Below are 57,671 nucleotides of genomic sequence, written 5' to 3'. Positions count from 1 at the left end.
CTGCGCGAAGCTCGCATCAACGTCGATGGCATCTCGCTGAAACATGCGATCGAAGGTAAGCCATCACCTCTGCCGGACTTTTTCGATCCGAAATCCGTGTTGGATCCTGCTCGACCCAAATCAATCTCGGGGTCCGGTTCTTAATAACCCCACCGTCATCGGTTATCCACAGCTGAACCATCGCGGCTACGACGAGCCTCAACAACGGCTAAACTGATGTAGCAAGCTCGCGGAGCGTCTTGGTACTTCGTGTCCGACGTGAGACGGCACCGGTGCCCGCGCGCCCAATTACACCAACCGCGTACCCAACCCGCGTACAGGAGCGACGGATGCCCCGGATCATTGTTGACGTCATGCCCAAGCCAGAAATTCTCGACCCGCAGGGCAAGGCCATCGCCCGCGAACTGCCGCATATCGACATCAGCGGATTCACGGAAGTCAGGCAGGGGAAAAGGTTCGAGCTGACGGTCGAAGGCGACGTGACACAGCGTCATCTCGACGAAGCCCGCAAGGCCGGCGAGGAAATCCTCTCGAACCCCGTCATCGAAGACGTCGTCAACGTCTCCGTCGCGGAGGACTAATCATGACTCAGTCCCTCTCCGCCACCGAAGTTCCCCTGATCGCGGATTTCTCCGCAAACAACCCCGACGAGCGCCTCGCGGATGTTCGGGTCGGCGTCGTCACTTTCCCGGGCACCCTGGATGACCGCGACGCCGCCCGCGCTGTGCGACTCGCCGGGGGAACTCCCGTTCCGCTCTGGTACAAAGACACCGATCTCCTCAACGTCGACGCCGTCGTCGTCCCCGGCGGGTTTTCGTATGGCGACTACCTGCGCGCCGGCGCCATCGCTGCCAAGGCCCCGCTCATGGCCAAGGTTTACGACGCCGCTACGGCTTCGGGCACGTCGGGGTCCTCGCCGCTTCCCGTACTCGGCATCTGCAACGGTTTCCAGATCCTCACAGAAATGCACCTCTTGCCGGGTTCCATGATCAAGAACGATCACCTGACCTTCATTTGCCGAGATCAGCGGCTGCGGGTCGAGACCACCCAGACACCCTGGACGGCCGACTTGGAGCGGGGCGGAGAGATCGTCGTGCCGCTGAAGAACCAGGACGGTCAGTACGTCGCCGATGATGCGACCCTTCGGGCCTTGGAGGAAGAGAACCGCGTGGCTTTCCGGTACGTCGGGGGCAACCCGAACGGTTCCCGCCAAGACATTGCCGGTGTCACCAACGAGCGCGGCAACGTCGTCGGGCTCATGCCTCACCCGGAACACGCTGTCGAACCCGGGTTCGGCCCCTCCGCTTCGGGATCGGGCGACGTCGCCATGAGATACGGCACCGACGGCCTCAGCATCTTCACGTCCCTGATCCGCCAGATCGCCGCCGCCTGATCTTTCGATCCGACCCCAAGGATTTTCACGCATCATGAATGACCAGCAGTTCAATCTGGACACCGTCGAGCACGCCGCCTCCACACCGGACACGGACCTCCCCTGGGCCGAGCTCGGCCTCAAAGACAACGAATTTGAAGACATCAAGAAGATCCTCGGGCGCCGCCCCACGGCCGCCGAGTTGGCGATGTACTCGGTGATGTGGTCCGAGCACTGTTCCTACAAATCTTCCAAGGTTCATCTGAAACAGTTCGGCGCCAAAGTCACCGAGGAGATGAAGAAAGACCTGATGGTGGGCATCGGCGAAAACGCCGGTGTGACGGATATCGGCAACGGTTGGGCCGTGACCTTCAAAATCGAGTCCCACAACCATCCCTCGTATGTGGAGCCATATCAGGGTGCTGCAACCGGCGTCGGCGGCATCGTTCGCGACATCATCTCGATGGGCGCCCGCCCGGTGGCCGTGATGGACCCGCTGCGTTTTGGTGCCATCGATCACCCGGACACGCAGCGCGTCGTCCACGGTGTCGTTGCGGGCGTGGGCGGATACGGCAATTCTCTGGGCCTGCCGAATATTGGCGGTGAGGTGGAGTTTGACCCCTGCTACCAAGCAAATCCGTTGGTCAATGCCTTGGCCGTGGGCGTCATGCGACACGAGGACATCCGCCTCGCCAACGCGTCCGGCGTTGGCAATCAGGTCATTCTCTTCGGCGCGCGCACCGGCGGAGACGGCATCGGCGGGGCCTCGGTGTTGGCCTCCGAATCCTTCGATGACGCCAAGCCCTCCAAGCGTCCAGCGGTTCAGGTGGGTGACCCCTTCGCCGAAAAAGTGCTCATCGAATGCTGCCTCGAACTCTTCAAGGGGTCGGTCGTCGAAGGGATCCAGGACCTCGGCGCCGCTGGCATTTCGTGTGCCACCTCGGAGCTGGCTTCCAATGGTGAGGGCGGGATGCACGTTGACCTCACCAAGGTTCTGTTGCGGGATAGCACCCTGACCCCGGGCGAAATCCTGATGTCCGAGTCTCAGGAACGCATGATGGCCGTGGTGACCCCGGAAAACATGGCCCGATTCGAAGAAATCATGGCCAAGTGGGACGTCGAATATTCCGTCCTCGGCGAGGTCACCGACTCCGGTCGGCTCGTCATCGAATGGAACGGCGAGGTGATCGTTGACGTTGATCCACGCACCGTCGCCCATGAAGGCCCCACCTACGAACGCCCCTACGAGCGCCCTTCGTGGCAGGACACCACGCAGGCGGACCGGTTCACCGGGTCGGCCGCGGATGTGGACCGTCCGGCCGGCGCGGAGCTCGGGCAGGCGGTGCTCGATCTCATGTCCACGCCGAACTTGTGCTCCAAGGAATGGGTTACGAATCAATACGACCGTTACGTCCAAGGCAATACCGCGCTTTCCCAGCCCGACGACGCCGGTGTGATCCGTGTCGATGAGGAATCCGGCCTCGGTGTCGCCCTCTCGACGGATGCCAACCCCCGGTACGCCTATCTTGATCCGTACGAAGGTGCCCGAGCCTCCCTCGCGGAGTCTTACCGGAACGTTTCGACCTCCGGTGCGCGCCCGGTTGCGGTTTCCGACTGCCTCAACTTCGGTTCCCCAGAGGACCCCGAGGTCATGTGGCAGTTTGCGGAGGCCGTGCGCGGCTTGGCCGACGGCTGTATGGAACTCGGCGTACCGGTCACGGGCGGCAACGTGTCCCTGTACAACCAAACGGGTGGTCGCGCCATCAATCCCACCCCGGTGGTGGCGATGATGGGCGTTCTCGACGACGTCGGCCGGCGGACTCCCTCGGGATGGGCTTCCACCGAGGACGGCAACGCCATCTACCTGTTGGGAACCACCGCGGATGAGCTCGACGGATCCGAATGGGCGCGAATGAAGGGCCACTTGGGTGGCCTCCCTCCCAAGGTAGATTTGGCTCAAGAGAAGCTCCTGGGCGACATCCTCGTGAACATGTCGCGCGACGGCATGATCGATGCCGCACATGACCTTTCCCAAGGTGGCCTCGCGGCGGCCCTCGCAGACTCTTGCCTCCGCTTCGGCGTCGGCGCCCGCATCGGACTGGGCGAGGTCGCCGAGCGTGACGGCGTCGACGAATTCACCCTGCTGTTCTCCGAATCGCAGGGCCGGGCCATTTGTTCGGTGCCTCGGACGGAAGAGGTGCGGTTCAAGGACATGTGCACCGCCCGTGGTTACGCCTTCGCTCGGATCGGCGTCGTGGACGCCGTCAACGACGCCTTGGATCTCCAGGGCATCGCGAGCATCGGCCTCGAGGAGCTACGCGAGGCCTGGTCCGGTACCTTGCCTCGGCACTTCGGCTAGAGCATCAATCCGCCTGACCCTTGCGGTGGCCGTCCACGTCGCGACGGCCACCGCAAGGGCAGCACCCCGTGTCCTCTCCGGGCATGTCTTCTCACAGATTCCGACGACGCCGGAGATCCGCCCACGTCATGGGCCATTCACCATGTGTCGCACGGCACTGTTGGTCTCCAAATACTCCACCCCTCTCTACCCCGTCTGCCGGGCCGGCCCCCGTAAGCTGGAAGCTGTAAGCCGCAACCCCCGAGGAGAACGATGCCCGCTGCCCGGCCCCAGGATGCGACGCTCGAGCTTTCGCGAGATGACGCCCAACTAGCTCGCACAGGTCTCACCTCGGATGAGGTCGCGTCGAGAACGGCACGCGGGCTGACGAACCACCAGCCGAACACCACCTCACGCAGCGTTTGGGCCATCGTCAGAACCCACCTCTTTACACTCTTCAACCTCACGCTGGGGGCTTGTGCCGCGGTCATCATCGTCCTCGGCCGCTGGCTCGACCTCCTCTTCTCCCTCGCGGCTTTGGCCAACATCGTGATCGGCTTCGTCCAGGAATTTTCCGCAAAACGTCAACTGGACAAGATCGCCCTGCTGCGTCAAGACCCCGCACGGGTCCTCCGCGACGGCGAGATTGTTCAGGTCACGCTCGAACAGATCGTCTTGGACGACGTCCTCCTACTCTCTCGTGGCGATCAGGTCCCCGCGGATGCCGTGGTCTTGACCGCGGACGGGCTCGACCTCGACGAATCCCTTCTGACCGGGGAAAACGACCCCGTCGTCAAGCAGCCCGGTGACAAGGTCTTCTCCGCGGCGTCCGTGGTGGGGGGATCCGGGCGCGTGCGCGTGACTGCCGTCGGCGAGCGCTCCCACGCCTCCCGATTGGCCAAGGAAGCTCGGCAATTCGCCCCCATCAATTCAGAATTACGGGCCGCGACCGAGCGGGTGGTCACATGGATTTCTATCGGGCTGATCCCCATCATCGCGATCGTCCTGAATGGTCAGATGCAAGCAGTCGGTGGTTGGCATCATGCCTTCGAAACCGGAGAGTGGCGCGATGCTCTCGTGGTCGCCGTCTCCTCGGTGGCGTCCATGGTGCCCCAGGGGCTCGCGCTCATGACGACGATTTCCTTCGCGGTGGCCGCTGTGAAGTTGGCCCGAGCCGAGGTTCTGATCCAGGAGCAGCCGGCCGTGGAAGTCCTGGCTCGGGTGGATACCGTCTGCTTCGACAAAACGGGAACCCTCACTGAAGGCGGCGTGACCTTTGATCAGGTTCATCCGCTGGCTGGTGGCAACGAACTCACCGAGTCCGCACGGGAGGCCCTCGCTCACTTCGGGCACGATCCTCACGCCAACCCCACCGCAGCGGCTCTCGCCCCCGCGTTTGAGACCACGTCAGGCGTCGAGCCCAGCGGGCGCCTCGCCTTTTCGTCAGCGAACCGTTTTTCTGGCCTCGAATTCGCCTCGTCTGGGGCTTGGCTCCTCGGAGCTCCTGAAGTCCTACTCGATCAGGGCCCCGCTTTGGACCGGGCGTTAGAGCTCGCGAGCCAGGGTATGCGCACCATGGTGTTGGCTTCCGCGGATGCCTTGATCCGCGACGACGACGAACGGCCCGTCCAGAAACTCCCCGACCGGTGGGAAGCCGTCGCCCTCTTGACCTTCCGCGAGCAGGTCCGTTCTGATGCCGCGGAGACGCTGGCCTATTTCACCGAACAAGGCATCGACCTCAAAGTGTTCTCTGGGGATAACCCGGCCACGGTGGCGGCTGCGGCGCGTTTGGCCGGCATGGACCTTCAGAACGACGCCGTCGACGCCTCCGCACTCCCCGAAGACGGCGATGAACTCACCGAAGCCGCCCTCAACCACCACGTCTTTGGCCGGGTCTCTCCACACCAAAAAAAGAACATGGTCACCGGCTTGCAGGAGCGGGGACGCGTCGTCGCCATGACGGGCGACGGCATCAATGACGCTTTGGCCCTCAAGCACGCCGACCTCGGCATCGCGATGGGCAACGCTGCCCCTGCCACCAAGGCCGTATCCCGTTTGGTGCTCCTCGACGGCAAGTTTTCGCGCCTCCCGTCGGTACTCGCCGAGGGCCGAAAGATTATTGCCAATATCGAGCGAGTCACCAACCTCTTCCTGACGAAAACGACCTTCGCAATCATGATGGGGCTGGCCCTGGGCCTGTTGGCGTGGACGTTCCCCTTCCTGCCCCGCCAGTACTCGACCGCCGACCTGCTGATGATCGGTGGCCCCTCGTTCGTGCTCACCATGTTGCCCAACAATCGGCGCTACGTCGGCGGGTTCCTGCGGCGGTCGTTGCACTTTGCGGTGCCCAGCGCCGTCGTCGTGACCCTCTGCGTCGTGGGGATCAATTACTACGCCAAGTTCTTGGCTCCAGATGGCATGCCGCCGACCCGAGACGTTCAGACCGCCAACTTCATCGTGTTGGTCCTGGTAGGCCTCTGGATTCTCTGCGTCGGGTCGCGCCCGCTCTCGGCGGCCCGCTGGACGCTCCTGCTGGGAATGTACATGGCCTTGGTGCTGGTCCTACTGATCCCCATCTCCCTGACGTATCACCAGTTCACGCTCCCCGGCCCTCAGCTACTTGCGGCGGCGCTCATCATCGCCGCCGTTGGGAGCGTACTCATCGAGATCAATTTCTGGGTCCACCGCCGGTGGATGCGTCAGCACCAGCCCGTGGCCTTCCGAGCTGGAGTGGCCTCTGGGGAGGTCTAATCCGAACCGCACGTTATAACAAAGCCGGCTCCCTTCAAACCTGGTCTGATAAGTACCGTTGCGCAGGTTATAACGTGCGAGTAGTATCTTCAGCGGTTCGGCAATCAGCGCCGGACCTTCAGGGTTGTTACTGACACAGCAGGCAAGACCTGAGTCGCGCCATCGGCATCGGCCGATGGTTTCATCGCGCACCTGGAGCGGCACGTTCGCCCGGAACCCGCGTAGGTAGGCACCGTCTTCGAGCGTCCTCCCGATGAAACCTCGCGACTCGGGTCTTTTTTTGTGTCCAATTCCGGCTCGCGGGCCGGAGGATTCAACGAGGAGTCATCGTGGATTATCAAAAGACGGCACGGTCCGTCTTGGCGGGCCTGGGTGGGGCGGACAACGTCGCCTACTTCACGCACTGCGCAACGCGCCTTCGGGTCACGCTCAACGACAAGAGCAAGGTCGAGAAGTCTGCCATCGAAAAAACGGACGGCGTCTTGTCCGTGATTGAGCAGTCGGGCCAAACCCAGGTGGTCATTGGCAACGAGGTCGCTAACGTCTATGACGAAATGGCCGCGCTGCCCGGAATGGCCAAAGACGAAGGACAGGGTGGCTCGAGCGCCGCGCAAAGCACCAAAGGCTCCAAGGGCGGCGTCATCACGCGCATGTTCGACGTCCTCTCCGACTCGTTCCGCCCGGTCCTGTGGGCCCTCCTCGGCTCCTCGATGATCCTCACCTTGATCGTGCTGCTGCAGCAGCTCGGAGTCTTCGGCCAATACACAAACTTCGCTGGCCAGGTGGTCAACGTCGACCTCGTCAACGGGCCCAAACTGGGTGACGACGCCGCCAATTCCGCGATGCTCAACGATTGGCGCGCCCAATTCCCGTTCTGGTTCATCCTTCTCGGAGCGGCCCTGTCCGTTCTGAACTTCATGCCCATTTTCATCGGTGCAACCGCGGCCAAACGCCTCGGCGCGAACATGTGGGTTGGTGCGGCCATTCCGGCGGCCCTCATGACGGATGCTTTCCGAGGCTTGGCCACCATGGCCGACGGCGCCGACCACATCACGCTGTTCCACATCGGCGAATGGGGCGTACCGCTCTATCTGTTCAATTACACGGGTCAGGTATTCCCGCCGCTCTTCGCCGTGGCCGTGTTGGCTCCGCTCGAGCGACTCCTCAAGAAGATCATCCCGAACATGCTCCACATGGTCTTCGTCCCGATGATCTCGATCTTGATCATGGTTCCCCTGACCGCTCTGGTCATCGGACCGATCGGCGTCAACCTCGGTTTGGGCATCTCCAACGTCTTCCAATGGCTCAACGGCATTAACCCCGCAATCGTGGGCGTCGTCGTCGCCGGCGCGTACCTCTTCATGGTCCCGCTGGGCCTGCACTGGCCGTTGAACGCGGTCATGATCTCCAACCTCTCGACCCTCGGATACGACTTCATCCAGTCCCCGATGGCCGCCTACAACTTCGCCGTCTTCGGCGTGGTCACCGGCGTGGCGATCCGCGCGGCCAAGGATAAGGAACTCCGCCAGGTGGCAACCGGTGCCGCCATTTCAGGCCTCCTGGGCGGCATTTCTGAGCCCTCGCTCTACGGTGTGGTTCTGCGGTTTAAGCGAGTCTTCCCGCTGATCCTCGTGCCCGCGATGATCGCCGGTGGGCTGATTTCCTCCCTCGGCGTGAAGTCCTACGCATTCGCGTTCACCTCTCTCCTGTCCATCCCCGCGATGCAGCCCGTGCCGCTCTTCGCAATTGGTCTGGCCGTCGCGTACTTCGGCGGCATGGCCGGCGTCATCATCTTTGGGTTCCGGTCCAAGGCTCAGCGCGAGGAAGATCTGGCCAAGCAGACCGTCCCCGCGGACGAGGTTCCCACCGAGGAGAAGACCCAGGCCGGACTCGCACAGTCCGAACCGGCAAGAACTCCCCAACACTCGGCCGCACACGGAGCGGCCCCCGCTGGGGCAGCCGCGGCGACGGCCACGTTAACCAACGAGGTGACCGTGGGATTGCCGTTGGAAGGAACCGTCGTTCCGCTCAACGAGGTCCCCGACCCGATCTTCGCCGGCGGCAAGCTCGGTCAGGGCGTCGCGGTACGCCCCACGGCCGAAACCGTCGTCGCCCCAGAAGGTGGAACGGTCATCGCAACGCCGTCCTCCGGGCATGCCTTGGGTCTGCGCCTCGATTCCGGCGTCGAGTTGCTCATTCACGTGGGAATCGACACCGTGAACCTGCAAGGCCGCGGCTTCACCGCGGAGGTCTCCAAAGGTGACGTGGTCCAGGCCGGCCAGAAGCTGCTGACCTTTGATCGTTCCGTGATCGACGAGGCGGGCTACGACGCCATCACGCCCGTACTCGTGACCAACACGTCGAAGTATCAGAGCGTCACCGCCACCGGATCCGGCCCGCTGTCCCTCGGCGATCCCGTGATCACCGTCGTGCCCCGGTAGGCTCAGCGCACGACGACGGCCCGGCACTTCCCGCGTGGAGGTGCCGGGCCGTCGTCATTGCCTGAAGATCCGGGAGCGGGCTATGCTTCCCCGGTCGCCTCATCGAGCAAACGCCGTTGACTGGCGGAGACACGGACGATGCGCCCCTCGGGCGCATTGTAAAAAGCCAGCACCGTGGAGGCGTCCACGCATCGCTGACCGGTTTCCCCGTCGAAGATTCGATACTGAACCGAAATGCTCGCGGCGGTAATCTTATCCACCCATACCTCGACCCGCGCAGGAGTCCTGCAGTACGGAAGTGGCGCCCGATACTTGACGTGGTTCTCGGCGATCAGGGCCTGAGTGCCCTCTGGTAGATGGTTAAACAGCGGGATGGGGGCATCGACTCCCTCGGTCCCGGGTGCCGCCGGCGGCGGCCCAAAAACGGCGATGCGCGCCTCTTCCATGATGCGTACGACGTGAACGTTATTGACGTGGTGGTACGCGTCCATGTCTCCCCAACGCAGGGGAATTTCCACGGTGACTTTGCGAGAACTCATACATCAAGACTAGTCAGGCCTCTACGAATGCGGGACGCCCACCGTCACAACGTTGGGCGTCCCGCGGGATGGAAAGGCGAGGGGCTAGCTCGCCTTCGTCAAGGTTTTCCCGTTGGAGAAGGTTTGCGTGTACTGCCCGCCCACGGCCTTACGGTCCGTCGTGGGATAGCCGTAGCCCCGCTCGTAGCCGGCGCTCATCCATTCCTTGCCGATCTCGCCCCAGGTATAAACGGCGTGCGTCCCGGTGCCGATGGGAGTCCAATACACCGTGTACCCGTTGGAATAGGTTTGAAAGCAACCGCCGTTCACGAGCCCACACACTTCCTCGGTCAGAGGGTACCCGTAGGTCCGTTCAAAACCGGCGTTCATCCATTTCTCTCCAATGGCACCACGGGTGTTCACGGTATGAGCCCCATTGCTATTCGGCGTCCAATACACCGTCTGACCATTCGAAAACGCCTGGAAACAACCGCCACCGATCAAACCACACTGCTCATCATTCACCGGATACCCATAACCCCGCTCATAACCAGCCTGAATCCACTTCTGACCAATCGCACCACGAGTCTTCACCGTATGAGCCCCATTGCTATTCGGCGTCCAATACACCGTCTGACCATTCGAAAACGCCTGGAAACAACCGCCACCGATCAAACCACACTGCTCATCATTCACCGGATACCCATAACCCCGCTCATAACCAGCCTGAATCCACTTCTGACCAATCGCACCCCAGGTGAAGACCGCGTGTGCGCCACGACCGTTGGGTGCCCAGTAGATGGTGTACCCGTTGGAAAAGGTCTGATAACAACCCCCGCCGACCAAGCCGCAGGTTTCGTTATTGACGGGCTCCCCGTATTTGGATCTATTACCATTCCAGAGTCCGCCAATCGCCACATTCAGTTTGACGAATCTTCCGTTGGCGGCCGTGTAGGTATCCGATGCTGATCCGCCTCCACGGTTACCTTGCGGCCGGTAATTGGCATTGGTCACGTAATCCCTCAAGCCGGCTGAATCACCGTTGAAGACGTTGGAGTCGCCCGAGTAAGGGCCCGTCGATGAATACTGCCAAATGTCATACGTGCTCCATCCGGCCGGCATGGGCCCCGGAGTGGAGGAATAGTACGCGATGTGCAAAGGCATCGAATTGAAGAGGGTCGTATTTCCCGTGCACATGGACCACCACGAGGAGTTGGTGTAAATCGTGGGATAACGGCCCGTACGGTTTTTATATTGTGTGGTGAACGATGAAATCCACGCATTCATCTGGGCCGTCGACATGTTAAAGCAAGAATCGCCCAAGGATTGATACGGGTTGAACTCGACGTCGAGCAGGCCTGGCAGCGTACGGCCGTCTGGGGTCCAACCGCCACCATTATTGACGAAGAAATCGGCCTGTGCGGCTCCGGATGAAACGGAGGGCAACGCGAAGTGGTAGCCGCCGCGGTACATCCCCGCACTGGTCGCGCCACTGTACTGGGAAGAAAACTGCGGCGAAACATACTCCATGCCCTCGGTCGCTTTGATCGAGGCAAATCGAGCACCATTGGCGTATTCGGAATTCCAGTTGACGTTGTCCTGCCAACCGGAGACATCCATGCCTTGAACGCCAGTGCCGGCGGCCGCAGCCCCCGTCACCGATTCCTTCTCAGTGCCGGCGACGGCGGCCGAGTGATTCGGGTCCACGGCCTGCCCCGTCTTAGCCTTTTCCAGATCCTGCGCCGCCGATTTCAGGGAGGCCGAGGAAAGATGGCTGGTCGATTCCAGAGGTTTGCTCCCCTGCCCCAACGTGGCGCCCGGATTCGAACCGCCACTGCTGGGCGGCGTCGTGCCCAATGCCGGTTGCGTCAACACGTCAGTTTCGGGAACCAGCTTCTTGACGTGGTCGTTTTCACGACCGTTCGTGATGGCAGCGAGAGACGATGTCGAAGTGCCCGTCACCGTGGCGTCCGCTGCAGAAGACGGCTGTGTGGGCGAGGCGCTGGGTTGAGGCGCGGCAAGCGACGGCGCTTGAGCGGCCAAGAGACCAAAGCACGCGAGCGTGACGACGGCGATTTTCCGCGCAGTGGTGCGGCCGGAGGAAACCGGGCGGGTAAAACTCATACTGAAGGATTCCCTACAATTCAGGATTCACTCAGCAGCACACAATGGGCTGAAGGCAGCGACATGTGTACGCGTGAATGATTGCGAGTGAGTGCGGGGAAGGATTCCCCGCACTCACAGTAGCCCGGTTTGTTTAATTCAGCTATGAATTTTAGGCATAATGAAAGTGCTAGCTATCCTTCGGCACGAGCAATTTCAGCTTCATCAAAGGCATCCTGCTCGTTTCCGACGTGACGACGAACCACGACGAAATACACCACGGTCAAGAAGGCGTAGCAACACAACGCGACGACTCCAGGCAAGCGCATGTCCTCGCTGGAGAATACCGCCAATACAATCGCCAGCAATCCCAAGATTCCGACGACGGCCATAGGAATTCCGCCCAAAAGCCGGAATTCGGAGGTGGCACCAGCTTCTCGGCGATACCTGATGTACGAGACCAAGATCAGCATCCACACCACGAGGATGAAGGTCGTAATCACGGACATCATGATCATGAAAACGTCCTCCGTGACCAGTGCGAGGACGACCACCACCAGAATTCCAAGGCAGGAAACCGCCAGAGAACCCAGGGGAATACCTCGCGACGTTGTCCGCTCCAACGCGCGAGGCGCCATACCCTGGTGAGAGAGCGAGTGCATCAGGCGAGTACCCGCGTACACGTTTGCGTTCGCCGCAGAAAGTGCGGCAACCAGAACAATGAAGTTGATGACAGCGGCCGCGGCGGGAATACCAACGTCCGAGAAGACCATCACAAAGGGACTCGAGGAAAGATCTCCGGTAGCCGACGCCGCTGACCACGGCATGATCGCCATGACCACGAACAATGCCAGAACGTAAAACGATGCCAGGCGCCAGATCGTCGCCTTGCCCGCGCTGCGAACCGAACGGATGGGGTCCTTGGCCTCGGCAGCCGAAATCGAAATCAGCTCGACGCCGCCGAAGGAGAACATCACCGCCGCCATACCGAGCCAGATGGAGCTGGGCCCGTTGGGAAAGAATCCATGTTCCGTGAGATGCCCCAACCCTTCGGCCGGATGATTCGGCAGACCGAAGAACACGATCAGCAAGCCGATCAAAATAAACGCGATCACCGCGATGACCTTGATTCCCGACAGGAAAAATTCGACGAGGCCAAAGGACTTCACGCTCGAAGCATTCAGGCCGACGACGATCACCGCGAACACCACGATGCCAACCCACAACGGAAGCTGCGGCCACCAGAACTTCAGGTACGTCGCCACAGCCACGAGTTCGGCACCGGCCACGCAGACCGTGGTGGCCCAGTAGGCCCAGCGGGTCACAAAACCGCCGAAGGCACCGAGGTACCGACCGGCCATCGTGCCGAACCCTCCGCGAACCGGATACTTAACGGCCATTTCACCGGCCGCGCACGCAATGATGGCCGCGATGACGGACCCAATGGCGTAACACACGATGACGCCCGGTCCTGCAATGCCAATGGCAGCGCCGGATCCGAGAAACAGCCCCGTTCCGAGCGCCGAGCCAAGCGCAATCATGGTCATCTGCTCGTGCGATAGCGAACGAGTCAGCGACCCTTGTGTGGAATTTTTTCCCATAGAACCTTCTAGCCCCTCAGGCAGAATACGAGTGAATTGACCACAATTATCACCCAATGTTCAGCCGTTACGCACACTGCCCAGTATGCGGACGCACGGGGGTCATCGAGATCTTCGCTGGCCTACAAACCCCGGGTATGTGGTGAACTAGTTCCATGAGCGCATCGTCGAACTTTGAAGCCGCACCGCACAGCGAGGTTTCCCACACGTGGGTTCGCACCAGTCAGCACACCGCGTATCTCACGGTCGACAATCCCAGTTCCATGACTCTCGAGGGCACCAACACGTACGTCGTCGGTGTTCTCGGCGAAAACTTCCCCCCGCTCGGCGACGAGGAAAAACCACGGGTCGTGGTCTTGGATCCTGGACCAGATTCCGCCGAGCACGCTCAAAGAATCGTCGACGCCGTGGACGTCGACCTCATCGTCGTTTCCCACCGGCACAAAGATCACACCGGAAACGTGGACCGTCTCCACGAGCTCACCGGCGCACACGTTCGGGCGTGGGATAAAGACCAATGCCGAGACGCGCTCCCTCTCCAAGACGAGGAAGTGCTCAACGGTACCGGCGTGGAGATCAGCGTGTGGCACGCCCCCGGTCACACCTCCGATTCCATCGCCCTCAGCATTTTCGACGACGGCGTCATCATGACCGGAGACACCATCCTCGGCCGCGGCACGACGATGCTCGACTATCCCGACGGCGACCTCGAGGATTACCTCGACACCCTCCGAGTCTTCAAAGAGGAACCGGGGTTCACCGTGCTTCCAGCTCACGGTCCCCACGGCGAGTTCCTGGAGGAAGCGTGCGACCGGCTGCTGGAACACCGGCTGACCCGAATCCACGACTTGCGGCTCCGCCTCAAGGCGGCCAACGACGATCTCGGCCCCTCCGCGACTGCGCTGACCGACGACATCTACGCTCACGTGCCCGACCAGGTCCGCGGACCGGCCTTGAAAACCCTCAAGGCTCAGCTCGCATACCTCATGGACATCGGCGAGATCGCCGGCTTCACCGACTAGCGGGCTGTGTGACTCGGCACCACGGGACCTGCCGGGAATGTTGGCTCATGGCGCTTGAACCACCCGATCACCGGGTACGTGATCGGTAGCAGGACGACCTCGATCAAACACTTGTAGAAGTAGCCGACGAACAGGTAATTCACGAAGTCGCCGAACTCTTGAATCCCCAGGATGGGAGCGGCGATGGTGCAGAAGATCAAGGTGTCGAAGAACTCTCCCACCAGGGTCGACGCGATGAGGCGGATCCACATGTACCGCTCACCGGTCCACTTTTTCAGCAGAGCCATGACCCAGGCGTTGAACAGCTGGCCCACGAGGAATCCGAGCAACGAGCCACCGATGATTCTCGGGACCGGCCCCAGCACTGCTTCGAAGGCCGACTGATTTTCGTAGAAGTCCGCGGCCGGCAGGATCATCGTCAGCCAGAAGCTCAGCGAAGCCAAGGCCCCGGCGACGAAACTCGCGATGATCGCCCGCCGCGCGGCCTTGAATCCGTACACCTCGGTCACGACGTCGCCCAGAACATAGGCGAGAGGGAACAGGAAGAACCCGCCGTCGGTCAAGATCGGTCCAAAAGCCACGCCCTTGGTGGCTCCGATATTCGACAGGATGAGGAGCACGCAATACAGCGCCAGCAGAAGGTCGAAATACGTTCGGGGGCGCTGAGCATACCGGGGTGCGTGCGGGAGCGTTGTCGGAGCATCGGCCGGCATATCCGGCGTCGTTGGCGCAGGCTCACGGCGGGATGGGGTGGAATTCATGAAGGTCACCAATCTGTATTAACGCGGCCTTTGCGAGGGGCCGTGGTTCGACTGTTTGAAGGGCGAGATCGACTCGCCGGGCCCGTCTGCCACCCGAGCCGTGAAAATCTTACCTGGCGGTTGAATAATAGGGGGATGACTACGACCAATGAACATCCCGTCGCGATGACTATCGCAGGTTCGGAGGCCACCGGCGGCGCCGGAGCCCTCGCGGACATCAAGACCTTCCAGGCGCTCGGCGTCTCGGGTTGCCTCTCGCTCACGTGCATCGTCGCGTTCGATCCGCAGAACGATTGGGGCCACCGCGTCACGCCGATCGATCAGCAGACTCTTCAGAATCAGCTCGAAGTTAACACCACCGTCTACGAGCTGGATGCCGTGAAGATCGGCATGCTCGGCTCCCCCGAGACCATTCGTACCGTCGCGGAAACTCTCCGCACGGCTCGACCGAAGAACATCGTGCTGGATCCGGTGTTGATCTGCAAAGGCCAGGAACCGGGAGCCGCCCTGGACACCGACCGCGCACTCAAGTCCGAAATCCTCCCGTTGGCGGACTTCGTGACCCCGAACCACTTCGAATCCCTGTCACTCTCCGGGATGGATGACATCTCGACGGTCGAGGACCTCAAAGAGGCGGCCCGCCGCATTCACGATGCATCCGGGGCGGTCGTTCTCGCCAAGGGCGGCGTTCGGCTGGACGGCGCTGACGCGATCGACGTCTTTTACGATGGCACGACCCTCGAGGTTCTCTCGGCACCCAAAATTGGGGATGTTGCCGTCGCGGGCGCCGGTTGCTCTCTGGCCGCCGCCGTCACCGCGGAACTCGCAAAGGGCCGCACGCCCCTCGATGCGGCGCGCCAGGCCAAGCAGTTTGTGAGCCAAGGTATCGAGGAACGGATCACCTCTCACGCTCCGTTCGATTCCCTGCGGCAGATCAACCAGGCCTCCTAGGGCTCCCAGCCTTCGGCTGCCTCCTCTGACGCCCGGATTAACGACGTCGCCCCACCACACGCCGTGGTGGGGCGACGTCGTTAATTTCAGCCTAGGAGGCCACCGGTCGAAGCACCGGCTCCTTCAGCTCGTCCCGGTATGCGGCCACGGGTCGGCCCTCGGCGTCGAATTGGGCTCCGAGGCCCAATTGAATGAATTTCGTGGTCTGACGAATCCGCTGATCGCGCTCGGCTTCATCCTCGTTCTTACCGCGGTCTGCGGCCGAGCTCAACGAGCCGTGCACTAATTGTGCCAGCTCGGTGATGTCCGATGGGGCGAGGTAGCCCTGGTCGATACATGCCCTGAGAATGCGCGCCAAAACCGCCTGGAGCTCACCGACGTGGTGGCCCAACTTTTCGAAAGACTCCGGTGAGAGCACCGACCTCATGGCAGGTCCGGGAGGAAGATGCCGGCGGGACATGTCTTCGATCTGCATGCGCACGTAGACCGCCAGTTGGTCGATGGGGTTGATGACGCTCGTCAGCTCGTGACGTAGATCGTTGATGAACCGCTCGGTCTCATCGAGGGCATAAGCAACCAGGAGTTCGCCCATGTCGGCAAAATAGTTGTACACGGCGGTCCGGCCGATTCCCGCGTTCTTAGCAACGTGGGTCATGGTCAGACCGGTGAGGCCGCGGGTGTAGAGGAGTTCCCCAAAGGATTTCAGAATCGCGTTTTGAGTGTTCTCCCGCTGAGCGGCGTTAGAGGCGGCGGAAATACGAGGCATGCTGACAGTATACGCACGGGTGTCACCAAATACGGTGCTCACCTGCAAGATCTCAGGCATCTGCCAGGGGACGCTCAGCTCTCCTGACCAGGGCTTTGATCCCCATCAGTCTCATTTTCAGCACACCTCAGGCGCGCATCCAAGTCCAGAATCCGCGCGTACATGATGGGCCTGTGTTGCAATGCTGTTCTCAGCGCTCGGTGGACCCCCTCCTCCAGATACAGTTGCCCATTCCACTGAACAACGTGGGGAAATAAGTCGCCGTAAAAGGTGCTGTCCTCCCCGAAGAGGGTGGAGAGGTCGAGCATGCGCTGAGTCGTGATGAGGCGGTCGAGACGCACCTGGGTCGGCGCAATAGTTCCCCATTCGCGCTGGCTCGTGAACGAATGATCGGGATATGGCCGAGACTCACCAACCGCCTTAAAGATCATGTCGTCAATCCTAAACCCCCACCCGCCCGAAACGAGCGATGCATCACATCATTCGCGCAGGTCATCCCCCGATTCGCGGACGGGCAGGACCATAAGCCTCCCACTCACGGGGTGGTGCATCACGTCGATCGGCCAGCCATAAACACGGCTCAGCCGCTCCGAGGTCATGACCTCGGCGGGAGACCCTGAAGCCACCAATCGCCCTTGGGAAAAGAGCACCACTCGGTCGGCATAGGCTGCGGCGAGGTCGAGATCGTGCACGACGGCCACGACGCCTGAACCGGCATCCGCCAACTTCCGGCAGGTGCGCAACGTACGTTCCTGATGCCTGATATCTAGAGCCGCGGTCGGTTCATCGAGGAGCACGAGAGGCGTCCTTTGAGCGAGGACCCGCGCGAACTGTGCCCGACCGGTCTCACCTCCCGAGAGGGTGGTGATGTCGCGGTCCGCCAACGAGATCGTCTCCGTCTCTTGAAGAGACTCATGAATCACGACGTCGTCGTCACCCTGATGTGTGGTGTTTTTCCACGGGGTACGTCCCATGGCCACCACCTCACGCACGCGATACCCAAAACTGACGTACGTGGTCTGCGGCAAAACGCTTCGGCGCCTCGCGAGTTCGCGCGGTGATCCACCATGAACCTCTCGCCCCTCGAGCCGGACCGAGCCTGAGTCCGGGCGCAGATCCCCAGCGATCACGGAGAGGATCGTGGATTTTCCGGCACCGTTGGGTCCAATGAGGGCCATCACCTCTCCAGACCGGACCTCAAAGGAGACATCGCGCAGGATGGCACGGCCTCCCACGGTGAGACCAACCCCGTCAATCTCCACTAGCTCCATGCGGCTTCCCCCTGTCGCAGGGAACGTCGTAGCAGCACGAAGAAAGTGGGGCCGCCGACGAGTGCCGTAAAGATGCCGATCGGTAGATCGGCGAAGGGCACCACTGTTCTGGCAGCCACATCAGATGCCGCAATCAACAAGGCCCCACCCACCGCCGATGCCGGGATCAGAATCCGATTCGATGGCCCCAGGGCAAGTCTCAACACGTGGGGGACGATCAGTCCAACGAATGCGATGATCCCCGAATGAGCGACCGCGGTTCCGGTGAGGATTGCCGTGCACGCGATGGCGATCCCGCGGAGGCGCTCTACATGAATACCTGAGTGCTGAGCAGCCCTCTCCCCCAAAGCGAGGAGGTCCAGCGAACCGGCGATGCTGAGGGCTCCGACCAAGCCGATGGCCACCGCTGGAAGCGATGAGGCGACGGCGGTCCAGGTAGCACCGTTCAAGGAACCCATTTGCCAGAAGACGATCTGGTCTCGCCCTGAGCTATCGGCCATGAACACGAGCATCGCGATCACGGCATTGGCGACCGCGGTGACGGCGATCCCCGTGAGAATCATGGCGATGACCCCGGCCCGGCCATCGGTTCGAGACAACCAATACACCACCGCGGTGACCCCCAATGCCGCAACGAAAGCGAAGAGGGGAACCGTGAAGATTCCCGCGATGGTCGTACCGAGAACGATGGCAACACAGGCCCCGACAGCCGCACCCGCCGAGATGCCGACCACTCCCGGCTCCGCCAATGGGTTACCGAAGACGGCTTGCATCATCGCGCCTGAGGCACCCAGAGCCATCCCGACGACGAGGCCCAATACGATCCGCGGAAAGCGGACGTTCCACAGGACGGAATCGCTCAAGAGATCGCCGCCCTCAGGAGCTCCCCCACTGAATTTCCTGGCGACGGCTCGAATGACGTCCGAAGCCGGAATCTCGAACTGCCCAACCATCGATGAAAAGACAGAGACACCGAGGACGCCGAACATCATGAGACAGACCACCGCGGCCACTCGTACTCGCCGAGAAGGCCCACTCCCTGTCCCCCGAGACCCGGGGGATTGTCGTCCACGAATCACGGGTTCGGCCGAGCTGACGTGGTCGTATCGGGAGCGTAGATGGCCCGGGCCAGTGAGAGCAGTACCGCCGGCGCATTCGGCCCAAAGGAAAGGATCTGACCGTCGGCCATGTCCACGATGCGCCGATTCTTTCCGGCCGTCGTCTCACCCATCCCGGGACGTGACGCCAGCCCGTCAACGCCACCGGCTGATTCGACACCCTTACTCATGGCCAGAATAAGGTCGGGGTTGAGTGTCGCCAGAGCCTCGCTCGTCGCAGGTTTGATGTCTTTCACGCCGGCCTCACCTGCGGCATCGACGCCTGACAGGGCCTTAATCAGGCCGTCGGCTCCGGATCCTTGGCCCAGAATAAAGAACACTCCCGCAGTACCGCGGACATACAGGAACGCGATCGAGAGCCGTCGGTCGGCCTCCTGAGGCGCGACCGAGGCAATGGCCCGCTGAACCGAATCGAGTTCCTTCTGAACGCGCTCTCCCAGACGCTTACCGGATTCGGGAACGCCGAGGGCCTGGGCAACCTGCTGTATCTGTGGAACCACAGTATCGATGGAGCGATCCGGGCTGAAGTGAACCACGGTCACTCCGGCCGAACGCAGTTGCTCGGTGACTTCCCGCGGTCCGTTGGTGGTGTCCATGAGCACCAACGTCGGACGCAGGGACAGAATCTTTTCGACGTTGAGGTCGTGCCCGCCCTCGGTGACCACGGGAAGGGACGACAGAGAACTCGCGGTCGATGAGGTCACCCGGCCCACCAAGCGATCTCCCAGGCCGAGCCCTATCACGGTATCGGCCAAGGTCCCGTAGATGTCGAGGGCCAGTATGCGTGAAGCGTCGGCAACTTTAACCTGAGTTCCCTGCTCATCCGTGACGGTCACCGGTAGCTGCGGTTTTTGAGGGTCCTCAAGGGGTTGCACTTCTGGGACGCTCGCCGCCGTCGTCGGACCTTTGACGGTGTGAGGGTCCGACACAGCATGGTCGGTGAGCTCTTTCTCGAGCTTCGTCAGTGGGGTGGTTGTCACGGAGGCCTGAGCGGAGGGCTGGGCCTGTGAGGGGGCTCCGTTGCCCTGCCCGCAAGCGGTCAGCATCATCGTCGCGGTCAGGACGGCGGCCGTCAGGCTCGCGAAAGCACCACGGCGTCTGGTGTGCGACAACGTGGACCGCCCCGTCAGACGAGCGAAGCGATGAGGGTGATGTCGCACATGTGGGGAAAGTCGTTTCATGGGGTTCTTTACGGGGTGAAGGGCTACGGTGAGGCACCCGGATCTGTGCCTCGTGGGAAGAATGCCGTTGCCCGGACCGACGCAAAACCGCAGGTCCGGGCAACGAACGGGGTTAGGAATTCACACGACGCCGGGCGAACAGCACTGCGCCGGAGCCCAGAGCGAGAATCGCCATTCCGAGGCCGGCAAAGGCCAACGGCGAAGTGGCACCCGTCTCAGCGAGATGTCCCTGAGCCTGCTGCTGGGAGTCGTCACATCCGGAGTCGGAGTGAGCAGCGGTCTGGACGGGGGCGGCCGCCTGGGTTGCCACCGCCTCAGCGGGAGCGGCGGCTTGCTCACCGGCCTTCGGCGCCCCACCCTGGTCGCCGGCAAACTCACCCGTGAAGGTCAACGGATCGAGTTCCTGACCCTCGGAGTAGAATCCGCCGAAGAAATCGGCGCCTTCCTTGGTGAGCGAGGTCTTTGCGGCGTGGAGCGAGATCTTGCCTCCATCAACTTTCAGGCTGGAGAGGTCGACACGAGCCAAGGCGATCTGAAGGTCGTTGTGCTGCTTGCCCTGCATGTCCTTGTACGACACCTGGGCAATGATCCGGCCTTCCCCTTGGGCGAATTCGAGCTTCACGTTGGAGATCATCTGATCGAGAAGTCCGTGATGACCCGTGAAGTGAACCGATCCGGGGAAGCTCACACTGCCCGAGCCGTTCTCATAAGATCCGGAGCCGTTGCTCCAAGTGAACGCTCCATTGGAGTACTGGGTATCGGTAAGATCCCACTTCCCTTGAGCGATGCCACCCGAAATGTAATTGCGGTACGACGACTTGACGCCCCAGTTAAGGCTCGCCGCAGAAACCGTTCCCTGAGCGGAAGGTGTAACAGCCTGGCCATCCGCAACGACGGGCGCTGAAGACTTGGCCGGCTGGGGAACGCTCACCGGGAGGCACTGAAGGTTCGCGTGTCCGGGATCGGTGGACGCGTTCTGAGATGGAACAACCTCGTGGTGAGGTGCCGGTGCTTCAGCCGAGGCTTGGTCCGTCTGAGCGGGCTCATTCGTCTCGGAGGAGCTCTCGGCCTGCTGGACCTCTTGATCGGTCTTGGCGTCGACGGTGTTATCCGCTGGTGCATCGACCTGAGCCTGGGATGGATTCTCCATGCGGGCATCAACCTGAGCATCAGATTCTGCCTCGGCATGGGTATGGGCATGAGTATCGGAATGAGTTTCTGCTGGGGCATCAGAAGATGCGGAATCCGCCGGCGTATCCGTTGTAGGCGGCGTGGTGGCTTCACCCAGCTGGGCCTGGAAGTTCAGGGGATCAAGCTGGGCTCCCGCTTTGTAGAATCCACCGAACGCCGAGGCACCCTCCGCCGTCAACGTCGCGGGAGCATCGGTCACGGCCAATTCGTTTCCGGTCACGGTCAATCCGGCCAGATCCACCGAAGCCAGTGCAATCCCAGGGGTATCGTGAACCTTCCCGGAGGTGTCTTTGGAGACGACGTCAGCCTTCAGGGTTCCTTGGCCACCGGCAATCTGAAGAGTCAGATTGCTGATCTTGAGGTCCAGAGTTCCATGGTGACCCGTGAAGTGCAGTTGACCGGAGTACTTCACCTCACCCGACTGAGTGGCAGAGTCGTACTGACCCGAAGACTTGCCCCAGGTGAAGTTTCCACCGTTCTCTTCAACATCGGTGAGTGTCCATGCACCTCCGGCCAACGGGCTCTTGAGGTACTTGCGGAACGATTCCTTGACGCCCCACGACAGCTTGCTGGACACGACATTGCGCAGTGTGGACTCCGCCTGTTCCGTGGTCGTCGCGGACGGCTGCTGAGCATCGGGGGCCGAGACCAGATCGGTGTTTTCGACCTTTTCCGCGGTGGACTTCGAGGTCTCTGCGGACTCCTCGGCCTTGGCCTGAGGCTGTTCCGACTCCACGGGCTTCTTCTGCGATGCCTCCGACTCGGAGGTCGACGTCGAGGATTCGTCGCTCTTCGGGGCGACGGTTTCCTTCGTCTCCGGCTTCGCAGCTTCAGGCTTCGCGACCTCCGACTTCGGGGCACTCACCAATGTGGCGCTGAGGTTAATCGGGTCGAATTCCTGCCCGGCCGTGTAGTACGCCAAGAGTTCAGCACCCTTGGTGGTGAGCTTCGTCGTCCCTTGAGTCAGACGCAGCTCGCCGTTATCAGCGCTCACCTGCAACTGACTCACGTCAAAGAGCTTCACTCGCCCCTGACTCGTCAACTTCCCCGTGTCCTCGTGCGGCACGTAGATCTTCGCCGTAAGTTCGCCGGTATCACCATCAAAGGTGACCTTCGGATCGATGATCTTCACATTGAACATGCCGCCGAATGCATAGAACTGCATGGACCCTTTGAGAGAGATCTCCCCGCGCCCGTTCTCGTACCATCCAGAGCCCTTGGTCCAGGTGAAGGTCTGCCCTTGACGCTGGACCACCTTAGTTTTAACTTTCTCCGGGCCTCCTACGTACCTCACCAAGGAAGCCTTGACGCCCCAAGTCATCACGACATCTCGAATGTCCTGCCTCGAGGACGTCGCAGCATCGCTTCCAGACCCGGCCGTAACGAGACGATCCGCTGGAGCCCCTTCGAGGGCATGGGCGACTGGCAGGTTTGCCACACCCGAGAAGCCAATGACGGCGGCCGCCAAAACAGCTTGCGATCGACGCGACGTGGATGGACTGCTCATGTTTTCTCTACTCTCGTGCGAAGTGATAGATGCGTGGATTACTTAGGGTCGCCATGTTGTCTACCCAGTCTCCACATCTAACAAGTTAAGGTTACCCTTCCTTATAATCAAGACTAACCTATTGAACCTCGCCAAATTTGGTGACATCATGTCACCAACGACGTCGTGACACCGAGTCACCGTCATGACCTACTGGAGCTTCACCATGAGTGCATCACCCCATGTTTCCGGGGAAATCACGGACGAGACCCTCTCAACGCCCTTCTCTCAAACGGTTCGCACCGCAACGGCGGAACGACACTCCAAGGCGGAAAACTCCTCATTTATGACGAGATTGATGAAGGGAGAACTCGACGCGGCGGCATACACACGACTCTTGGCCCAGTACGAATACATCTATGAAGCCCTTGAGCAGATCGCAGCCACATATCGCCGCACCGGAGAGAGGCTCACCGAACCGTTTAACCGCCCTGGCCTGGACCGCCTCGCTTCGATTCGTTCGGATCTTCACACGTTGGCGGGAGAGAACAGCACCCCATGCCTCCCGGCGACGCAGCGGTATGTCGAACGAATTCAGAGAACCGCCGAACAGCCCGAGCGTTTCCTGGCACATCACTATCTGAGGTATTTGGGCGATCTATCCGGAGGGCAAGCCGTTGCCGCACTCATGGCCCGCCACTACGACATTCCGGCCGAGGGCCTGAGCATGTACCGATTTACAGAGCTCCCCAAGCCCAAAGTCTTCAAGGACGAATACCGGAGTCTCCTCGACGAGGCCCCCTTGACGGACCTTCAGCGCCAAGCCTTCCTGGACGAGGCCATCGTCGGGTTTGACTTGAACGCAGCAGTTTTCGCGGAACTCGATGCTTCAGTCGAGCCGAGCCCGGTGAGCGCCTGAGCCACCCGCCTGCGACGGATTAACGAACGACGCCGCCTGCTCACCCTCCATGAGGCGGTGAGCAGACGGCGTCGTGTCGTCGCGCTATATGTCGGGGCTTTTGGCCCCGGCATCCGATAGTTAGTGCTTCTTCCGGACGTTCATGAGTGAACCTGTTTCCGGCAAGGGAATTTCCCCGGTTCGCGGACGAACTTCGGCTTCGGCAGATTCATCCTCGGCGGTCTCAGCGCGGTGCCTACCACCAGCTCCGGAGGCCGTGTGCGAATCACTGGAATCCACATCCGTAGAGCTCGACGCATGGCCGTGGCCCTCAGCAGGGGTCGCCTTCGCCGAGGTTCCCTCCGCCTTTACATCGCCGGTCTTGCCCGAACCAGCAACGCTGGTCGCAAGTGCCTTCTCACGAATGCACAGCAGGGCCACGGCGGCCAACACACCCAACGGGGCGATCCACAGGAAGATCGGCACGAGGGCGTCGTTATACGAGCCCACGATGATCCCCTTGATCGGCTCCGGCAATCCATTGACCAACGCGGGAGTCAAGGAATTCGACCCACCACCGGTGGCCTTCATGGCCTGAGGAGGCATGCGGTCGGCGAGGTAATCCTTCAAGCGCGTGGTAAATAGGCCACCAACCAGGGCGGAGCCCATGGTCGCGCCCACCTGGCGGAAGAAGTTATTGGCCGCGGTTGCGGTGCCCACCATGCTGATGGGGAAGGCGTTCTGCACGATCAGGGTCAACAGCTGCATCGACATTCCCAAGCCGAGACCGATCACGGCCAGGTCCAGGCAGATGATGTAGGTATCGGTGTCCACCTCAAGATGCGAGAGGAGGAAGAGCCCCAGAGCCAACAAGAGCGAACCGACCACCGTAAACACTTTGTAGCGCCCGACCTTCGACACGATGAATCCCACCGAGATGGAGGTAACGAGCAACATGCCCATCATCGGAATCATGAGCAGGCCGGCCTGCGTCGCATCCACACCGAGCACCATCTGCATGTACGTCGGCATATAGCCCACCGCACCAAACATGCCAATGCCCAGGCAGAGGTTGGCGACCGTCGCCAAATTGAAGTTCCGATCCTTGAAGAGCGCGAGCGGCATAACCGGCTCGGAGACCTTAGCTTCGATGGGAATGAAGATCGCCACGCAGACCACGACGGCGATCAACAGACCGATGATGGTCGGCGAACCCCAGTCGTACTGGTTGCCACCCCATGTCATCGCCAGCACCAAGCACGCCGTCGCGGCGCCGAGGAACATCATGCCCCAAACATCCACTTTTCGTCGGTGCTCTTGAGCAGACTTATTGGTGTGCGGGATGAGGAAGATCGTCGCGGCGAGAGCCAAAATACCCAAGGGGAGGTTCATCCAAAAGGCCCAGCGCCAGCCGGGTCCCTCGGTCAGCCAGCCACCAAGCAGCGGGCCCGCCACCGACGAGAAGGCGAACACACCCATGAGGGCGCCCATGTATTTTCCGCGTTCGCGAGCGGGAATCACGTCCGCAATCACGGACTGCGAGAGGATCATGAGGCCACCGCCGCCCAGGCCCTGGAGGCCGCGGGCGATGATCAGCGTATTCATGTCTTGTGCGACGGCACCTGTAATGGACCCCGCCATAAAGGCCAGGATCGCAAAAACCAGTAAGGGCTTGCGACCCCAGAGGTCACCCAGCTTGCCGTAGGCCGGCATCATGATCGTCGAGACCATGATGAAGGCGGTAATGACCCAGCTCATATGCTCGACGCCGTTGAGCTCGCCCACGATGGTGGGCAATGACGGCGACAGCACGGTCTGATTCAGCGACGACATCAACATGATGATCATCAGGCCGATGAACAACAGAGGAATATTCGTGTGGGGGGTCGGCTGGCCGTAGCCACCCTGAGCCGCAGAGTGCGCCGAGCTCGGCGTAGCACTCTCAGACGACGCAGGTTTTGAGCTCGCACCCCCGACGTCGTTCGAACCATGCCCGACGGCATGGCGCGGTGAATATGAAGTACTCAACGAGGCTCCTTGACGATAGTGGAAAACAAAGTAACGGTGCTCTTGATCGACGCGGAATACTCTTCGGGCGTGGACCGCGCCCCAAATTCGAGGTACCGAAGGACGGCCGTGGCCATCAAGACGACCGCGCGAATGCGCTCCTCTTGCTCCGGGTCCGGCTCCGACTCCGCAGGTTCGCGAGGGACAAATTCACCCGTGGACCGATACGTAGGCCAGTCGAGGCCCATCAGGTAGTCCGTGAGCTTCTGCTCGCAACGCAACATGTGAATTTTCAGGCGTTGCCGAAGCTCCTCGTGATCCTTCACCAGCTCCTTGGCGACTTCCACGATGTCGTCCCCGAAGGAGCCGTACACGACCTTGGCGAGCAATTGGGAGGCCTGTGCGAGAAGACCTTCCGAGCTATCCGCCTCAACCGACGCGAGAATTTCTTCTGTCATCTCCGGAGGACGCAGCCCAATGACGGCGTCTTCCTTCGTTGCGAAGTAGTTGAAGAACGTGCGCGGGGAAACCCCCGCTTCTTCCGCGATGACCTCCGCGGTCGTTTGCTTGAGCCCGCGTTCGGTCGCAAGACGTCGTGCGGCCGAGTGGATGGCATTCCACGTCCGCTCGCGACGTCGTTCCCTGAGAGATGGTTCGGTTGAAGGCACCCATGCAGTTTATGCAGTACTGCAAAATATGCACAACTGCACCGAGTGTGGAATTCCTCTCATTTACTTCGCGCCCCTATGTATTGACATGAACCCCAGACGACGACAACGGCCGGCGTTCCTCCTCATCAGGAAAGGAACGCCGGCCGCGGGGTACCGAATCTTCGACTCCTAGGAGCCCGTTACTGCTTTCTCCGCCGGACGCAACGACTGCCCGTCGGCGGGGGCTTCAGCTTGTCCGCTGAGGTCGCGGGCGGCGGTATCGGCGGTTGATGGCATGCCCTCATATGCGCCTCGGTAGGTTGCCGCTGGGTGATCGCCCGAAATGCTCGTGCGACCCGCGCCATACAAGTTCTCGCGGAATGTCGAACCCTCGTATTCCGTCCTGTAGCGGCCGCGCTTCTGCAACTCGGGTACCACGAATTCCACGAAGTCCTCAAAGGATCCCGGCGTCACGTGGTACGCGAGGTTGATGCCGTCGAGCCCTCCCTCGTCGATCCACCGCTCCAACTCGTCGGCAACCTTTTCCGGGCCACCAACGATCACGTCACCCATGCCACCAATCGCGCAATGCTTGGCGATCTCCTCACGGGTCCATTCCTTGTCCTTGGACTGCAACGTAAACGGGGTCAGGAAGGACTGGATCGAGTCTGTCTTGACGTAGTTAAGTACCTCGTCTTCGCCGAATTCGGAGAGATCCACTCCGGACCAACCGCCGATGATGGCCTGCGAGCTTTCCGTGGAAACGTACTGAAGGTAATCCTCGTACTTGGCCTGGGCCTTCTCGTCGCTTTCATCCACGATCACGGAGAGCATTGCAAAGATTTTGACGTCGTCCCTATTGCGTCCGGCCGCCTCGGCCTCGTCCCTGATCTTGTCTGTCATGTACCGCGTCAGGTCTGGGCGCAAGCCACCCACGAACACGGCTTCGGCGTGCCGCCCGGCGAAAGCTTGACCACGTGAGGAAGCCCCAGCCTGGAAGATGACGGGCGTGCGCTGCGGGGACGGCGCCGTAAGGGATGCTCCCGGCACGGAAAAATACTCACCGCGGTGCTGGATGGGGTGGACCTTCGCGGGATCGGCATACACGCCGGCCTCACGGTCGGCCACGACGGCGTCGTCCTCCCACGATCCTTCCCACAGCTTGTAGCAGACGTCGAGGAACTCCTCGGCGATCTCGTAGCGAGTATCGTGCTCGATCTGCCGCGGAAGCCCCTGGTTTTCCGCCGCAGACGGCAGATACGAGGTCACGACGTTGAAGCCGACGCGCCCCTTGGTCAGATGATCCAGCGTGGCGTATTTCCGGGCCAGCGTGTACGGCTGCTCATAGGTGACCGCGCTCGTGATGCCGAAACCCAGATGCTCGGTGACCGCCGCCATCGCGGAGATTTGCATGAATGGATCGTTGACCGGGACCTGTGCGCCGCCACGGATCGAGGGAGCCGCAGAATTGCGGTAGATGTCGTAAATGCCCACGACGTCGGCGAGGAAGACGCCGTCGAAAAGGCCCTTTTCCAGGGTCTTGGCCAGGTCGGTCCAATACTCCAGCGTGTTGTATTCGGTGGCCCGCGAGCGCGGGTGACGCCAGAGGTCGAAGCTCTGGTGACCCACGCAGGTCATATCGAAGGCGTTGATCGCGATTCGCTTTTTGTCCGACATCGGAGTCCTTTCGGTGCCTGGATGCTCTCCTGGTCTCCGCATGCCCGAAGCGTTGCGGCCGAATCCCGATGGTGTGGATAACCGGCACAATCTTTCACGCGGTGGCGCCGAATGACTGTGCGCCGTACTTGCTGTGCCGCCTGCGGTGAGGCCGGCGGAGCCCGATCATCATCTGGGGCACCCCGCTACGGGAGAGGGTTGCCGCCCAACTAGCCAGAGCTTCTCGTTGGGTCTCTTGATCTCTGTGGTCCAGCCTATGGAAGTGCTAGCCCTCGAACCACACCGTGCAGGAGTATTACCGATTTTTCGCCGTGTTACATGTCAGGACGGCGTGCGCTACTTCCCCCGAAACGTGGGGGTCCGTTTCTGCTGGAAGGCGGCGAACCCTTCCGCATAGTCTTCCGTCGAGCACAACCTCGCTTGCTCCCCTGATTCCGCCTCCATGGACTCCCATAGGCCAACCCGACGGTCGCGCAACTGTGCCACGAGCCCCTTCGACGCGAGATAGGCATGTGTCGCCCCCTGCGCCACCCGGTTCACGCGGGACATGGTGAATTCGAGGAGCTCGTCCGCGGGGACGGCGCGAGAGAAGAGCCCCGCTGCGACGGCCTCCGCACCGCTCATCATGTCGCCCGTATAGATGAGGTCCAAGGCCCGGTGCGCGCCTAGCCGCTCGTAAAACAAGGCGTGTCCACCTGAGTCGAGGGTCGCCCCGAGGTTCGCGAATGGTGAGCCGATCTTGGCGTCCTCCGCCACGTAAACGACGTCGGTCGAGATCGCCAACCCCAAACCCACTCCCAGGCAGGCGCCGTGAACGGCCGCGAAGGTCGGTGCCGGAAAACCCGCCATCTGGCGGAAGAGGGATTCGGCACGCTGTCCGAGGTAGGCCTCGACGTCGTCGTGCGCGGGGTCCACCTCCGAGATGTCACGGCCCGCGCAGAAGGCCCGACCTTCTCCTCGCACGACGAGGGCGCGAACCTCGGCCCGTTCGGCTTCCAGGTAGACCCGGGACAGTTCTTCGAGGTCGTCCATGTTGAGCGCGTTGAGTTTGCGGGGTGCGTTGAGAACGATGGTGGCGACGTCGTCGGCGATGGTCAGCTCGATCACTGGGGGGTCCTTCCGATGGGTGGTTATGCGTCGTAGTCGACCTCGAGGCCGTCGGCCGTGGGTCTGGTTTGGCAGGTCAGCACATATCCGGCCTCGACCTCGTCCGGCTCCAAAGCGAAGTTTTCCTCCATCGTGAAATTCCCGCGCACCACCTTGGCCCGGCATGTGCCGCAGACGCCGCCGGCGCACGCGAAAGGAACATCGGGGCGAACACGCAAGGCGGCGTTCAGCACGGTCTCTTGGGCGTCCACGGGTGTGTCCACAGTTCCCGAATTACCGTCCAGCGTGAAGGTGATCTGGAAATTTTGTCCCTTCGGGTCGGCTCGAACCTCACGGCCTTGTTGTCCGGAGGGCTTCTCCGGCTTGCCGGTGGTGAACAGTTCAAAACGGACCGATTCCTCCGAGACGCTCCGTTGCCCCAGCGCGTCACGACACAGCTGGACCAGGTCAAACGGTCCGCAGAGGAACCACTCGTCCACGCTCTCGACCTGAATCACACGATCCAGCAGTTCCTCCAATTTCTCTGGATCGATTCGGCCCGACAGCAAGGGAGAAATGCGCTGTTCGCGAGACAACACGTGATGCACCGCGAAGCGAGACGGGTATTTGTCCTTCAGGTCGCCCAATTCCTCGGCGAACATCACGTCCATCGCCGAACGATTCGCGTAGATGAGGTCAAAGGTGGTGTGATCCGAGGCCGCCAGCAATGATCGCGCGATCGCCATAATCGGCGTGATACCGGAACCGGCGGCCACGGCGACGACGTGAGCCCGTGGCGATTTGCGCACCTCTTCCTGCGCCAACTCCTGAGGGTGATTCATCGAGGTGAGCTTCGTGGATTTTGAAGTGAAGGCACCCTGCGGGTTCATGACCTCCACCTCGTCGCCGACCGCTAGCTCGTCATTGGCCCACGTAGAAAAGGTGCCGCCCATATCTTTCTTGATCGCGACGCGAAGTTCGCCCGGCTTGGGTTCCGCACAGATCGAGTAGGACCGACGCACCTCTCGCCCGTCGATCTCGGCGCGCAATGCCACGTACTGCCCGGGGAGGTAGTCGTAGTCATCGACGAGTTCCTCGGGCACACCAAAGGTCACCTCGACGGATTCTTGGGTCAGCTTTCGCAGACCCGTCACGGGGAGGCTGTTGAAGGTGGCCCGACGTCGGGCGGCCGGGGAGGCGGCATCTTTCGTGGGGGCCGGGGTCTGTTCCGAGGGGGAAATGCTCATGTTAGTGAACCTTGAAGTAGTCGAAGGGCTCGAGGCATTCGGAGCACACCCAAAGGGCCTTGCACGACGTCGAGCCGAAGCGGGTCATCTCGCGGGTCTTGAGGGAGCCGCAGTGGGGGCATTTGACGGAGAGGCTCAATCGGACCGGGCCGCTGTGGTGTCCCGGTGCGGAATCTCCGCTGGGCGGAGCGATGCCGTATTCCGTGAGCTTGTCGCGACCTTCGGGACTCATCCAGTCGGTGGTCCAGGCGGGCCGCAAAACCTTCTCAACACGGATCTGCTCATACCCCGCGTGGGAAAGTACGGCCACGATGTCCTCGGCCATCGTGTCCATGGCCGGGCACCCCGAATAGGTTGGCGTGATGACGACGATGGCTCCGCGCCCGTCCACGTAGGCATCCCTCAAGACCCCTAAGTCGGCGAGAGTCAGGACGGGAATCTCGGGGTCGCAGACGGTCGCGGCCAAGTCCCACAGCGCGGCATCGGCGGGACCATCTGGTCGCTTCGAGGGCCCGAGCGGTAGCGGGCGGTCAAGATGGGCCGCCCGCTGGTCGGGTGCGGTGTTAATGGTCGTGGGCATTCAGCTCACCACGTCGCGCCGGGGTGTTGCCGGGCCAGCGATTGCATCTCGGCCAGGATGTACCCCCGGAATTCGGAGTACGCCCCGTCGCGCAGCTCGGTCGATAGCCGCGCCTGGGCGACGTCGGGGATGGGCATGTCGGCCTCCGCCAGAAGGGATTCGATGGAGCGCAGGGTCGGTTCCTTCAGGGTCGAGGGACGCACCGCGACGCCGTCGAGCTCGTCGATCAGGGCATCATCCGTGAACAATTCCTCGACGTACGGCCACATGGACAGCAGTCCCGCGCCGAGGCGCCGCTTGGACTCTTCGGTTCCCAAGCCCAAACGAAGAACCCACTGACAGGCGTGGTCCACGTGGTACTCGACCTCTTTGACCGCTTTATCCGCGATGGCGGCCAGGGTCGAGTCGGCCGAACCCTGCAAAGCGGTGTAGAGGTGGTACTGGTACATCGAGAAAATGAGCTGGCGGGCCATGGTCTGACCGAAGTCCCCGTTCTCCTGCTCGACGAGGCGGCACGAGCGGAATTCCTCCTCAGTGCGGAAGTAGGCCAGGTCGTCTTCGCTTTTCCCCCAGGCCGAGCCGGCGTAGGTGAGCAGAAAGCGAGCGTGCCCGATCAAGTCCAAGGCGATATTCGACATCGCGATGTCTTCCTCCAGCTCCGGGGCACGCGTGATCCACCAACCCAGCCGCTGAGACAGGATCAGGGCGTCGTCGCCCAAACGGAGGGCATAGCGTGCGACGGCGTCGGAGGCCCGGGCGTCTGAGGCCGCAATCTCCTCGGCGCTGATGGATTCACCGGCGCTGATTTTGGTGGCGGATTCGTGCGAGGCGAAGGTGCTCACAGGTGCTTCACCCCTTCAGACCTGGTGTAATACGTGGCATGGCGGTAGGCCTTTCCCTGCGCGGACTCGAAATATCCACCCTTGGAGTCCGGGTCCGACGCCGTGATGGCCTCCGCTTCGACGACCCATACGCTGGTTCCCTCGTTGCGCCGGGTGTAGAGATCCCGCGCATTGCGAATGGCCATGGTCGCATCGGGTGCGTGCAAGGAACCCGCGTGGACGTGGGACAATCCGCGAGAAGATCGGACAAAGACCTCCCACAAGGGCCAGGCGTGGCCGGCCTGCTGTTCGGAATTCTCGGTCATGCGGAAGCTCCCATCAGTGGTGACGCCGGACGTGCTGCGGCATGGTCCTGGCGGTCGTCGGAGGATTGTGTGGCTACCTGGGCTTGACGTTCGGCGTAGACCGCCGCGGCTTCGCGCACCCAGGCACCGTTTTCGTGAGCCTCACGGCGCCGCTTCATGCGCTGAACGCTGCACGGACCACGGCCCTTGATCACGGACATGAACTCATCCCAGTCGAGGTCGCCGTAGTCGTAGTGACCACGCTCTTCGTTCCACACGAGATCGGGGTCCGGGAGGCTCAAGCCCAGGGCTTCGGCCTGCGGAACGATCATGTCGACGAAGCGCTGTCGCAATTCGTCGTTGGAAAATCGCTTGATATTCCAGGCCATGGACTGCTGAGAGTTCGGGGAATCTTCGTCTGGCGGCCCGAACATCTGCAGGGCCGGACCGTAGAACCGGTTGACGGCGTCCTGCGCCATTTTGTGTTGAGCCTCGGTTCCGTGGGAGAGCTCGTACAAGATTTCCCAGCCCTGGCGCTGATGGAAGGATTCCTCTTTGCAGATGCGCACCATCGCGCGGCCGTAAGGGCCGTACGAAGCGCGGCACAGCGGAACCTGATTACAGATCGCGGCACCGTCCACGAGCCACCCGATGGCTCCCATATCCGCCCAAGTCCGAGCCGGATAATTGAAAATCGAGGAATATTTGGCGCGACCGCTGAGCAATTGCTCGTTCAGTTCAACGCGGGGCGTCCCCAGGGTCTCGGCCGCCGAGTAAAGGTACAGGCCGTGTCCGGCTTCGTCCTGCACCTTGGCCATGAGGATCGACTTCCGCTTGAGGCTCGGGGCCCGAGTGATCCAGTTGGCCTCCGGCTGCATGCCGATGATCTCGGAGTGGGCGTGCTGGGAGACCTGACGTGTGAGGGTCTTGCGGTAGGCCTCGGGCATCCAGTCGCGAGGCTCGATGCGCGAGTCCTCCTCGATCAGGGCGTCGAAGTGCTCCTGGCCGGGGGCGACGGCGTCGTCTGTGGTGGTCATGACGTCCCTCCAAAAGGAATAATTACCGAACGTTCGTTCAGAATATCGGGAGGATGGGTGACCGTCAACACAGGGGCGCTCTTGACAGGCCGACGTCATTAACGATTCCCTACTGACCATTCGGTCATATATTGTGAGGAGCACAACATGCCACACCATCCGGTGCTGACCAACGATCGCACCGCCCAATGGCTAGGGATCCGGGTTCACCGAGCCGACGCCGGGCACGCGGTCATCAGCATGACGTTGCGAGAGGAGATGCTGAACGGTTTTGGCATTGCCCACGGTGGCATGGTGTTTTCCCTGGCCGACACCTGTTTTGCCATGGCTTGCAATGATCCCGACGGCGACGGAAGCACAATCACCGTTGCCCAAGGGGTCGACATCAACTTCATCAGTTCAGGGTCTCTCGGCCAGGAACTGACCGCCGAAGCACGAGAGGTTGCCCGCACGGGAAGGAGCGGGGTCTACGACATCACCGTCACCGCCGACGACGGTGCCGTACTGGCCCTATTCCGCGGACGCAGCCGAACCATCCCCCATCGTCAGAAAGCGTGAATCCCATGACCACCTGTTCCATCGCCAACCCATACTCCCCCGTGGCTTCGGAGGATCCCTCACGGCCGGACCCCGAAGAGCTCATGAGCCGCGACGAGATCGAAGCCCTTCAGTTCGCCCGCCTGCGGTGGACCATCCACAACGCTTACGAAAACGTCCCGGCCTACCGTGAGCTCTACGACGAGCACGGTGTGCACCCCCGCGATTTTCAGGCCCTGGAAGACCTCCAGAAATTTCCGTACACCGACAAGGAATTCCTCCGGAAGGCCTACCCCTTCCAATCCTTCGCCGTACCGATGACCGATATTCGACGCATCCACGCGTCGTCGGGGACCACGGGGCTACCCACGGTCGTGGGGTACACCGAACAGGACCTCAACACATGGGGGCGTTTGGTCGCGCGGTGCCTTCGGTTCTCCGGTGTACAACCCGGCGAGAAAATTCATAACGCCTACGGTTATGGCCTGTTTACCGGCGGACTCGGCGCGCATTACGGCGGCGAGAAGCTTGGTTGCGCCGTGATTCCCATGTCCGGCGGGCAAACCGAGAAGCAGGTTCAGCTGATTCGCGACTTTGAACCCGACGCGATTCTGGCCACCCCCACGTACCTCTTGGCGATTGCGGACGGATTTCACGCGGCCGGGATGGACCCCCGGGAGACGTCGCTCAAACACGCCGTTCTCGGTGCCGAACCGTGGACGGAGGAAATGCGTCGCGAAATCGAGCGGACCTTCAACATCACGGCCTGCGACATTTACGGACTCTCAGAGGTCATGGGCCCCGGCGTCGCCGGAGAGTCTGCCGAGTCACGGGACGGCTCACATATTTGGGAGGACCACTTCCGCCCGGAGATTATCGACCCGTTCGACGACCGCGTCTGCGATTTGGGCGAACCCGGCGAGCTGGTGTTCACCTCGCTGACCAAGGAAGCCCTGCCGATCATTCGCTACCGGACGCACGACCTCACCCGCCTCTTGCCGGGCACCACGCGACCGGGTCACCGACGCATGGGTCGCATCACCGGACGTTCTGACGACATGATCATTCTTCGCGGCGTCAATCTCTTCCCCTCGCAGATCGAAGAGCTTGCCTTGCAGCTACCCTCCTTGGCACCGCACTTCACCCTGGAAATCTCGCGCCCCCACCGGATGGACCAAATGACCATCCACATCGAGCGGCGTGAGGAGGCGAGCCGGGAGGAGGCGGTCGCTGATGGAACCGCCCTGCTCAAGGAGATCAAGACCAAGATCGGCTCGACCGCCATCATTGATATCGCGGAACCCGGAACCCTCGCACGGTCCTCAGGGAAAATCCGTCGCGTGTACGATCACCGGACCAAGAAATAGCACTGTGACTCTCACGACGATGCCCCGGCCCGGACTGCATGTCGGGTCGGGGCATCGTCGTGAATTCGGTCGGGGCGTCGGCATGTGTGATCGGCGCAATCTCGTGCCATTCGTGGCCTCGGGTAACCTCAAAAGGACCCTTTAGACGAAAGCCGAGCATTCATGACCACCTCACCCGCACGCGCCGATACGGACCGTCCCACGGATTCCTCCACCGGCGGCGCCCGCCGTGGACGCCCGGGATATGACCGGGACAAGCTGATCGCGGTGTGCGTCCAGGTCTTCAATAAGCACGGCTACGACACCACGTCGATGGGCACACTCTCGAGTCACCTGGGAATCTCCAAATCGGCGATCTACCACCACGTGAATTCGAAGGAAGAGATCCTCGAAGAGGCCTTGCTGCGCGCGTTGGACTCGCTGGAAAGCGCCATCGACGACGTCCTGGCCGCCGACGCCCCAGCCATCGAAACCCTCGAGGGCGTGATCCGCAGGACGGTGCGCGTGCTCGTGGACCAGATGCCGTACGTAACCCTCTTGCTACGCCTGCGCGGCAATTCCGAGGTGGAGCTCGCGGCCCTCGAACGACGTCGTCGCATCACCCGCGCGGTGGAAGGCCTGGTCCGCGCGGCGCAGGATGAAGGCAGCTTGCGCACGGATATTTCCGGCAAGTCCGCGCCGCGATTGATGCTCGGGATGATCAACTCGATCGTGGACTGGTACCACCCCGAGGGGCAGGGAACCGTCGAACAGGTGGCGGATACGGCCGTCAAAATGGTTCTGGACGGTTTGCGAGTCTGAGAACGGCGGGGGCTTCGAGGCGGGCCGTGGGGGCGCCCGGCGTCGTGTTCGGCGGAGGCGTGCGCGGTTGCGTGGCGATAACCCACTTGAGAGGCCTTAACCACGGACTGACGACGCCGCCCGATTCACACGGCGTCCCCCGTTGCGAGGCCTTACCCACTTGTGGGGCGGTTACCCAGTTGTGAGTCGGCTGCCGCCCTCCAACGACGTCGCCCGGGCCATCCGACGCACCCCCTAGAGTGGCGGTTTCCCGGTTGTGGGGCGCCTACCCAAGTTAGGTGGTGAACTAGCTGCCACCTAACTGCGGTAGGCCCCACCAGATGGGGGAACCGCCACCCAACACCATCGATCGCACGGCCAAAACCGGGCGAAATCGGCCGGAAAACGCCACCGAACCCGGCAACCTGCACCGGATCGAGTAACCACCACCCAACACCCCCGCCCCACCAACCACCCACGGGACCAACGCCAACCATGCCGAGGGCGATACCCACAAGGAACGACGGCGCAGGGTCCACACCGGACTCCACCCCGTCCACCCCACCGGACGCCCCTCCGCCGTCGCCTTACTCCTTCGCGACCAGCGTCAAGACGTCGTACGTCGCCACGACGTCGTCATTCTGGTTGGTCAGGCGGGCGTCCCATGCGACCTCGCCGTAGTCATCGGTCACGCGCGGGGTGATGCGCATCGCCGTCAAGGTCACGCGGAAGGCGTCGTCGTACGTGACCGGCGTAATGAACCGCAAGTTCTCCAGGCCGTAGTTCGCCAGAACGGGCCCCGGCGCGGGTTCGACGAACAGTCCCGCAGCCCACGAAACCAGCAGGTACCCGTGGGCGACGCGGCGCGGAAAGAACGGGTTCGCACTTGCCGCTTCTTCGTTGGTGTGCGCGTAAAACGTGTCGCCGGTCGACTCCGCGAACTCGGTGATGTCGTCCAATGAAACCGTCCTCAGGTCGGAACGGAACTGGTCGCCGATCTTCAACTCGGCCAGCGACTTCCGGAACGGGTGCACCCCCTTGCCAGACTCGACATCCTCCCGAGTCACGGTCTGCGCCGTCGCGCCCCAATGCCAGACGCCGGTCACCCCGGTCAGCAGGTCGGGCGACCCTTGAATTGCGGTGCGCTGCATGTAGTGCTTGATGCCGCGGACGCCACCCAGTTCCTCGCCACCGCCGGCGCGACCCGGGCCACCGTGCACCAAATGCGGCATCGGCGAGCCATGGCCGGTCGAGGTTTTGGCGTCGTCGCGGTCCAAGAACAGCACGCGCCCGTGGTGAGCGCCAATTCCGGTCGCAAAGCGAGCGGCGACGTCAGGCTCGTGGGTGCACACCGTCGCCACCAGAGAGCCGCCTCCCAGGGCCGCGATCTCGACGGCGTCTTCCACCTCACCCGAGTAGCCCATCACCGATGTGACCGGGCCAAAGGCTTCCACCTCGTGAATGGCCGTGGTCCGCGGGTCGTCGAAATCGAGAACAGTCACGGGGAAAAACGAACCTTCGTCTGGCACGGTGTCCAAAGCATCCGGACCGCCAACGCGCACCTGCCCACCGGCTTGAATCAGCCGACGCACCGAAGCGAGCACCTCATCGCGCTGTTCCGGGGACGCGAGCGCGCCCACCGTGGTGGTCTTCTCCCGAGGCGGGCCGACGACGCCGCGCTCGGCAATCCGTTCCGCGAGCGCTCGAATCACCAGAGCGCGCATCGTGTCTGGCACGATCACCCGACGAATCGCCGTGCACTTTTGTCCCGCCTTGGCCGTGATCTCGAGAACCACGGATTTAATAAAGGCCTCGAACTCCGCGGACTCCTCGGTCACGTCTGGGCCCATGATCGCGGCATTGAGGGAGTCCGTCTCGGCGGTAAAACGAACTCCGCCTTCCAGAACATTGCGATGCTGCCGCAGGGCGTTGGCGGTGGCCGCCGACCCCGTGAAGGCCACGTGATCCCGCATGTCCAAGTGATCCAACAGGTCACGGGCGGAACCGCTGATCAGCTGCAACGAACCTTCCGGCAATAGGCCGGATTCCTGCATGAGCCGTACGCATTTTTCGGTGACGTAGGCGGTCGGCGTCGCGGGCTTGACCACGCTTGGAACCCCGGCGATGAAAGCGGGGGCAAACTTCTCGAGCATCCCCCACACGGGAAAGTTAAAGGCGTTGATCTGCACAGCGACGCCGGGCAGCCGGGTGTAAATGTGCTCGCCCAGAAAGCTCCCATCCCCGGAAAGTTGCTCGACGGCGCCGTCGAGCACGACGTTGGAATTCGGCAGTTCGCGGCGGGCCTTGGACGAGATGGTGAAGAGGGTTCCGATGCCGCCGTCGGTGTCGATCAGGTGGTCTCGAGCGGTCGCGCCCGTTCGGAACGAAACCTCATATAGCTCCTGTTTGTGCTCGTTGAGGTACATCGCGAGGTGCTTGATGATGAGCGCTCGGTCGTGAATCGTCAGCGCATCGAGGCTCCGGTGGCCAACCTCCCGGCCGTACCGGATGACGTCCTGCGTCGGCAGGCCCTCGGTGCTCACGCGAGCCACGGCTTCCCCGGTTCCCGCATCCACCACGCCGACGGCGCTCTCGGGGGCATCCGGTGACCACCATTGGCCCCTCACATAACTCGGCAAAATCGGGGCGGCGTCGAGCGTCTGGGGTTCATACTGGATTGAGGTGGTCACGAGCGGGTCCCTCCTGGACATATCTAGCCGAACGTTCGGTCAGTATTTGTGTCAGGATAGCCCACAAGAATGTGGCGCGCCACACGAAGAGCGCACCCAATGTCATGAGGAGAGATGCATGCAGAACGATTCCGAGAAGTCGCAGCAGGAAGGCCGCGCCCCCACCGAGGGTTGGATCGGGCGGATCGACCCAGGCGAACTCGATCACCGCATGCACATGACCTACCTCGAACAGACGGTCGAGCGGGTGGTGGCCGAGATGCCCGTGGAAGGCAATCGCCAGGGCCACGGAATCCTTCACGGCGGCGCGTCGATTGCGCTGGCCGAATCCGCCGGTTCGTGGGCCGCCGTGCTTCACGCGGCGCAGTTCGGCAAGATCGCGGTGGGCACCGAGGTCAACGCGACGCACCACTCGTCCGCCACGGAGGGTACCGTCCGCGCCGTCGCCACTCCCATCAAGCTCGGACGCACCATGACCAGCCACGAAGTGGTGATCACGCACCTCGAAACCAATCGTCGGCTCTGCACGGTAAGAATCAGCAATTACTTGAAAGATGCCCCCGAAGGCTTCTTCGACCAATAGACGCCGGTGCTACTTTTGGGGTCAGACCCCGTGGCGGGGACCGACGACGCAGGAAAGGCGCATGGCATGGAGCGAAAGGGCTCGGGCCCTCGTGGAACCGACCTGACTCATCGAGTGTCGGTCATGGCCGTCGTGAACCGCACGCCGGATTCTTTCCACGACCGTGGGAGCACCTTCGCGCTCGACAGCGCCGTCTCGAGCGCGGTGAACGCCATCGATCTCGGAGCCGATTGGGTCGACATCGGCGGCGTTCCCTTCGGACGCGGCCCTGCGGTCTCGACCGCGGAAGAGATCGAACGGGTGATTCCCGTGGTCCAGGCGGTTCTAGCGGAACGCCCGGAAGCGATCATTTCGGTGGACACGTACCGCGCCGAGGTTGCACATGAAGCCATGGCGGCGGGCGCTGGAGTCATCAACGACACCAGCGGTTTGCACGATGCCGCGATGGCGCAAGTCATCGCCGAGGGCGGCGCCCACGTGGTGTTGTGCCACAGCGCCGGCCGCCCGCGCGAGGAGAAACCCGCCGCCCAGTATGACGACGTCATCGCGGACGTCCGCGATTCCTTAACAGCCCAGATTCGACGGGCCACAGAAGCGGGAATTCCCGCCGAAAAGCTGATCGTTGATCCCGGGCATGACTTGGACAAGAACACCGTGCATTCCCTTGAGATCACCCGCCGACTGGAAGAGCTGACGTCCCTGGGACCTCCGCTGCTGGTCGCCGTCTCCAATAAAGACTTCGTGGGCGAAGCCATCGACCGCCCAGCTGGACAACGGCTAGTCGGCTCGCTCGCGGCGATGACGGCCTGCATCCTTGCGGGAGCGCGGATCGTTCGTATGCACGACGTCGCCGAAACTCTCGACGCCGTCCGCATGACCGAAGCAATTTTGGGCCTGCGCGACCCTGCGCGTCTCGAGCACAACACTCACCCCACCCACAATGTCTGAGGCCTCATGAGCACACCGATCCACCGCATCGCGACGAATACCCCGGCTCTGGACGATGAGGCCCTACTGGACACCTACGCGTTTCCCGACGACCGCCCGTGGCTCCGCATGAACTTCATAGCGTCCCTCGACGGCGCCGCAACCTTGGATGGAGCGTCCGGCGGCCTTGGGGACGATGCGGACCAGCGGGTTCTCAATCTGTTGCGCCGCCCTGCCGACGCGGTGCTCGTGGCCGCGGGGACCGTACGCCACGAGGGGTACGGTGCCATGCGACTCGACGATCAGGCCGTGACCTGGCGCCGCAAGCGGGGGCTGGCCGACCACCCAGTCTTTGCCGTGGTTTCCCGTACCTTGAACCTCGATCCGCGCTCGCCCATATTTGCCGAGGCGCCGGTTCGGCCCGTAATCCTGACGGTCACGGAGGCGCCCGAGGAGCGGCGACGGGAACTCGACGAGGTTGCTGATGTCGTTTCCGCCGGAAGAGACGACGTCGAGCCACTTCAGGTCCGGAGGCTCCTTCACGAGCGGGGTTTACGCACCGTCCACGGCGAGGGCGGGCCATCGCTCTTTGGGGCCTTCGTGGCCGTCGACGCCGTCGACGAACTCTGCTTGACCCTCTCCCCGACGTTGACGGCCGGAAAAGCGAGCCGCATCGGTCATGCCGAACGCGCCGTCGCCACACGGATGCGGCTCTCCTCGGCGCTCCAGGCGGGCGACGAGTTGCTCCTGCGGTACACGCGAACACCAGAGACCTCGTAGGCAGAACTTCGGCACCTCAAGGCCTCAGCCAAGACGGAGAAAAACGCCTTCACGCGGTTGAAATTCGCAAGAGTATACTCGCTGGTAAGTCTGGTCGCGAATGGCTATCGTGGTTCCGACACATTCGTCAGAACCACACCTCGCACACCGTCGGAGAACCACACCATGCCCAGTTTCGGCAAGACCCTGCCCACCTACCTTTGCCTGGGAGCCTTGGCTTTATCCAGCCTCCTGCTCGGTGGATGCGCCTCCAATTCCCCAGATGCTCAAGGGTCCGCTAACGCATCCGGTCAGAGCTCGTCGGGGCAGAGCTCATCTCCCTCAGAAGGAGAGTCTCATAAACCATCGGAATTGATCGGTGGAGGAAGAACGGTATTTCCCGATCGCCGCATGGTAGCCCTCTACGGTGCACCGAATGATCCACACCTCGGAGCGCTCGGTGAACAGGGCCCGGAAGAATCGGTCCAGAGGGTCAAGGAGCTGGCGAAGCAATACGAGCCCTACAGCAAGGAGCCCGTCATTCCGGCGTTTGAGGTCATCGCCACGGTGGCCGACTCCGTCCCTGGAGCAGATGGGGACTACTCCAACGAATTGTCTCCCGAAAGCCTCAAGCCGTTGCTCGACGCTGCAAAGAAGAACGGTGTGTACGTGATCCTGGATTTCCAGCCGGGCGCCCAGGACTTCACGAGCCAAGTCAAGGAATATGAGGACATCCTCAAAGATCCGAACGTGGGAGTGGGGTACGACGCCGAATGGCGGTTGGCCCCGGGTCAACGCCCGCTGGAGCAGATCGGCTCAGTCACCGCCGCCGAACTCAACGAGTCCATGGACTACGTCGCAGACCTCACCCGCCGTGAGGATCTGCCGCAGAAGGCCGTGGTCATCCACCAATTCGCGGGATCGATGATTCAAAATCGCGAAACTCTTAATACCTCACACCCCGAACTGGCGTTGACCCTGCACGCCGACGGCCACGGTTCACAAGAGCTGAAGAAACAGACGTGGGATGCCCTCCAACAGGGCCTTCCGCAGGGCATCTTCATGTCGTGGAAGAACTTCTACGACGAAGATTCTCCCATGGCGACGCCGGAGCAGACCTACCAGATGACGCCGAAGCCGTGGGTCGTGACGTACCAGTAGACCTGCTCCGTCATGATTGGATCCCCGGTGCCTGTCAGACGATGCAGTCGTCTGACAGGCACCGGGGATCCGGTATTAGCCCAAGATGACGTGATTCGTGTCCGTCAGTTGGAAGCTACCTGCTGACAATTTCCAATCGATGACTCGCCCAAAGTGGTCTCGTATTCTCGCTCCGACACGGTTGAAGTTGAACAGGTTCGCGGCCTCTCGAATCAGTTCCTCTCGAGTCGGAGCAGATTCCGCATTTTCGACACGCTGTTGAAGGACCGATGTCATGGCATTCGCAACCTCACGAGGCGATATTTCCCGAGCTTCGTAGTTGCCGGCGTCGCCGCGAGGGCGATAGCCGGAATACAGCTCGGGGTTGATCGATTCGGGCCAGTAGAACGTTCCAAACCCGTCGAGGCGTTCAGGTGTTTCCCGAGCCAGAGCCAAAATATCTCGGGACCGGCCTCCCGTAATCCGTCCGAAGCCAAATCCGCTCCCCAGAATCTTGGCGAGGCGACTCTCCTCAATCGGGCCTTCAACATTAATGATGTCGCTGAGATGTTGAGACACTTTCTCACGCACCGCTGCATCCTTGAGCTGGTCCAGTTCCTCTCGGTTACCTATGGACTTCTCCGGATACTCCCTATATTCATGCTGGCCACCAAAGTCCTCAGCTTTGGATGCGATATTCTGCGCGTTCGGAGCGTGAACTTCGCCCGCGCTTCGAACCAACAACGATTCTGAGGATTCCTCGTGGCCCAGCGACGTCAGGTCCTCGTCGCTGTGAAAAGACTCGACGAGGCTTGAAAAGTCATCTTTACGAGGTGACACCGTCTCTTCCATGGACTGCACCTGAGTGCCATCGGTTTCTACATCCACGGGCTCGCGAGTCGCGTCTACGCTGGGTTCCGGTTGGGACAGCGCCTGAGCGCATCGCTCCACGTCGGCGACGGTCGCCATCGGATCCGCATGCCATACAGGGAGAAGCATCTGATAGGTCCCTTGCCAGCCCATCACGCCCTCCAGAATCTGTGACGGTAGGGCCACACGGTCGGATACCGCAATGCGCTCCGCCCACTCCGGTGTATCGAGGACAACGGCCAACCAACCGTGCGACGGTGAAGCTCGCACGGCCAAATCAACCCGAAAACTAGAAACCCCGACGTCGGTGACAACCTCTAGCCCTCGTTCCACCAAGGCGTCTCGCACGGAATCCCGATACAGGTCATAGCGTTCCTGGTGAACTGCCGATTCGGTTCGGGTACGCCCTTCAGCGAAAGCGAGGTACTCCTTGAGGTGGGCAACACCAAGGGCTCTAGTTCGTTTCAGGTCGAGTTCACTGGACTTTATCGAGGTATAGAGGGTTACCGATTCCCTCGCTCGGGTCACCGCAACATTCAACCTTCTCTCACCGCCGACATTATTGAGCGGGCCGAAATTCATGGGCATGCGTCCGTCGTCCGCTCGAGGGGAGAAAGCCAGCGAGAAGAAGATGTGATCACGTTCGTCACCCTGCACATTGTCCAAATTCTTCACGAACAGAGGGTCCCGCGAACTCGTTAGCGCCTTCCGCACCGCCTCATCCTGACAATTCTCCAGCTGGTCCAAAATGAGGTCTCGCTGTTGGACGTTGAAGGTGATGATGCCCAGAGATGCCGATGGATCACGAGCAAGCCTATGGCGCACTTCTTGGACAATAATCTCGCACTCCTTTGGGTTGGTCCTTTCAGCACCGTGGCCGAACTGTCCACCCACGAACACCGATTCGACACCCATACCGGAACGTCGCCCCGGAGGGGACGGGAATACGGAAAGGCGATTTCGGTAATACCTGCGATTGGAAAACTCAATCAACGAGTCATCCCGACTCCGGTAATGCCAGGACAACCATCGTTGATTCATACCCGAGGCCACAGCCTCTGAGAGGATAGATTCCTGGTCCCCAACGGCCATCTCCCCGTCAAACTCCGACTCATCATCTTGCGTTGCGGCAAACGAAGACCCCGGGGGCATCTGCTTCGAGTCCCCGACGACGACGGCCGCGGCGGCTCGACCCAAAGCACCCACTGCGTCTGCGACTCGAATCTGTGAAGCCTCATCGAAGATGACCGTGTCAAAATTCGCTGCGCCGACGCTCAAAAATCGGGCAACAGACGCCGGACTCATCAGAACACACGGCGTGACCTGAAGTATTTGTTCACCAAATCGCTCAAACATTTGCCGAACGCTGCCACCGCGACTCCGGTCAATCTCTTTGCGTAATCTCGAATTGATCGATTTCTGCCGACTACTCGCCTCGATCAGTTGAGCCGGTACTTCCCTCACCAGTCCCTTTTTCAGTTGCCGGGAGGACTTCAAGTACTTCTCCACATCGTCCAAGTACTCGTGTTTGTCGGTGGAAGCGAGACCTGAACGGCGCAAGGCATCGTCAAGGAGCACACGCGCCGTCGCAATCGCCATTGCATCCTCCAATCCAGCAGCTGACGTTCCACGAGCGAGTTCATCAGCAACCACCGGAACGCCTATGGTCCGTAGTCGCTCCAGCACCACAAGGAATTCGAGCCCTTCCACAGCACTGGTCCTATTCTCAGGACTCAGTGAAAGGTTCCAACCTTCACGATTTTTGCGAATGATCTCGATGGGAGAGCGTCCATCCATCCAAGCCTTGCTGGAGGTCGACGTGAGGCAAGCTGAGCTACACACCTCATCCCAAGCCCGATATAACTGCTCCACCTCTGCAAGATGATCTCCTCGCAGAGTTGCGTCCAGGTCACTGACGACCAATTGTTCTAAGGCATCGGCCGCCCTTGGCCTATCGGCTATGAGACGACGGAGAAGATTCCTTTGCCTGAGAGTTTCAGAGGCAAGGTGAATTTCATGATCCAGCCACTGGAAAGTGGCGTCCGCGAATGGATCGAAATTCTTGCTCCCCAAGACACTCTTAACCTTGTCGGAAAGCTGTCGGGTTTCTGCATGCAGTGCTTCAACATCGTTGAGAAGCCTTAAGGGCTCATCCTTATATTCGTCTGCACATACCGGTTGAACTATCGTGAGAATCTCATCCGTGGAGTTCTTGAGCAGACGGTGACGTTTGAAGATATTCGCGTCCTGAGCCGATCGATAGTCCGCCCGCAGCTTCGATAGGTCCAGATGATAGGCCGCGGGCGTCAATTTGGCGGCAAAGGAACTCCAACGCGTCGAGAGTTCACCAGCCTCCCTCTTGATGGAATGGAGACTCTCGGGTGAGGGGTCGGGAGATTGAAGCTGACTGGGAATTGCAGATCGCTGAGCCGGAAGCCCCTCGAGCCATTCGACAAAGAGCTCCCGCCTGTCATGTAGCAGGTCTAGAGCGGTCGCCACTGGTTCACGCACGTGATCAAAGGCCTCGAGCAACCGGCCCACCGCATCCAATAAGTCCTCCAGCACGCCTGGAGACAAGGCGGAGTCGTCCGAGGCGATGCCTTGTACGAGCACATCCCATTCTGGGCTCGAACGTGGAACCACATTCCGTCGGCTCAAGCGATGGGATCGAGAAGCCAATTCGAGCAGTTCATCCCCATACGAATTCACCGTGCCGGAACTTAGGCCAAGGTCTTCCGGCGTCCACTCATCCGTCGCGCTCCGAGAAGAATCAAGTTGTGCCCAGTGCTGATACAAAGACCACACACTTGTCCCGTTTTCTGATGAATCGTGAAGCGCGTGAGGATATCGTGTCAGCGTTTCGATGTCGTCACGAAGCTGGGAAGTCAGCACTTCAAATGCAGCCGGGTTCGGTACTCGATGATCATCGAGTGACTCCGCAAGTTGCTTTCTCACAGGTGCAGCGGACTGCTTGGCTCCGTGGACATTGAGGACCAGCGATCCTACTCCTGCACGCTTCAGCCTTTCCTCGACGACTTCCAAAGCAGCTTGTTTTTCGGCCACAAATAGGATGCTTCGTCCAGACGCGATGCCATCAACGATCATGTTCGTAATGGTCTGGGACTTTCCAGTTCCCGGAGGGCCTTCCAGCACAAAGCTGCAACCGGCCGTTGCCGCCTTGATGGCGGCCAACTGGCTTGAATCCGCCGGCAGGGGCAGGCAAGCATCCACTTCATCGGTCGCGACCACCTCCGGTGCATCGACGGAGTCAGCGAACACTTCCCCAGTGCTATTGACCAAATGGGAAACCAAAGGTTTCTCGGCTAATTTCTCCCAGTTATTCTTGATGTCTCGCCAAAGGTCAATCGTCGAAAACTGCAAGTTTGCGAGGTACACCTGTTCGTTAACAGAGAATTCAAGGCCCTTGCGGACGAATTCATCCCTTAGTTCGGCAAGTATTCGTTGAATATCGATGCCACTACTGTCCTTATGAGGGTTCTCGAGAACGTCAAACTCGACTCCATGTTCCTGTTTCAATTTCTCGATGAGGCAGTTATTGGGCACTATTTCCTGGCCCGGGTCGAGCGAAACCTCAAATGCACTCGACTTCGAACCCGCGAGAACCACCGGAAGGAGGTAGAGGGGAGCGGTCCCACCGACTCCACCAGCACTGTCGACCCACTGGAACGTACCAATCGTAAGAAACAGGCTGTTCGAGCCCGTTTCCTCCACGGCGGCACGTGCCTCTCGACGCATACGAATCAACTTATTCGCCGCACTCCCACCTTCGTTATGGACGAAGAGGGCATTCTCCTGATCGAAAACTTGGAAGAGTTCTTCTTCCGGAACTTGCCTCACGGACGACCAACCACGGCTACGTTGGAGGTCGGATAGATCGTCCGCCGTCCGCAATCTCACGACGCCGTGGGATTGGATGTAATCCTCGAGGTCGCCCAGTTGAACCGAAGGAACCAGAACTTCGACGCCCCTCCTCGATGACAGGTTAAGCAATGGATTGCGTCTCGTGAGGTCGAGGAGGTTTCCCATCCACCCTTGGACGCGAGCCGGTGCTCTATCAATCGCCGCAGGTTCGCTGCGCGTGACGGCGCCCGGGGCGCCCGGCACGCGCCGGGAAACAGCCACGGAGACCGTCTCGATGATCCTCGTTCCATCCACAGTCGAGATCTTGGGTAGAGGCCTGACCCGCCGATGGGCGGCCCGGATATCCAACACATAACGAATGCCGCGACCACCGTCAGCCTTCCGATGTGCTTCACGGACTGCATCATCAAAATCTCTCTCGGCGCCAAAGGTGAAACCAACCGTCTCGACCGCAAGCATCAAGTCACCGCCGAAGAGATTGCTCAGCTGCTCGGGCGTAGACACAACAAACCTCTTGGGTGCCGCATCATCGAGAAACAGGCCGGCTAGTGCATGCCCGGGGCAGATCGCCACGACCGGATTCAACCCCGCCTCTTCGAGACACGCAGCGTAGAGCAATGAGAGATCGATACATGTCCCAAATTTCCGCATCAGCACATCATCATGGGTCCGAATTCGTTGCCCCGTGGCCTCGAACGAGGCAGGTGGCTCCGAATAACGAATTCCCGCACTTTGCAATGCCTCATATATTGCCCTGGCGGTCGCTCGAACTCTCGCCTCGCCCCGCTGATAGCCCACCAGACTTGGGTCACCTGTGGTTTTCTGCAAAATATCCGCCGCATTGGACAGAATGTCCTGAACCGCGTCAGCTCGAGGACGTACGAATGCCGCCAGAAGTTCCGGAACCGTCGTAGCGTTCCACTCATCGTGGGCTAAACGCCGGATGGGGATGGTCTGATGTACATCGTGGCCATCAATGGAAAATTGCAATCTCAACTCATCGGCGCTGGCCTCATCGATGTTAATGAAGCTCTCCGCCGGCAATGACCAGGCCAACTCGGTTTGGTCCATCACCAGAAACGAGTCAGGGTCAACCTCGCGGCCGTCACCCGTCCATGAATATTGGCTAACGGAAGATTCACTCCGGTCCGCTTCCGCCTCAAGGCTCGCGAGCGAAGCGCGCATCTGGTCAACCGTCAGGGGGCGTGCAGAATCTGTATTAATGATTCCAATACCAGCCAGTGGCCCTACCCCATTGTGTACCAGCGCAAAGTTGATAGCTTCCCTGAAGCAAACCGTAATTCTGGCGTTTCCCGCCGAGAACGTGTGTCGTTTAAGACCAAATTCAGTGTCAGATAATTGTAAATCTACAATAAATTGAAGGTCGGCAATACGTTCTTCTCGATTGTCCACGCCGTCAACAAGTCCGCCCTCGCTCAATGGGCTTCTCCCTAATTCGCATGAGATCCAAGGTTGAGGATCTGAAATTTCGCCGTCACGTACATCAGCAGTCTAGCCATGTAACCTGAGCCACGAACTATTACTCGGTCTGCGGCTACGAATTTTCACGCCCGACATCCGCAAGGACATAGGATCACGCGTAGGTTCTGAGTTTTGGATTTATCCGACTACTCGTAGGAATAAAACCCCTTCCCCGCCTTTTTCCCCAATTCTCCACGCTCGACCATGTCGCGCATGAGCTGCGGTGGGGCGAAACGGGGCCCGAGTTGGGATTCCAGGTACTCAGCGATGCCCAGGCGGACGTCGAGACCGACGATATCCGTGAGGGCGAGCGGACCCACGGGATGCTTGTAGCCCAGCGTCATGGCGAGATCGATATCTTCAGGGGAGGCCACGCCTTCTTCGACCATGCGGATCGCTTCGAGGGACAGCGCAACTCCCAATCTAGACGAAGCAAATCCGGGAGCATCATGCACCGTGACCGGCGTCTTGCCCAGTCCGGCGACCCACTCTTGGGCCCTTTCGCGAAGCTCCTCCGAGGTCCGCCGGCCCAGCACGACCTCCACCAACTTCGATGCCGGCACGGGGTTAAAGAAGTGCAAGCCGCAAAACCGTTCGGGACTCTTCAGCTCCCCCGCCAAACCATCCACGGACATCGATGACGTATTCGTCGCCAACCACGCGTCGTCGTGCAGCTGGGACTCGGCGCGCCGGAGCGACTCCACTTTGAGGTCCCACATCTCCGGGACGGCTTCAACCACCAAGCCGCACTCACTGAATGACGAGGCGTCCGTGGTGACGTTCAGGCGGTCAAGCCATTCACCAGCCGTGCCCTCAATTTTGCCGCGTTCTACCGAGGCCGAAACGTCCTTCTCAATGCGCCCTCGAGCGGCCGAGACGGCGTCGTCGTTGACCTCGACGACCACCACCCGCACCCCCACAATAAGAAATGCGTGCGCGATGCCGGACCCCATGCGCCCGCCTCCCAGCACTCCGATGGTCTGCGGGAGGGCCTGTTCTGTATGGTCAGGACGCTTCATGAGCGTCGCTCCTTTCGGCGGTCCAAGAAGGACTGCATTCGGTCGAATTTTGCTTCTGATTCGAAGAGCACGGCTTGAGCCAACTCATCCACGTACGGGTGGGCCTCACGCGGGGCATGAAAAACCCCCTTGGCAATGCGAATCGCGAGGGGATCCTGACGCGCAATGCGATCCGCGAGCGCATGGGCGGCGTCGAGCAATGCCTCTGGCTCGTGGATTTCGGTGATCAGTCGCGCCGCGAGGGCCTCCTCGGCGCCGAGGGTTCGGCCGGCCAGGAGCATTTCCTTGGCCAATGGTTCGCCCGCAAGTTCCCGGAGCCGCCACATCGCGCCGGCCGCGGCCACGATTCCGAGTCCCGTCTCCGGCTGGCCGATGACGACGTGGGGCGTTCCGATCCGGAAGTCCGCCGCCCACGCCAACTCCGCCCCGCCGCCCAAGGCGTATCCGTCGACGGCCGCAATCACCGGCATTGGAAGGTGCGCCAGTCGATCAAAAAGTCGGGAGTTGATCCCTCGGAGCGCGTCGTCACGACGTCGTTCTCGAAGCTGCCGGATGTCCGCTCCGGATGCGAACACTCCCTTTCCCTTGACTTCCGTTCCGGAGAGGATCATGATCTTCGGCTCGGACTCCAGGTGGTCGCACACGCGGTGGAGTTCTTCGACCATGGTCGCGTCGATCGCATTGCGAACCTCCGGACGGTCGAGACGGATATGCAGTCGGTCTGGACCTTCTTGGGCCGTGATGGCGGTGAAGTCACCCGTCAATGTCATGGTTATACCCTTTCGATCAGAAGCGCGGCGCCTTGCCCGACGCCGATACACATCGTCGCCAACCCGCACCGTGCATCTTCGCGTTCCATACGGTTGAGCAAGGTGATGGTGATGCGTGATCCCGAAGAACCGAGTGGGTGCCCCAGGGCGATCGCGCCGCCGTCTCGGTTGACGATCTCCGGATCGAGCCCCAAGCGGCGGATGGAAGCCAAGGACTGTGTCGCGAAGGCTTCGTTGAGCTCGACGGCGCCGAGGTCGCCGATGGACCACCCGGCACGTTCCAGAACCTTCCGGCTCGCGGGGACCGGGCCAATGCCCATGATTTCCGGGGCGACGCCGGCCGAGGCACCAGCGACCACTCGCGCCCGGGCTTCGAGGCCGTACTTCTTGACGGCTCGCTCGCTGGCCACGAGGATCGCCGACGCGCCGTCGTTCAGAGAGGAGGAATTTCCCGCGGTCACCACGGACCCGCCTCGGACCACCGGCCGCAGTTGGGCCAAGCCGTCGACCGTGGTGCCGGGCCTGGGGCCTTCGTCCACCGCAACCACGGTCACCTCGCCCTTGCGACCAGTCACCTCAACCGGCAGGATTTCCGCGTCAAAGTGTCCGGCCTCGATCGCCGCGGCCGCCTTCGCCTGGGATGACGCAGCAAATTCATCCGCTTCGTCACGGGTAATTCCGTCCACCCGGGCGACTTCTTCGGCAGTTTCGGGCATCGAGTAGGTGGCCTTGCCCTCGCGGGACAACGGGCCCTTCTCAAATCGAGGGTTCACGAACCGCCATCCAATCGAGGTGTCGAACACCTCCCCGGGCTTGGAGAAAGGCCGGGACGGCTTCTCCATGACCCACGGCGCGCGGGACATCGACTCGACCCCGCCGGCGACCACCAGGTCGGCCGCACCCGACGAAACCATCTGGGAGGCCACCGTGATGGCCGACATCCCGGAGGCGCACAGGCGGTTCACCGTCATCCCGGGAACGCTGTCCGGAAAGCCCGCGAGCAACCACGCCATGCGGGCGACGTTTCGGTTCTCCTCACCCGCGCCATTCGCATTGCCGAGAATCACCTCGTCGACGTCGGCCGGATCGATCCCCGCGCTCTCGACGACATTCTTGACGCTCAGCGCGGCCAGGTCGTCCGGGCGCACGGAGGAGAGCGATCCCCCGTAGCGGCCGACGGGCGTGCGGACACCTCCGACGAGAAAAGCTGGGGGCATGGTGGTCATCTGAACTCCTTGTCGAGTCGTCGAACGTGCCTCGGGTCGGCGCGTCGAACTGCCCTGTCGGCAAGGCCTCCCCGGTCCAGGAGACCCATCTCACGGATTTATTTACCGACCATTCGTTCACTAATATTTCATCCAGTGTGACCCAGGTCAATTCTCAAGCCGTGATTCTGGCCCCCGACGTCACAAAATCCCGCGCTGGCAGCGGGCCGACCGACCGCCGTCGTCGCTCCCATGACGCACTTTGACGGCCGCCGGGTCATCCGCCGCAATACCTCCGCGCAAAGTGGCATGCGATGCGGTTCGCGCGATGTACTGGACGCGACAACCATCCAGAGCGACCGAGAGACCTGGCTCGACGACGTCGCAGCAACCTCCCCGTCGGCGGCTAACCCCGGCACGACGGGTCCACGTGGTGCTACAGCCAGGCTTCGATGGAGTGATCTCATGCCTCTTCCCGCGGACTACGCCTTTTCCGACCCGAACCGCCCCACACCCAACCCCGCCCTCGAATCCGACGAGGCCCGGGTTGAGTTCTGGGAAAGCCAGGCCGGGCGTCTGACGTGGAACCGCCCGTGGCACACCGCGCACCGCTTCGAGCGGCCCCAACACACCGGCACGAGCCCCGAAGGCGCCCCGGAATACAGCGTCCCGGAGATCGCGTGGTTTGAGGGAGGCGAGCTCAACGCCGCATATAACTGCGTGGACCGCCATGTTGAGGCCGGCCGAGGCCATCACGTCGCCCTCTATTTCGAGGGCGAGCCGGGCGACCGAGAGGTCTATACCTACGACCGCCTGCTGGAAGAAGTCTGCCGGGCGGCCAATGCGCTGGAGTCCCTCGGTGTCGGCAAGGGCGACCGCGTCGTCATCTATCTGCCGGTCATTCCCGAGACCGTGATCATCACCCTGGCCTGCGCCCGCATCGGGGCGGTCCATTCGCTGGTCTTTGGGGGCTTTTCCGCCGAAGCCCTGCGTTTCCGCGTGGAGGACACCGGCGCCAAGGTCCTGGTCACGTCCGACGGTCAAAACCGGCGCGGCGCCGTCGTCCCGGTCAAACACATTGCCGACGCCGCGTGCGAGGGCGATAACGCCATCGAACACGTGATCGTGGTGCGCAGAACGTCACGGCCGGGCCGGACCACGCCGTCCGGAATGAAACTGAACGCTTCCGACAAGGGATACCTGTCCAAGGATGAACTCGCGGTGCCGTGGCAGCGGGGACGCGACGTCTGGTGGCAAGACCTCCTCGAGAAGGCCTCAACCCATCACGAACCCGAGTTTTTTGATGCCGAAACGCCGCTCTTCATCATCTACACCTCGGGAACCACCGGCCGGCCGAAAGGGCTGGTGCACACCACCGGCGGCTATCTCACTCAGGCGGCTTACACCCACGCCCTACTCTTCGATCTCCTCCCGGAGACCCTCGATGAAGGCAACGAGTTGCGGCCCGATGAACTGTCAGCGGTCAATGATCCCGCGAAGGTCGACGCCGCCGTTCATTGGTGCACCGCCGATCTCGCCTGGGTCACGGCCCACACGTACGAGATCTACGGACCGCTCCTCAACGGGGTGTCCGAGGTGATCTACGAAGGCACGCCGTCGACGCCGCACTTTGGCCGGCACTTCGAAATCATCGAACGATACGGTGTGACCACCTACTACACCGCTCCCACCCTCATCCGCTCACTCATGGGAGCTTTCCCGCAAGGCCTGCCGGCCACCTACAATCTCTCCTCGATCAAACTGCTCGGCTCGGTCGGCGAATCCATCAACCCCGAAGCGTGGACCTGGCTGCGCCGGAACGTCGGCCGCGATGAGGTGCCGTTCGTAGATACGTGGTGGCAGTCCGAAACGGGTGCGACCGTGTGCTCTCCACGACCGCACGACCCGCAGTTCGCCCCTGCCGGGACCTTTCCCGCCGAGTCACCGCGCCTGCGGTCGAAACCCGGATGCGCGGTGGGACCCATCCCGGGAATCTCGACTCGGGTGGTTGATGAGGAGGGCAACGCCGTGCCCCCTCACACGCAGGGCTTCATCGTCGTGGATAAGATCGGACCGGCCATGGCCCGAACCGTGTGGGGAAACCCCCAGCGATACCTCGACTCTTACTGGCGGCATTACGGGGAACGCGGCTGGTTCCTCGCCGGCGACGGCGCCAAAATCGACGACGAAGGCGACATCAGCATCCTGGGCCGCATCGACGACGTCATCAATATTTCTGGCCATCGCCTCTCAACCATCGAAATCGAATCGGCATTGATCACGCACGAAGGAGTCGTCGAAGCAGGTGTGTGCCCCATCGAAGACTCATTGACCGGCCACGCCGCCGTCGCCTTCGTGACCGTTCCTCAAGGCCACGACGTCGACGAGGCCGCATTGCGCGAGGAGCTGCGAGCGCACGTTGCCCAGGAGATTGGGCCGATCGCCAAGCCGAAGGACGTCGTCGTGGTCCGGGATATTCCGAAGACACGTTCGGGAAAGATCACTCGACGGCTGCTGGGCGAGCTCTACCAAGGGCGCACGCTCGGGGATCGGTCCTCACTTCAGAACGAAGAAGCTCTCGACGATATCGCTGAGGTCCTGGAGACACGGCCCTAGGCAGGTATCTCAGGCCATCCCCCAGAGCCTGAGCCCCGCGCATACGGCCATTCCAAGAATCACGCAGAGGAGCATGGGCACCTTGAAGAGGGCTGCCCCGATACCGACGCCGGCCCCGATCACCCGCGAAGGGCCGGCGAAATCCTGCCCTTCATAGACGAGCGTGGTTGCGGCGACCGCGCAGATCAGGACCACGGTCGCGCGGTCCATCCAGATCCGAGCGGGAGATTGGCTTTCGACCTCCGGGTTCGAGCCCGATCCCGCCAAGCTGCCGAGGTGCACCCCCAAGTAGCGCAGCAGGTAAGTCCCGATCACAAGACCGGACATGGCGAGGAGAAATGGCAGCGCGTTCATGCAGAGTCACCCTTCGTTGTGCGGTCTCGACGGATCCGCGAACGGGTCCATAGGAAAGATGCCGCGGGAATCAGAATCACCAAGGAAGCAACCGCGCCCAAGCCCATCGGCAGAACGGGTGTTGCAGCGACGGCAAGCAAGGAGCCGCCAGCCGCCATGATCGCCAGGAGGGGGTTCTTGAGATCCTGCACCACGAGGCAGAAGAGAATAATGGGGAATGCGACGTCGAGCCCCAGGGCATCCGCATCAATGATGGACCCCAGGAACTGGCCTAGGGCTGCTCCTGCCACCCAGGCGGGGAAGAGCAATGCTCCCATCAGCACAAAATGCTGCCACCGCTGGGTGCGTCCGCGGACGGACCGTGCGAATGCGATGGTCTCGTCGTTGACCAGGTGGGCCGCAAAAAAGCGTCGCCAACCGCGCGGCACGTATTCACCGGCACCGAGACCAAACGCAAAGTTCCTGGAGTTCACCAGCAACCCGCCCAGCACTGCAAAAATCGGGGCACCGCCGGCCGCAATGACGCCGACGAAGGTCAGCTCGGCCGCACCACTCGTGGCCAGGGCGGCCAAGAGGACGGTCTGCCACATCACGAATCCTGACGCCTGCGAGATCGTGCCATAGGAAATGCCGACGGCGCCGATGGTCAGGGCAATCGCGGCCGCATCCCGAAAATGGGCCCGCGTGAGGGATTCCGGCCACCTCCCGGAGACCGTTCTATATAACGAACGCATGTCCTTTATAGTGCCGTCTGTCGAATCGTTCGTCAAGAAGGACGATTTTCCAATATAATGAACACATGGATGCCGACTATGCTCCGAACAACGCCCCACTCGAGCCGCAAGCGGACCAGGAACCCGAAGTACACAAACTTCGTATGGCGCAGGCCTTGCAACGCGAACGGGCTCGCCTGGGCCTGAGCCTCAGCGAGGCCGCGAAAAGGGCCGGGGTGAGTAAGTCCACGCTCTCCCAGTTGGAGACGGGAACCGGCAACCCCAGCATCGAAACCATGTGGGCCCTGGCCACCGCGTACGGGGTGCAGGTCGCTCAGCTCTTGGAGCCGCCGCGAGCCAAGGTTTCGCGGGTGCGGTTCAAGGACCTTCCGCAGTTGCCGTCGTCCTCGGCCTCCTACTCCGCCGCGCTGCTATCCCCAGGTCACACCGGCATGCGACGCGATGTTTATGTAATTACCGCCGAGCCCGGGCCGGCCCGGAAATCTCAACCCCACCCTCCCGGAACCGTGGAGCACCTGCTCCTGACGTCGGGACGAGCGCGCGTGATCTGCGACGGCGAGGCCGTGGTCCTCGAACCGGGCGAATTCCTGACTCACGCCGGGGATATCGAGCACAGTTTCGAGGCCCTCGAACCCGGCACGATGGTCATCGAAGTGATCGATAGTTAACCGGCCCACCACGGCCAAGCGGCGTCGTCATACACATCACACAGTTCAGTTTTGCGCTAACGTAGGTGCCCCACCCCCTGACTGAAGCGTCGGGCCCCGGCCAGGCCCGGACGGCCCCGGGCATTCGAGCGGCCTCGCCCGCTAACCGCCCACGCTTCGGGAGCCCCTGAAACGGACCCCATGACCAGTACGCCGCCCTCCACGGATTCCACCGACACCGCTGAAATTTCCGACGTTCCGACGACCCTTGCTCCGCCGTCTTCCGCCGATTGCCACAGACTCGGCATGGGCCAGACACCGGATCAGCTCTGGGCCCACAAGCTACGTGAACGCCCGGGCGTCGTGTTCTGGGGTTCCCTAGGCCTAGTAGCCGTTTTCGTTCTTTGGGCCGGGCTCTCCCCCAGCTCGCTCAGCACCTCGATGACCACCGTCATGGACTGGGCGGCCGGAAATATTGGCTGGACGTACCTCGTCGTCACCCTTGGGTGCATTCTGCTCTTGCTGTATTTGGCTGTGAGCCGTTTTGGCGGAATTCGCCTGGGTGCAGAGCAAGACCGGCCCGAATACTCGACCTGGGCTTGGCTGGCCATGATCCTTTCGGCGGTCATGGGCATCGGACTCGTCAGTTATGGCGTGGCCGAACCGATCATGCACTTCACCAAGCCTCCACACGGTCTCGCCGAACCGGGAACCTCCGAGGCCGCGGTGCGGGCCCTTCAGTTCTCGTTCTTCGACTGGGGTCCCCACGCGTGGGCGGTCTTTGGCGTCTTTGGCCTAGCCATCGCCTACTCGACCCACCGACGTGGCAATACTGGACTCATCTCACCGATGTTGCGACCCGTGTTTGGAAAGGCCATGGACGGCTGGGCCGGTCACGTCGTCGACATACTCGCCGTGATCGCAACGCTCTTCGGCACCACCACGTCCCTGGGGCTCGGCGCCTCCCAAATATCCGAGGGGCTCGAACGCGTCTTTGGCTTGCCCAATGGAACCGTGGTGCAGATCGCGATCATCGTCGGCATCACCGTCGTTTTTACGCTTTCGGCGCTCTCGGGAGTCCACCGCGGGATCCGGTACATCAGCCAAATCACCGCGATACTTTCGGTCTTTCTCGCCGCCTTCGTGGTGGTTGTCGGGCCCACCGGATTCCTGGGAAACCTGTTCTTCCGGTCCTTGGGGCAGTACCTCAATGACTTCCTCAAGGTCAGCCTGATGACGCCGACTAACGACGCCGACGTGCAGTGGTACCAGTCCTGGACCTACTTCATGATGGCCTGGTGGTTGAGTTGGGGCGCTTTCGTCGGTGTTTTCCTCGCCAAGATCTCGCGAGGTCGCACGATTCGCCAGTTTGTAGCGGGTGTGTTGGGGGTTCCCAGCATCGTATTCTTCGCATGGTTCACCATCTTCGGCGGCACCGCGATCAAATTCGACATGGACGGTGACGCCGGAATCGGCAAAGCGGCGACCACCGACCTTAATTCGGCTTTTTTCGAAACCCTGGCTCACATGCCGTGGGTCACGGTCACCTCGATCGTCGCAATCCTCCTCGTGGTCCTGTTCTTCGTTTCGGGTGCAGATGCCAACACCTTCGTGTTGAGCATGCTGACCTCGCGAGGAGCGCTCGAGCCGAGCCGACCTGTCCTCACGACGTGGGGTGTGGTCACCGGTCTCAGCGCCATCGTCCTGTTCCTGGTGGGCGGGTTGGAGGCCCTCCAACAGGCGGCGATGCTCTCCGCTCTACCGTTCGCGCTCGTCGTCGCCGCCCTTGGGATCTCTCTCATCAAAGCCCTCCGCGAAGATCACGAACCCGGACACACGCCCAAGGCACACCAGGATCGCCCCGAGGTGGTCGATCGCTAGGCTTGCTGGGGCACGAACTGATTGCCGTCCCAGTGCATGAGCTTCTTCTTGCCGTTCTTCTCCACCGTGAGGGTGGGTTCGCCCTCGGGCGTGATGTGAAGGTCCGTGTTCCGGTAGGCGTTAACCCCGCTGGGCATGGAGTTATAGGAGTTGTATCCCTGGTCGGTGGGCGTCAAAACAGTGACGCCGCCGCTGTAGCTCAGGTAGACATTGCCGTACTTGTCCACGTTGGAGCCGTTCTCCACGTTC

General features: G+C 61.5%; 46 protein-coding genes, 1 pseudogene and 1 riboswitch (2 of these 48 only partly in view). Of the genes and pseudogenes, 20 read left to right on the top strand and 27 right to left on the bottom strand.

Annotated elements, in window-relative coordinates:
- The 6 genes from B9Y51_RS05530 to B9Y51_RS05505 all read left to right on the top strand — a co-directional run.
- Positions 1-144, top strand: partial view of a polysaccharide deacetylase family protein gene (locus B9Y51_RS05530; RefSeq protein ID WP_085529089.1) — the 3' portion only. Its footprint begins 1,035 nt before the window's first position; the window shows 144 of its 1,179 coding nt (coding positions 1,036-1,179); its start codon lies off the left edge, out of view; the stop codon is at positions 142-144.
- A gap of 185 nt (positions 145-329) precedes the next feature.
- Positions 330-581 carry a phosphoribosylformylglycinamidine synthase subunit PurS gene (locus tag B9Y51_RS05525; RefSeq protein WP_085529088.1) on the top strand — a complete coding sequence of 84 codons (252 nt, stop codon included), beginning with the start codon at positions 330-332 and terminating at the stop codon, positions 579-581.
- 2 nt (positions 582-583) lie between these two features.
- Positions 584-1,393, top strand: coding sequence for a phosphoribosylformylglycinamidine synthase subunit PurQ (gene purQ / locus B9Y51_RS05520; RefSeq protein ID WP_085529087.1), 810 nt, complete (start codon positions 584-586; stop codon positions 1,391-1,393).
- A gap of 34 nt (positions 1,394-1,427) precedes the next feature.
- Positions 1,428-3,731: a phosphoribosylformylglycinamidine synthase subunit PurL gene (purL, locus tag B9Y51_RS05515; RefSeq protein ID WP_048684006.1), complete on the top strand. Its 2,304-nt coding sequence runs from the start codon at positions 1,428-1,430 to the stop codon at positions 3,729-3,731.
- Between the two features lie 252 nt (positions 3,732-3,983).
- Positions 3,984-6,461 carry an HAD-IC family P-type ATPase gene (locus tag B9Y51_RS05510; RefSeq protein ID WP_085529086.1) on the top strand — a complete coding sequence of 826 codons (2,478 nt, stop codon included), beginning with the start codon at positions 3,984-3,986 and terminating at the stop codon, positions 6,459-6,461.
- A gap of 329 nt (positions 6,462-6,790) precedes the next feature.
- The gene (locus B9Y51_RS05505) at positions 6,791-8,902 is read left to right on the top strand and encodes a glucose PTS transporter subunit IIA (protein WP_085529085.1); all 2,112 of its coding nucleotides are present in this window, start codon (positions 6,791-6,793) and stop codon (positions 8,900-8,902) included.
- A gap of 80 nt (positions 8,903-8,982) precedes the next feature.
- Here B9Y51_RS05505 and B9Y51_RS05500 read toward each other — a convergent pair whose 3' ends face one another.
- The 3 genes from B9Y51_RS05500 to B9Y51_RS05490 form a co-directional block, all read right to left on the bottom strand.
- Positions 8,983-9,441, bottom strand: coding sequence for an acyl-CoA thioesterase (locus B9Y51_RS05500; RefSeq protein WP_085529084.1), 459 nt, complete (start codon positions 9,439-9,441; stop codon positions 8,983-8,985).
- Positions 9,442-9,525: 84 nt separating this feature from the next.
- Complete coding sequence (locus B9Y51_RS05495) at positions 9,526-11,544, bottom strand: GH25 family lysozyme (RefSeq protein WP_085529083.1); 2,019 nt, start codon at positions 11,542-11,544, stop codon at positions 9,526-9,528.
- A 173-nt stretch (positions 11,545-11,717) separates the two neighbouring features.
- Entirely contained in the window at positions 11,718-13,124 is a 1,407-nt protein-coding gene (locus tag B9Y51_RS05490; protein ID WP_048681404.1) for an amino acid permease, read from the bottom strand.
- A 155-nt stretch (positions 13,125-13,279) separates the two neighbouring features.
- On the opposite strand from B9Y51_RS05490, the gene B9Y51_RS05485 reads away from it, so the two are divergent.
- Complete coding sequence (locus tag B9Y51_RS05485; RefSeq protein WP_085529082.1) at positions 13,280-14,146, top strand: MBL fold metallo-hydrolase; 867 nt, start codon at positions 13,280-13,282, stop codon at positions 14,144-14,146.
- Here B9Y51_RS05485 and B9Y51_RS05480 read toward each other — a convergent pair.
- The gene (locus B9Y51_RS05480; protein ID WP_085529081.1) at positions 14,143-14,907 is read right to left on the bottom strand and encodes a queuosine precursor transporter; all 765 of its coding nucleotides are present in this window, start codon (positions 14,905-14,907) and stop codon (positions 14,143-14,145) included. The two genes, B9Y51_RS05485 and B9Y51_RS05480, sit on opposite strands and share 4 nt — an antisense overlap.
- A 135-nt stretch (positions 14,908-15,042) precedes the next feature.
- Here B9Y51_RS05480 and B9Y51_RS05475 point away from each other — a divergent pair, with 135 nt between their 5' ends.
- Positions 15,043-15,858, top strand: a complete 816-nt coding sequence (locus tag B9Y51_RS05475; protein ID WP_085529080.1) for a hydroxymethylpyrimidine/phosphomethylpyrimidine kinase — start codon at positions 15,043-15,045, stop codon at positions 15,856-15,858.
- 91 nt (positions 15,859-15,949) lie between these two features.
- On the opposite strand, the gene B9Y51_RS05470 is transcribed toward B9Y51_RS05475, so the two are convergent.
- The 6 genes from B9Y51_RS05470 to B9Y51_RS05445 form a co-directional block, all read right to left on the bottom strand.
- Entirely contained in the window at positions 15,950-16,624 is a 675-nt protein-coding gene (locus tag B9Y51_RS05470) for a TetR/AcrR family transcriptional regulator (protein ID WP_048681617.1), read from the bottom strand.
- Between the two features lie 74 nt (positions 16,625-16,698).
- Positions 16,699-17,055, bottom strand: a complete 357-nt coding sequence (locus B9Y51_RS05465; protein ID WP_085529079.1) for a type II toxin-antitoxin system VapB family antitoxin — start codon at positions 17,053-17,055, stop codon at positions 16,699-16,701.
- Between the two features lie 48 nt (positions 17,056-17,103).
- Entirely contained in the window at positions 17,104-17,895 is a 792-nt protein-coding gene (locus B9Y51_RS05460) for a heme ABC transporter ATP-binding protein (protein WP_085529078.1), read from the bottom strand.
- A complete protein-coding gene (locus B9Y51_RS05455) occupies positions 17,886-18,887 on the bottom strand; it encodes a FecCD family ABC transporter permease (protein WP_085529077.1) in 1,002 nt (333 codons plus the stop codon). Before B9Y51_RS05455 ends, B9Y51_RS05460 begins: the two co-directional genes overlap by 10 nt.
- 83 nt (positions 18,888-18,970) lie before the next feature.
- Positions 18,971-20,194 carry a heme/hemin ABC transporter substrate-binding protein gene (locus B9Y51_RS05450; protein ID WP_085529076.1) on the bottom strand — a complete coding sequence of 408 codons (1,224 nt, stop codon included), beginning with the start codon at positions 20,192-20,194 and terminating at the stop codon, positions 18,971-18,973.
- 112 nt (positions 20,195-20,306) lie between these two features.
- Positions 20,307-22,892 (bottom strand): HtaA domain-containing protein, encoded by a 2,586-nt coding sequence (locus tag B9Y51_RS05445; protein ID WP_085529075.1) that lies wholly within the window; start codon positions 22,890-22,892, stop codon positions 20,307-20,309.
- Between the two features lie 205 nt (positions 22,893-23,097).
- Between B9Y51_RS05445 and B9Y51_RS05440 the strand changes: the two genes are divergently transcribed.
- Positions 23,098-23,790 (top strand): biliverdin-producing heme oxygenase, encoded by a 693-nt coding sequence (locus tag B9Y51_RS05440; RefSeq protein ID WP_143468010.1) that lies wholly within the window; start codon positions 23,098-23,100, stop codon positions 23,788-23,790.
- 120 nt (positions 23,791-23,910) lie between these two features.
- Here B9Y51_RS05440 and B9Y51_RS05435 read toward each other — a convergent pair whose 3' ends face one another.
- From B9Y51_RS05435 to paaC, 7 genes are all read right to left on the bottom strand, one after another.
- Positions 23,911-25,641, bottom strand: coding sequence for an MDR family MFS transporter (locus B9Y51_RS05435; RefSeq protein ID WP_238651245.1), 1,731 nt, complete (start codon positions 25,639-25,641; stop codon positions 23,911-23,913).
- Between the two features lie 152 nt (positions 25,642-25,793).
- Positions 25,794-26,444 carry a TetR/AcrR family transcriptional regulator gene (locus B9Y51_RS05430; protein WP_053089986.1) on the bottom strand — a complete coding sequence of 217 codons (651 nt, stop codon included), beginning with the start codon at positions 26,442-26,444 and terminating at the stop codon, positions 25,794-25,796.
- Between the two features lie 171 nt (positions 26,445-26,615).
- Positions 26,616-28,103: an LLM class flavin-dependent oxidoreductase gene (locus B9Y51_RS05425; protein WP_085529073.1), complete on the bottom strand. Its 1,488-nt coding sequence runs from the start codon at positions 28,101-28,103 to the stop codon at positions 26,616-26,618.
- Positions 28,104-28,222: 119 nt separating this feature from the next.
- Positions 28,223-28,344, bottom strand: a riboswitch (SAM riboswitch).
- A gap of 95 nt (positions 28,345-28,439) precedes the next feature.
- The gene (locus tag B9Y51_RS05420) at positions 28,440-29,210 is read right to left on the bottom strand and encodes an enoyl-CoA hydratase/isomerase family protein (RefSeq protein WP_085529072.1); all 771 of its coding nucleotides are present in this window, start codon (positions 29,208-29,210) and stop codon (positions 28,440-28,442) included.
- 23 nt (positions 29,211-29,233) lie between these two features.
- On the bottom strand, positions 29,234-30,436 hold the full coding sequence (gene paaE, locus B9Y51_RS05415; RefSeq protein WP_085529071.1) for a 1,2-phenylacetyl-CoA epoxidase subunit PaaE: 1,203 nt from the start codon (positions 30,434-30,436) through the stop codon (positions 29,234-29,236).
- A 1-nt stretch (position 30,437) separates the two neighbouring features.
- Positions 30,438-31,016: a 1,2-phenylacetyl-CoA epoxidase subunit PaaD gene (paaD, locus tag B9Y51_RS05410; RefSeq protein WP_085529070.1), complete on the bottom strand. Its 579-nt coding sequence runs from the start codon at positions 31,014-31,016 to the stop codon at positions 30,438-30,440.
- Positions 31,017-31,021: 5 nt separating this feature from the next.
- Complete coding sequence (gene paaC, locus B9Y51_RS05405; RefSeq protein WP_425432074.1) at positions 31,022-31,822, bottom strand: 1,2-phenylacetyl-CoA epoxidase subunit PaaC; 801 nt, start codon at positions 31,820-31,822, stop codon at positions 31,022-31,024.
- Between paaC and B9Y51_RS11475 the strand changes: the two are divergent.
- Positions 31,803-31,868: pseudogene (locus tag B9Y51_RS11475) on the top strand (hypothetical protein); the annotation flags it as partial. The gene paaC and the pseudogene B9Y51_RS11475 sit on opposite strands and share 20 nt — an antisense overlap.
- Here B9Y51_RS11475 and paaB read toward each other — a convergent pair.
- Both paaB and paaA read right to left on the bottom strand, forming a co-directional pair.
- Positions 31,855-32,163, bottom strand: a complete 309-nt coding sequence (paaB, locus tag B9Y51_RS05400; RefSeq protein ID WP_085529068.1) for a 1,2-phenylacetyl-CoA epoxidase subunit PaaB — start codon at positions 32,161-32,163, stop codon at positions 31,855-31,857. The pseudogene B9Y51_RS11475 and the gene paaB overlap by 14 nt on opposite strands.
- Entirely contained in the window at positions 32,160-33,179 is a 1,020-nt protein-coding gene (paaA, locus tag B9Y51_RS05395; RefSeq protein WP_085529067.1) for a 1,2-phenylacetyl-CoA epoxidase subunit PaaA, read from the bottom strand. The genes paaB and paaA overlap by 4 nt, the downstream gene beginning before the upstream one ends.
- Before the next feature lie 147 nt (positions 33,180-33,326).
- Between paaA and paaI the strand changes: the two genes are divergently transcribed.
- The 3 genes from paaI (at position 33,327) to B9Y51_RS05380 (ending at position 35,884) form a co-directional block, all read left to right on the top strand.
- Complete coding sequence (paaI, locus tag B9Y51_RS05390; RefSeq protein ID WP_048681438.1) at positions 33,327-33,737, top strand: hydroxyphenylacetyl-CoA thioesterase PaaI; 411 nt, start codon at positions 33,327-33,329, stop codon at positions 33,735-33,737.
- 5 nt (positions 33,738-33,742) lie between these two features.
- Positions 33,743-35,083, top strand: a complete 1,341-nt coding sequence (locus tag B9Y51_RS05385; RefSeq protein ID WP_173834739.1) for a phenylacetate--CoA ligase family protein — start codon at positions 33,743-33,745, stop codon at positions 35,081-35,083.
- Between the two features lie 162 nt (positions 35,084-35,245).
- Positions 35,246-35,884: a TetR/AcrR family transcriptional regulator gene (locus B9Y51_RS05380; RefSeq protein ID WP_082156787.1), complete on the top strand. Its 639-nt coding sequence runs from the start codon at positions 35,246-35,248 to the stop codon at positions 35,882-35,884.
- Between the two features lie 566 nt (positions 35,885-36,450).
- Here the strand turns inward: B9Y51_RS05380 and paaZ are convergent.
- Entirely contained in the window at positions 36,451-38,574 is a 2,124-nt protein-coding gene (paaZ, locus tag B9Y51_RS05375) for a phenylacetic acid degradation bifunctional protein PaaZ (protein WP_085529065.1), read from the bottom strand.
- Positions 38,575-38,671: 97 nt separating this feature from the next.
- On the opposite strand from paaZ, the gene B9Y51_RS05370 reads away from it, so the two are divergent.
- The 4 genes from B9Y51_RS05370 (at position 38,672) to B9Y51_RS05355 (ending at position 41,983) form a co-directional block, all read left to right on the top strand.
- On the top strand, positions 38,672-39,136 hold the full coding sequence (locus B9Y51_RS05370) for a hotdog fold thioesterase (RefSeq protein WP_085529064.1): 465 nt from the start codon (positions 38,672-38,674) through the stop codon (positions 39,134-39,136).
- Between the two features lie 123 nt (positions 39,137-39,259).
- Positions 39,260-40,084 (top strand): dihydropteroate synthase, encoded by an 825-nt coding sequence (gene folP, locus B9Y51_RS05365; protein ID WP_245826079.1) that lies wholly within the window; start codon positions 39,260-39,262, stop codon positions 40,082-40,084.
- 6 nt (positions 40,085-40,090) lie between these two features.
- Entirely contained in the window at positions 40,091-40,843 is a 753-nt protein-coding gene (locus tag B9Y51_RS05360) for a pyrimidine reductase family protein (protein WP_085529062.1), read from the top strand.
- 165 nt (positions 40,844-41,008) lie between these two features.
- Positions 41,009-41,983, top strand: coding sequence for a hypothetical protein (locus tag B9Y51_RS05355; RefSeq protein ID WP_085529061.1), 975 nt, complete (start codon positions 41,009-41,011; stop codon positions 41,981-41,983).
- A 75-nt stretch (positions 41,984-42,058) separates the two neighbouring features.
- Here the strand turns inward: B9Y51_RS05355 and B9Y51_RS05350 are convergent, their stop codons facing one another.
- The 4 genes from B9Y51_RS05350 to B9Y51_RS05335 all read right to left on the bottom strand — a co-directional run bounded on the left by B9Y51_RS05350 (position 42,059) and on the right by B9Y51_RS05335 (position 51,202).
- Positions 42,059-47,899 carry a DUF3320 domain-containing protein gene (locus B9Y51_RS05350; RefSeq protein WP_085529060.1) on the bottom strand — a complete coding sequence of 1,947 codons (5,841 nt, stop codon included), beginning with the start codon at positions 47,897-47,899 and terminating at the stop codon, positions 42,059-42,061.
- A gap of 443 nt (positions 47,900-48,342) precedes the next feature.
- Positions 48,343-49,215: a 3-hydroxyacyl-CoA dehydrogenase family protein gene (locus B9Y51_RS05345; protein ID WP_085529059.1), complete on the bottom strand. Its 873-nt coding sequence runs from the start codon at positions 49,213-49,215 to the stop codon at positions 48,343-48,345.
- The gene (locus B9Y51_RS05340) at positions 49,212-49,985 is read right to left on the bottom strand and encodes an enoyl-CoA hydratase/isomerase family protein (RefSeq protein ID WP_085529058.1); all 774 of its coding nucleotides are present in this window, start codon (positions 49,983-49,985) and stop codon (positions 49,212-49,214) included. The genes B9Y51_RS05345 and B9Y51_RS05340 overlap by 4 nt, the downstream gene beginning before the upstream one ends.
- A 2-nt stretch (positions 49,986-49,987) precedes the next feature.
- Complete coding sequence (locus B9Y51_RS05335) at positions 49,988-51,202, bottom strand: thiolase family protein (protein WP_218189220.1); 1,215 nt, start codon at positions 51,200-51,202, stop codon at positions 49,988-49,990.
- 453 nt (positions 51,203-51,655) lie between these two features.
- Here B9Y51_RS05335 and B9Y51_RS05330 point away from each other — a divergent pair, with 453 nt between their 5' ends.
- Positions 51,656-53,806 carry an AMP-binding protein gene (locus B9Y51_RS05330; protein ID WP_085529056.1) on the top strand — a complete coding sequence of 717 codons (2,151 nt, stop codon included), beginning with the start codon at positions 51,656-51,658 and terminating at the stop codon, positions 53,804-53,806.
- 9 nt (positions 53,807-53,815) lie between these two features.
- Here B9Y51_RS05330 and B9Y51_RS05325 read toward each other — a convergent pair whose 3' ends face one another.
- Positions 53,816-54,160 (bottom strand): AzlD domain-containing protein, encoded by a 345-nt coding sequence (locus tag B9Y51_RS05325; RefSeq protein WP_053089988.1) that lies wholly within the window; start codon positions 54,158-54,160, stop codon positions 53,816-53,818.
- Positions 54,157-54,894 carry an AzlC family ABC transporter permease gene (locus tag B9Y51_RS05320; protein ID WP_085529055.1) on the bottom strand — a complete coding sequence of 246 codons (738 nt, stop codon included), beginning with the start codon at positions 54,892-54,894 and terminating at the stop codon, positions 54,157-54,159. Before B9Y51_RS05320 ends, B9Y51_RS05325 begins: the two co-directional genes overlap by 4 nt.
- Positions 54,895-54,959: 65 nt before the next feature.
- On the opposite strand from B9Y51_RS05320, the gene B9Y51_RS05315 reads away from it, so the two are divergent.
- On the top strand, positions 54,960-55,562 hold the full coding sequence (locus B9Y51_RS05315; RefSeq protein WP_126855813.1) for a helix-turn-helix domain-containing protein: 603 nt from the start codon (positions 54,960-54,962) through the stop codon (positions 55,560-55,562).
- Positions 55,563-55,742: 180 nt separating this feature from the next.
- Positions 55,743-57,422: a BCCT family transporter gene (locus B9Y51_RS05310; protein WP_085529054.1), complete on the top strand. Its 1,680-nt coding sequence runs from the start codon at positions 55,743-55,745 to the stop codon at positions 57,420-57,422.
- Here B9Y51_RS05310 and B9Y51_RS05305 read toward each other — a convergent pair.
- Positions 57,419-57,671, bottom strand: partial view of a hypothetical protein gene (locus B9Y51_RS05305; protein WP_085529053.1) — the 3' portion only. The gene runs 440 nt beyond the window's last position; 253 of the gene's 693 nt are visible here — the last part of the coding sequence; the start codon falls outside the window, past its right edge; the stop codon is at positions 57,419-57,421. The two genes, B9Y51_RS05310 and B9Y51_RS05305, sit on opposite strands and share 4 nt — an antisense overlap.

Origin of the sequence: Kocuria massiliensis (genome assembly GCF_900169715.1) — a bacterium.
In the GTDB taxonomy this organism is placed as follows: Bacteria; Actinomycetota; Actinomycetes; order Actinomycetales; family Micrococcaceae; genus Rothia; species Rothia massiliensis.
The sequence above is the reverse complement of the archived record's forward strand: the minus strand, read 5'-3'. Positions and strand labels throughout refer to the sequence as shown.

What these genes read in the sequence shown, in the direction of transcription:
- B9Y51_RS05525 (WP_085529088.1), top strand. Translation starts at nt 330, where the DNA reads ATGCCCCGGATCATTGTTGACGTCATGCCCAAGCCAGAAATTCTCGAC.
- purQ (WP_085529087.1), top strand. Translation starts at nt 584, where the DNA reads ATGACTCAGTCCCTCTCCGCCACCGAAGTTCCCCTGATCGCGGATTTC.
- purL (WP_048684006.1), top strand. Translation starts at nt 1,428, where the DNA reads ATGAATGACCAGCAGTTCAATCTGGACACCGTCGAGCACGCCGCCTCC.
- B9Y51_RS05510 (WP_085529086.1), top strand. Translation starts at nt 3,984, where the DNA reads ATGCCCGCTGCCCGGCCCCAGGATGCGACGCTCGAGCTTTCGCGAGAT.
- B9Y51_RS05500 (WP_085529084.1), bottom strand. Translation starts at nt 9,441, where the DNA reads ATGAGTTCTCGCAAAGTCACCGTGGAAATTCCCCTGCGTTGGGGAGAC.
- B9Y51_RS05495 (WP_085529083.1), bottom strand. Translation starts at nt 11,544, where the DNA reads ATGAGTTTTACCCGCCCGGTTTCCTCCGGCCGCACCACTGCGCGGAAA.
- B9Y51_RS05490 (WP_048681404.1), bottom strand. Translation starts at nt 13,124, where the DNA reads ATGGGAAAAAATTCCACACAAGGGTCGCTGACTCGTTCGCTATCGCAC.
- B9Y51_RS05485 (WP_085529082.1), top strand. Translation starts at nt 13,280, where the DNA reads ATGAGCGCATCGTCGAACTTTGAAGCCGCACCGCACAGCGAGGTTTCC.
- B9Y51_RS05480 (WP_085529081.1), bottom strand. Translation starts at nt 14,907, where the DNA reads ATGAATTCCACCCCATCCCGCCGTGAGCCTGCGCCAACGACGCCGGAT.
- B9Y51_RS05475 (WP_085529080.1), top strand. Translation starts at nt 15,043, where the DNA reads ATGACTACGACCAATGAACATCCCGTCGCGATGACTATCGCAGGTTCG.
- B9Y51_RS05470 (WP_048681617.1), bottom strand. Translation starts at nt 16,624, where the DNA reads ATGCCTCGTATTTCCGCCGCCTCTAACGCCGCTCAGCGGGAGAACACT.
- B9Y51_RS05465 (WP_085529079.1), bottom strand. Translation starts at nt 17,055, where the DNA reads ATGATCTTTAAGGCGGTTGGTGAGTCTCGGCCATATCCCGATCATTCG.
- B9Y51_RS05460 (WP_085529078.1), bottom strand. Translation starts at nt 17,895, where the DNA reads ATGGAGCTAGTGGAGATTGACGGGGTTGGTCTCACCGTGGGAGGCCGT.
- B9Y51_RS05455 (WP_085529077.1), bottom strand. Translation starts at nt 18,887, where the DNA reads ATGATGTTCGGCGTCCTCGGTGTCTCTGTCTTTTCATCGATGGTTGGG.
- B9Y51_RS05450 (WP_085529076.1), bottom strand. Translation starts at nt 20,194, where the DNA reads ATGAAACGACTTTCCCCACATGTGCGACATCACCCTCATCGCTTCGCT.
- B9Y51_RS05445 (WP_085529075.1), bottom strand. Translation starts at nt 22,892, where the DNA reads ATGAGCAGTCCATCCACGTCGCGTCGATCGCAAGCTGTTTTGGCGGCC.
- B9Y51_RS05440 (WP_143468010.1), top strand. Translation starts at nt 23,098, where the DNA reads ATGAGTGCATCACCCCATGTTTCCGGGGAAATCACGGACGAGACCCTC.
- B9Y51_RS05425 (WP_085529073.1), bottom strand. Translation starts at nt 28,103, where the DNA reads ATGTCGGACAAAAAGCGAATCGCGATCAACGCCTTCGATATGACCTGC.
- paaE (WP_085529071.1), bottom strand. Translation starts at nt 30,436, where the DNA reads ATGAGCATTTCCCCCTCGGAACAGACCCCGGCCCCCACGAAAGATGCC.
- paaD (WP_085529070.1), bottom strand. Translation starts at nt 31,016, where the DNA reads ATGCCCACGACCATTAACACCGCACCCGACCAGCGGGCGGCCCATCTT.
- paaB (WP_085529068.1), bottom strand. Translation starts at nt 32,163, where the DNA reads ATGACCGAGAATTCCGAACAGCAGGCCGGCCACGCCTGGCCCTTGTGG.
- paaA (WP_085529067.1), bottom strand. Translation starts at nt 33,179, where the DNA reads ATGACCACCACAGACGACGCCGTCGCCCCCGGCCAGGAGCACTTCGAC.
- paaI (WP_048681438.1), top strand. Translation starts at nt 33,327, where the DNA reads ATGCCACACCATCCGGTGCTGACCAACGATCGCACCGCCCAATGGCTA.
- B9Y51_RS05385 (WP_173834739.1), top strand. Translation starts at nt 33,743, where the DNA reads ATGACCACCTGTTCCATCGCCAACCCATACTCCCCCGTGGCTTCGGAG.
- B9Y51_RS05380 (WP_082156787.1), top strand. Translation starts at nt 35,246, where the DNA reads ATGACCACCTCACCCGCACGCGCCGATACGGACCGTCCCACGGATTCC.
- paaZ (WP_085529065.1), bottom strand. Translation starts at nt 38,574, where the DNA reads ATGTCCAGGAGGGACCCGCTCGTGACCACCTCAATCCAGTATGAACCC.
- B9Y51_RS05370 (WP_085529064.1), top strand. Translation starts at nt 38,672, where the DNA reads ATGCAGAACGATTCCGAGAAGTCGCAGCAGGAAGGCCGCGCCCCCACC.
- folP (WP_245826079.1), top strand. Translation starts at nt 39,260, where the DNA reads ATGGCCGTCGTGAACCGCACGCCGGATTCTTTCCACGACCGTGGGAGC.
- B9Y51_RS05360 (WP_085529062.1), top strand. Translation starts at nt 40,091, where the DNA reads ATGAGCACACCGATCCACCGCATCGCGACGAATACCCCGGCTCTGGAC.
- B9Y51_RS05355 (WP_085529061.1), top strand. Translation starts at nt 41,009, where the DNA reads ATGCCCAGTTTCGGCAAGACCCTGCCCACCTACCTTTGCCTGGGAGCC.
- B9Y51_RS05350 (WP_085529060.1), bottom strand. Translation starts at nt 47,899, where the DNA reads ATGCGCGCTTCGCTCGCGAGCCTTGAGGCGGAAGCGGACCGGAGTGAA.
- B9Y51_RS05345 (WP_085529059.1), bottom strand. Translation starts at nt 49,215, where the DNA reads ATGAAGCGTCCTGACCATACAGAACAGGCCCTCCCGCAGACCATCGGA.
- B9Y51_RS05340 (WP_085529058.1), bottom strand. Translation starts at nt 49,985, where the DNA reads ATGACATTGACGGGTGACTTCACCGCCATCACGGCCCAAGAAGGTCCA.
- B9Y51_RS05335 (WP_218189220.1), bottom strand. Translation starts at nt 51,202, where the DNA reads ATGCCCCCAGCTTTTCTCGTCGGAGGTGTCCGCACGCCCGTCGGCCGC.
- B9Y51_RS05330 (WP_085529056.1), top strand. Translation starts at nt 51,656, where the DNA reads ATGCCTCTTCCCGCGGACTACGCCTTTTCCGACCCGAACCGCCCCACA.
- B9Y51_RS05325 (WP_053089988.1), bottom strand. Translation starts at nt 54,160, where the DNA reads ATGAACGCGCTGCCATTTCTCCTCGCCATGTCCGGTCTTGTGATCGGG.
- B9Y51_RS05320 (WP_085529055.1), bottom strand. Translation starts at nt 54,894, where the DNA reads ATGCGTTCGTTATATAGAACGGTCTCCGGGAGGTGGCCGGAATCCCTC.
- B9Y51_RS05315 (WP_126855813.1), top strand. Translation starts at nt 54,960, where the DNA reads ATGGATGCCGACTATGCTCCGAACAACGCCCCACTCGAGCCGCAAGCG.
- B9Y51_RS05310 (WP_085529054.1), top strand. Translation starts at nt 55,743, where the DNA reads ATGACCAGTACGCCGCCCTCCACGGATTCCACCGACACCGCTGAAATT.